The following is a 55,935-nucleotide window of genomic DNA, read 5'->3' as shown; positions in this document are numbered from 1 at the left end:
TGTTCCACCGTCTGCACAACGCGACGCGCGGTGCGGTTTGAAGCGACGTGATGACGATGCCGCACCAAAGCCTTCGATCCGGTCGGTCTTGCGGTCCGTCGGCACCGCTTCGCAGGCGCTTTGAGCGCCTCGAGAGTCCGCTGCTGACCGCGCAGCCGAACTCATCCCGCTGCAATCATCAACTGCCGCCATGCCATCGACAGGTTCCTGCCTCGACCCTGATTTTTCTTGTAGCGTCCCGCGCTGCGGCTGCCTAGCGTGGATTGCCATCAGACATGAGAAGTATTTCTGTCATATGTGACCTGATGGGCCGTCCGGCACTCCAAGCACGGACCTCTCTCTTGCCTCGCCTTCACGGGCTCGACCTGGGGTGCGTCACCCTCGGTACGCCACATGACCAGCGCGCCGTGCGCCAACACAAAAAAAGGCCGACATGGCACCCAGGGGCCCCATGTCGGCTCAAGTCTCCGAGAGGAGACACCATAAACCACTGAAGTCGAGAACGGATCGGCCTTCGATGGCAGGGCCAGCGCGATGACTGTGGCGTTCGAGACGTAAGGTATCCGTCCCGTCGCTAGACGGTGATCGTCGACATGCCCTGCGCTGCGGCGGCCGGTCGGATGAAGCGGCGCTTGGCGCTTCTCTGCCGATCGTCACTCCCGACCGATTCGAAGTGGGGCGGCTCCCGCTAGACAGGTCGGCCGCCCCGCGTGCCGCTCATGAAAATTCAGCGCCTGGCAAACCCGCCAATGGTTGGTCAGCAAGCGCTGCGCGATGACCTCGACCGTCAGCCCCTGCCGACGCAGTTCCACGGCGTCCCGCGCAAGCATCTCGCAGCCGATCCCCGCATGCCGAGGCTTCACGTCCACGGATCGAGACCGGACGGGACCCGGCTTCTACGCGTCATTCGGCGAAGATTCCTTCAGGATCATCTCCGTGAGCATCCGACGGCCCTGGACGCAGTGAGCATCGGCACGCAGAAGGATCTCCTTGGGCTCCTCGGCAAGCCCCTGAAGCATCTGCTCGATCTCACGCGTTGCCGACATGTCCTCCTCGAGCGTCGGCCGGATACCTTCGATCAGGGCTGCCGAGAAAGCTGAATCACCCATGCTGAAGTCCCTGCCGAGGGCGAAGAAGTAGTGGGCCGTGTTCAATCGTGCCGGCGTGATGGCGTGATAGACGCGGACCGTCCCGAGATACCGGCCGGGGTCGGTCGCGGCGTTCGCCGCGACATGGAACTGGTCGTAGCCGGCATGGAATGACGGGAAATACGACGTCATCGAGAAGCTTCGATCCACCTGCCCGGTGTAGTTGAACGGCTTGGCGAAATACGGCGGGCACTCCGTGTCCGGAATCGATCGCGAGCTGCGGGTCCAGCCGACACCCGTCTCCCTGATTTCCTTTGCCTCCGGCACACCGGCGGATGCGATCGTCGTCTGATGCAGGTAGGCGAGATGGCTGAGGTCGAGCACGTTGTCGTGCATCAGCATGTACCGACCCGGGACCGGGTAGTACACGTCCCCGACGGTCTCGTAGCCGGGATCGAGGATGAACAGCGCCTTGTGATCAGGGATCAGCGTCTCGTCCGCCTTGTCGGGATCGCCGGTCCAGATCCAGATCCAGTTCCAGCGCTCGGCCACCGGGTACGACCGCACCTTGCAGGCCGACGGTATCTGGACCTGACTTGGAATCTTCGCGCAGCTGCCTGTCGGCGTGAAGGTGATGCCGTGATAGCCGCATTCGATGTTGTCGCCGACCACACGACTCTTGCCGAGAGGAAAGTGCCGATGAGGGCAGCGACCCTCCAGCGCCACCGGCTCACCCGATTGCGTCCGGTAGAGCGCGACCGGCTCGTTTAGGATCCATCGCTCCATGGGCTCCCGGGTGACTTCCTTCGACCATGCCGCCACGTACCAGGCATTGCGCACTGCGTACATTCCTTCGGCCAATGGGTACATGTCTTCTCCTTGTGTCTCTTGATGGCTCGCCCGTCGGGCGGTCCGCAACGATGTAGTGCCTTGCTAGGCGCTCGCTTCTTCCTTCAGCAATCGGTCCAGCGTGCGCCTGACGCGGATCGGGCCGGCATCGTGCTGTAGCAGCACGGGGTTGAGGGACCAGAAGTCCTGGTCGCCCATCTCCTTGAGCACGGCCCCCACCATCGGCATGTCCTCCGTCTCGTTCACGAACAGCAGCGCCTTCTCGGTCTGGCTCGTCAGATCGGCGTCGGCCAGCGCGAAATTTCGCGTCAGCGCATAGCTGTACAGGATCGACTTGTCCGTCTCGGGCGTCAGCAGGTGCACGGCGAAGATGCCCGTTCCCTCGTCACGCGGCCGGCCACGGGCCACCGAGCTCAGCTTGTTGACGATGATCGACGGGGCGAACCACAGGCTCTCCATGTAGGAGTCCACGGGCCCCGGTGCCATGTGGTCCTTGTGCAGGCCGAAGCCATGGTCGGCTTCCCATTTCCACAGGCTGGACACCGAGTTGTCGCGTTCGGTGACGCTCGGCTTGGCCGTCGACAACCCCCCCGTCTCGAACCACGTGTGCAGATGATCGACGTGACTGAAATCCATCAGGTTGTCCATCTGCAGGACGTAATTCAGCGGGCTGATGAAAGTGCCGCGGAAAGTCGCGGTCGCCGGCGCGCTGTCCAGCGGAGAAAGGTCAGGGATCAGTTTATCGTCAGCTTTCGGGGTATCCCCCATCCAGACCCAGGAAAACCCGTGACGGTCGACCACCGGGTAATTTCGGACCACGGCCGCCTTGGGAATACTCCCATCGCCGTGCGGGTTGTGCACGCATTTGCCGGTGTCGTCGAATTTCAGGCCGTGATAGACGCAGGTGACGACGCAGCCCTCGAGACGCCCCTTGCTGAGGGGGGCGAAGCGGTGTGGACAGCGATTGCGCAAGGCGACCGGCGAGCCATCGGGTCGGCGGTAGAAAACCAGATTCTGGTCGCACACGGTGCGCTCCAGCATCTTTCCGGTTTCAATGACGGTCGACAAGCCTATTGCATACCAAGCATTTTCGACGAACTTCATCTTGTCTCGCTCTCGAATAGTTTTACTAATCATCGCGCAGGCTGATCCGCCGACAAGGTCGGCAGATCGCCTAGTCCGATGACTGCACAAATACTAATTGGGTTGGCAACGAAGGTAAAATGATCAATTCACATTGGAACGATCGATGCGTTCGATAGAAGATCGAATGGATCAAGCGACGACAACATTGACCGAGCATCCCGTCAACCCGACTGGATGGCGTCGGATGTCGACGAAGTGGCCATGGATCGAGGCGGCTGCCGCCATCGCGGGACTGACGAGATGCGTCCTTCCTCCCGCCCCCTGCCGACCTTCAAAATTCCGGTTGCTGGTGGAGGCGCAACGCTCACCCGCTTGAAGGCGATCCGCGTTCATCGCCAGGCACATCGAACAGCCGGGCTCGCGCCATTCGAATCCGGCTGCCGTGAAGATCCGGTCCAGCCCTTCGGCCTCCGCCTGGCGCTTCACGAGCCCCGAGCCCGGCACCACCAACGCCAGACTCACGCTCGACGCCACCCGGCCCCCCAGCCGCTGCAGCATCTTGGCTGCCTCGCGCAGATCCTCGATCCGGCTGTTGGTGCAGGATCCGATGAAGACCTTGTCGATCGAGATGCTCTCGATGGACTGACCCGGCGTCAGGCCCATGTAGTGCAGTGCGCGCTCCAGCGTGGCCCTGCGGCCTGCATCCGGCTCGAGTACCGGATCGGGCACGCGGCCGTCGATGCCGGTCACCATCTCGGGCGACGTTCCCCAGGTGACCTGGGGAAGCAGCTTCGAGGCATCGAGGCTGATCTCGTGATCCCAGTGCGCATCCTCATCCGAATGCAGAGTTCGCCAGTAGGCGACGGCCTGATCCCACTGCGCCGCCTTCGGCGCCATCGGCCGGCCACGGACGTACTCGATGGTCGTTTCGTCCACGGCAATGAGGCCGGCCCGGGCACCCGCCTCGATGGCCATGTTGCAGACCGTCATGCGGCCTTCCATGCTCAGGGCCCGGATGGCCGGTCCCGCGAACTCGATCGTCGAACCCGTGCCTCCCGCCGTCCCGAGCATGCCGATGACGGCCAGCACGATGTCCTTGGCACAGCAGCCCTCGGCCAGCACCCCTTCCACCCGGACACGAAGGTTCCTGGCCTTGCGAGCCAGGACCGTCTGCGTGGCCAGTACGTGTTCGACGTCGCTGGTACCGATCCCGTAGGCCAGCGCGGCGAACGCACCGTGGGTGCTGGTGTGGCTGTCTCCGCACACGACGGTCATGCCGGGCAAGGTGGCGCCCTGCTCCGGACTGATGACGTGAACGATGCCCTGGTTCCTGTGCAGGAAGGGAAAGTACGCCGCCGTCCCCATCGATCCGACGTTCGAGTCGAGCGTCTCGATCTGCTGCTTGGAGATCGGGTCCACGATGGCGTCGTAGCCGGCCGCCCATCCCGATGTCGGCGTGTTGTGGTCTGCCGTCGCCACGATGGAACTCGCACGCCAGACCGGGCGGCCCGCCAGGCGCAGCCCTTCGAAGGCCTGAGGGCTCGTGACCTCATGGACCAGATGGCGATCGATGTAGAGGACGCAGGTCCCGTCATCCTCGCGATGGACCACGTGCTCGTCCCAGAGCTTGTCGTAGAGGGTGCGCCCGCTCATGGGGACCTGTCCGCCCCGCCCCGGATCTCTCGGCCCGCTCGCGCCAACATGTCGCGCGCGATGCGTGGCAGTTCGGCATCCTGCCGGAGGACATGCTTCGCGACGCGATGCGTCGGCGTTTGCGGAAGGGACGGGATGAATGCGATGAACCGCGGCTGCTTCATTGCGGCAAGCCGCTCGCTGCACCAGCGTGCCAGCGTCTCGTGCGTTAGCGTGCACCCGGCCCTGATCACGACCGCGATCAGGATCTCCTCGTCGCCGAGCTCCGAAGGAACCCCGATCGCCGCCACCTCGGCGACATCGGGGTGTTCACCCACGATCCTGTCGATCTCGGCACCCGCGATGTTCTCACCACGACGGCGAATGACGTCCTTCTTGCGGGAGACGAAGTACAGGTATCCATCCCGGTCCTGGCGGACGTAATCGCCGGTCAGGAACCAGCCGTCGCGGAATGCGGCGGCCGTCTGGTCCGGATCGTTCAGATAACCGACGAACATCACCGGCGTCCTGACGATCAGTTCGCCCACATCGCCGACCGCGACGTCGCGACCATCGTCGTCCGCGACACGCATCTCCGCAAACGGTCCTGAGCGCAGGGGATGGCGGCCGGCAAGACCGATGCTGCCCACCTTGTGAGGCCCCTCGAAGGGATTGCAGCAGGCCGCGGGGATCTCCGACATGCCATAGCCCTCGATCAGCGTGGGCACGCGGAACTCCTCCTGGAAGACCCGCATCATCTCCGCGCTGATCGGCCCGCCGTAGATCTTCCGGATGCGGTGGTCGGGCTCGAACTCCGAGCGCGACCGCATGCTCAGGATCTTGCCCAGCGACGCCAGGATGTTCAGCTGGGTCGCCTCCACGGCCAAGGCCAATTGCCAGAACGACGAGGCACTGAATCTGGCGGTCGTGATGAACGTCGCCCCTGCAGCCAGGGCACCGCCCAGCGAGTAGAACAGTGCGTTGGCATGGAACAGCGGAAAGACGGTCAGCAGCCGGTCTGTCGGCTGGAGGTGCAGGCGTCCGACGAAGGCCTCGGCGGACAGGACAAAGCTCCGATGCGTGTGGACGACGCCTTTCGACCGCCCGGTCGTGCCCGACGTATAGATGATGACCAGCGGATCTTCCGGACGGGGCAAGGCGCCGGGTCGGTCGCCTTCCGCGGCAGCCCTGAATCCGTCGATGGCCCCGAGCACCTCGTCGGCGCCGGGTAGGTTCAGGCCGATCGAGCTGAGCGGGAGGCACCACGGCCCCCTGGGCAGCGACTCTCCGATCGCACTCCACCGCAGCAGAAACTGGTCGTCGCCGGCGATGACTGTCGCCTCGGAGTGCTCCAGCTGGTAGCGCAGTTCCTCGTCGGTCAGTACCGGATTCATCGGCACGAAGATGGCACCGATGCGGGCCAGCGCCAGGAACAGGATCACCGTGACGTCGCTGTTCGCTCCCACGTGCGCAACGCGCACGCCACGCGACACGCCACGGGCCGCCAGCGCCGACGCGAGCGCCTCCACGCCGGCCATCACCTGCGAGTAGGCCCACAACGATCGCGTGCCGAAGCGCAAGGCCGGCGACGACGGGATCGCACCGGCGCGCGAGGCGAGGAGCGTTGGAACGGTGTCGGCATGTGCCGGGTACGATGCCAGCACTTCGGCGGGGGTCATCTCCGCACTGACGGAAACGCTCATAGATCGAGGACCAGCGTCGGCGTCCTCGAACGCGAACAGCAGGGCGTGAACTGGTCGTTCCTGGCCTGCTCGTCGGGTGTCATGTAGACATCCTTATGGTCGGGAATGCCTTCGAGCACACGCGTCAGACAGGTTCCGCACACACCCTGCTCGCAGGACACCTGCAGCTCGACGCCGTTCTTCGCTAGCGCCTCGACGACCGTCTGATTGGCTGCAACGCGGATCGTCCTTCCGGACCGGGCCAGCTTCACGTCGAAGGCCGCATCGCTTTCTGACGCTTCGACCCGGTGACTGAAGTGCTCGAAGTGGACATTCCCGTCCTGCCACCCCGCTTGACGCGCCCCGATGGTCACGGCGTTCAGGAAGCCTTCCGGCCCGCACACATAGAGATGGCGTGTCGGTGAAGGCACCTGCAGGACCCGGGCGATGTCGATCCGCGAAGCACCCTCGCCCTGGTCGACGTACAGGTTGATCCGGTCCGCGTACGCAGACTGCTGGAGGCGACTCCTGAACGCCATGCGCTCGGCCGAGCGCGCGCAGTAATGGAATTCGAAGTCCGCCTTCCTGCGAGCCAGGTGGTCGGCCATCGAAAGCAGCGGCGTGATCCCGATGCCACCGGCGATCAGGATCGACGACCCCTGCTCGGCCTGCGGCGTAAGCTCGAAATGGTTCCGCGGCGAGCTGATCTGGAGGACGTCGCCCTCCATGACTCGCTCGTGCATCCCGGTCGACCCGCCGCGCGACTGCGGCTCCTTCAGCACGGCGATCACGTAGCGATGCCGCTCTTCGGCAGAGTTCGACAACGAGTACTGGCGCACCAGATCGCCATCACCCGGAATCCGGACGTCGATGTGGGCCCCGGGCGTGAACACGGGAAGCGCGGACCCCGAGAAACCCACCAGCTCGAAACTGCAGATGTCCTCGGCCTCCTGGCGCTTGCGTGCGACGCCGACCCGGATGGCTCCGGGCAGATCGTCCACGGCGCGGCTCGTCTGCATCGCCGGCACGCCGGCCAGCTCGTTCGATTCGATCACGTTCATCTACCTCGATGGTCAGGTGCGCGCACCGGAGATCAGTCCCGCCAGGACCCGGCGCGCACGCACCCCGCCCGCATCGCCTGCGAGCAGGACCGGACGCAGCGACCAGAAGTCGGTCGTCTCCATGTTCGCCTGCTGGGCGGCGATCATCGGCTTGTCCTCGTTCTCGAAGGCGGCGGTGAAACCTTCTTGCATCGCGCGGCTCAGCTCGGCGTCCTCGCGGCGGTAGTTCCTGCTGGCTGCCCAGAAGTAGTGGGTGGTCGACTCCGTCTCCGGCGTCATGATGTGGAAGGTCCGATCGATCCACTTGGCCGTCTGCCGCGAACCACCGATCTCGTCGACGTAGAGCGTCAGGTCCATGCTCGCCGGTGGATCCCAGCGCGTGTCGACCCACCAGTCCAGTCGACGGCCCTCGAGCTGCTTCAGCGCGGCGTGCAGGGGCGAGAGATAGTCGTTCAGGCTGTGGACGTTGGACCAGACGGTCAATCCGTCCTGGTAGATCTCGCGGGGCCCCTTCGTGAAGGCCGGCGCACCCAGGCCCGTGTGCAGGAACTCGGCATGGCCGAGGTCCAGGATGTTGTCGCTGTACAGCTCGTAGTGGCCGGCTCCCGAGACCGAACCGGTCACGGTGGTGTAGGCGGGATCGTCGACGTAGCTGAAATCCGGGATCGACGATGCGTCGGCCAGTTCGGGTGCACCCATCCAGACCCACACGAGGCGATGCCTCTCGACGACCGGATGACTCGGCACACAGGCTGCGCGCGGGATCGCGCCGTCGCCATGCGGGTTGTGGACACAGGTCCCGCTGCCGTCGAAGCGCAGGCCGTGATACGGGCACTCCACCACGTCGCCGTGCAACTTTCCCATGTGCAACGGGGCGAATCGGTGCGGGCACCGATCGATCAGCGCGTTGACCTTTCCCGCGGGGTTGCGGTACAGCACGAGCGGCCGACCCAGCAGTTTGCGGGGAAGCAGCGCATCCACGATCTCCTCGCTCCACGCGGCGGCGTACCAGGCGTTCTCCAGATACTTCACGTCGATGATCTCCGATGGGTAGGGACAGGGTTCATGTCAGAACAGATACGGCAGTGGCTGCTCGCCGCGGCACACGGACGCACCGCTCATTCGAGATCAGGCTGCTCGGGTGACTTGCCATTCGCACGGACAGGCGTCGCTCAACGACCCGCAAGCCGGTGGCCGATCTTCGTGGCGTGCTCGCCCTGGAAACGCGCGATCGTCAGCTCGTTCTCCGACGGCAACCGGCTGCCATCGAGCTTCGCCACCGTGCTGGCGCCGTAGGGCGTTCCGCCCGTGATCTCGTCGACATTGCCAAGCGCGGTGCACGAGTAAGGCGTCCCGACGATCACCATGCCGTGGTGAAGTAGCGTGGTGTGGAAGGAGGTAAGGGTCGTCTCGTGGCCGCCATGCTGGCTTGCCGCGCTGGTGAACACGCTGCCGACCTTGCCGATCAGCGCGCCCCTGGCCCACAGGCCTCCGGTCTGGTCCAGGAAATTGCGCATCTGCGCGCACATGTTCCCGAAACGCGTCGGCGTCCCGAAGATGATCACGTCGGCATCCGCCAGTTGCTCCGGGACGGCTACGGGGACGTGTGCGAAGGCCGACCGTGCCTGCAGCGCGCCGCTCTTCTGCAGGACCTCGTCGGGAACGAGTTCGGGCACCTGGAAGAGACCGACCTCGGCACCCGGGACACGCCGCGCGCCCTCCGCCACGGCCTCGGCAAGAAGCCGGACATGGCCGTACATGCTGTAGAAGACTATCTGAACCTTTGTCATTCGATCCGCCTGTCGTCGATCAAGTTGCTTGAACAGTCAGGGTGGCGCTATCGCGTCCCGTCCAGCCCACTCCTGCGGGTCCGGATTGCGTCGACGCTGAGGCCACCCGGCCCCATCGCCGAGATGAACAGCAAGGCCCCGAGAATCGACACGTTCTTCATGAAGTGATTCATCTCGTTCTGGGTCTGGATCGGGTCCAGGCCCCAGAAGGCGTGAAAGATCGGCGTCACGATCACCAGCCACGCGGCAAGCGCCAGGGCCGCCCACCGGACCTGCCAGCCGACGACGATCATCAGGCCGCCGATCAGCTCGATCGGCAGGCTCAGACCGAGCAGCACCGGCGCATATGGCACGCCAAGACTCGTCATGAACCCGGCCGTTGCCGCGAAGTTCATGAGCTTCATGACCGATGCCACGACGAACACGTGAGCAACGAATACCCGGCCGATCAGCGCCGCGGCGCCTTGCATGTCCTTCATCGCATCTCCCCTGCATCCTGGCTGGACTTTCGCAGCACCACGTATGCCGAAGTCACTTGGCGGCCCACTCTTTCGCGGTCTCGATGGCGAACGATTCGAGGGAACGCGGCGCGCGGCCCAGCAGCCTGGTGGTTCCGGCGATGTCCTGCTCCGTCGCGAACAGGCCGTGCTCCTGGTAGAACTCGTAGAAGCGCCGGTACACGTTCACCAGCGCGGAGCCCATGAACCCGTGCATGCGCTCGAACAGCTCCATGTCGTTGCCGGCGTACTCGATTTTCCTGTTCAGGGCGGTCGACCAGGCCGCTGCGCTGCTGGGTCCGGTCTCGACACGTGGACCGGTGATGTTGTAGGTCTGCCCCGCATGGCCCTCGTTCAGCAGTGTCGACACGGCCACGTCCGCGATATCGCGGGCATCGACGCGCGACATGCCCTTGAAGCCAATCGGCTGGGGATAGATGCCATCGTTGAGCATCGAATCCTTGTACCAATAGTCGTTCTGGAAGAAGTTGTTCGGCCGCAGGATCGTGAACGGCATGCCGGAGATGGCAACCGCCTTCTCGACCGGCAGCTTCGTGCCTCCACCGATGGGAAGAAACTCGGTGAGGTCCGCGCGGTGCGTGCTCATGTACACGAAGCGCCCCACGTCCGCGTCCTTGGCCAGCAGCACGCCCATGATTCCTTCGTAGGCCTCTGCCGTGCTGGCGGCGTTCAGCATGAAGACGCGGTCGATGCCCTTGAACGAGTCGCGCGTCGCATGCGGATCCGAGAGATTGCCAAACACCGCCGTCGCGCCCTTGGGCAGCCCGGTGGCCTTGGCCGGATCGCGGGTCATGACATTGACGTTCACACCCTTGCTCAGCAAGCCGTTCACGACCCGGGATCCGATGGTGCCCGTGCCGCCGATGACGAGAATCTTCATATCTTCCTTCTTTCGCTAGGAGGTGATGGACGCCGCGCATCGCTCGGCGTCGGTCTGAACGACGAATTGCAGGAGTTCCTCGCAGAATCGTCTGGGGTCTTCAATGAACGGAGCATGTCCGCACGTGGGGTAGATCGAGATCCGGGCCTGCTTCATGACCGCGCCGAGCTTCTGTGCCAGCACCGGCAGGACGACACTGTCCTCGGCCCCGTGGCAGACGAGGACGGGCAGATCGAGTGCCGCCAGCATCCCGTCGTAATCCAGCGCCCGGCTCCGCAGCCAGGTCCTCTGCTGGGGCGTCGTACGGGCGAGCGCAGCGGCGAACTTCTCGTAGGTCTCGGAGCCGGGCACCTGTCGCAGCACCTCGCGCAGGAAGGTGCTCGATGCAGCCTGCCCGATCTCCGGCTCCGGCGAGCAAAGTTCTGCAAGACAGCGATGGGCAGGACCGATCGCGCTGAGATCGGCGAGCGTGGCAGCCGCGACGAAGACGAGCCCCGCGACGTTGATCGATCCGTGGTGGCGCAGATAGTCGTTGACGGCACGCCCGCTGTACGACCAACCCACGAGGATCGGCCGATCCAGCGCGAGCGAATCGACGATGGTCTTCAGGTCGTCGGCCCACAGCTTTCCGCTCGTGTAGCCGTGAATGTCGGCGGGACGCCCAGAACGGCCGTGCCCTCGCAGATCGGGTGCAACGAGATGGCAACGTTCCGACAGTCCAGGATCAGATCGCACGCGGTCCCAGACGGTATGGTCGAGCGAGAAGCCATGCAGCAGCACGACTGCTCGCCCAGCCGGATTGCCGTTGTGCCACGCGGCGATCCGACATCCATCGCTGGATGTCAGTTCGACCGGGGCCTGTTCGAAGGTGCTCATGGGTGCGAGTCGCAGAGGTTCGCCTGTGTCTTCAGGCCGTCTGCTGCTGTCCGAAGTGCTGTTCGCGCAACTTCTTCCATGCCGACATGTCGGCGTCCACGGACTGGTACTTGTCAGCGAAGAAGCGCTCCGTCACGGAGACGTTGGTGGCGAACTCGACGCGCATCCCGTTCGGGTCGTAGAAATAGATGGACCGGCAGTAGCCATGATCGATCTCGAGCACGTCGATGCCGGCCTGGGTCAGCTTGTCCTTGTATGCATCGATCACCGCGTCGCCGCCCTTCACTTCCATGGCGATGTGATGGCCGAACTGGTCGACCTCCGGGAAGTCGCTCGCCTTGAAGTGGGAGGGGTAATCGAAGAACGCAAGCGCGCTGCCATCCGCAAGCTCGAAGTACATGTGCATGTAGGGCTTCGGCTCGTTGGTCAGCGGATCGATCGGCTCGATGCACGCAGCCACCAGCGGGAAGCCCAGCAGTCCTTCGTAGAAGGAACGGGTTTCCTCTGCATTCCTGCAGCGGAAGGCGTGGTGATGAAGCATCTTCACCCGGTTGGCGTCCCGCCGCTGCGTGGCAGCGACGCGCGCCTTGTCGAGATCGACATTGCTAGGCGTCCAGTTCTCAAGGCTCATCATGGCTCTCCCAAAAAATGGCGCGTCATCGACGCTCCGACAAGACAGGCTTCCGAGTTGCGGTTCATGCGCTCACCTCCACCCTGGCGGACTCCGGAGTCGACGTCCGTTGCACGATCGTGGGCTTGAGCAGGAACGTCGCCAGGGCTGGCAGCAGCACGAGCGCGCCCAGCATGTTCCAGAGGAACATGAAGGCCAGCAGGATCCCCATGTCGCCCTGGAACTTGATCGGCGAGAACGCCCAGGTCGCCACGGCAATGCCGAGGGTCATTCCGGTCAGGACGACCACCTTGCCGGTGAACAGCAAGGCGCGGTAGTAGGACTCCGAGAGGCTCTTTCCCGTCTTCATCTCGGCAAGGGTCACGCTCAGCACATACAGCGAGTAGTCGACGCCAATGCCGACGCCAAGTGCGACGACCGGCAACGTCGCCACCTTCACGCCGATACCCAGCCACACCATCAGCGCCTCGCACAGGATGGAGGTCAGCACCAGTGGCAGCACCGCACACAGCACGGCACGCCAGGAACGGAAGGTCACGAAGCACAGCAGCATCACCGCGGCATAGACGATCAGCAGCATCTGGCGATTGGCTTCCTTCACGACGCTGTTCGTCGCCGCTTCGATGCCGGCATTGCCTGCCGCCGAAAGGAACTTCGCCTGCTCGTTGTTGTACTGTCCGCCGAAGTCGTCGACCACCCGGGATACCGCTGAGAGCGTGTCGGCCTTGTGATCTGTCAGGTAGGCCTGGATCGTCAGGAAGCTGCATTGCGCATCCAGAGTCTCGCGCGGCGCATATTGGGTGACGGAGTTGATGCTCGCCTGGTCCCGGGAGATCTCGTACCACTTGGGATTTCCCTCTGCGAACCCCACCTGGCCGCTCTTGGCGGTGCCCACGAACGACATCGTCGACTCCACACCCGGCAGCGCCTTGAGCGCCGTCTCCAGTGCACTGACGCGCAGCAGGGTCGCGTACTGTGAACACTGGTCGCGTGGCGTCGGGATCATCACCGTGTAGACGTCGCTGCTCGCGGCGTAGTGCTCGACGATGTAGGCGCTGTCGAGGTTGTAGCGGGAGTCGGCCCGGAGTTCCGGTGCGCCCGGATCGAGATCGCCGATCTTCAGATGGAGACTGACTGCGAAGCCGGCGGCACCGACGACAGCCGCTGTCGCCAGGGCCACTGCAGCCCACTTGCGCTCGGTGAACAGGTCGAGCACTGCCCAGAATGGGTGCTTCCTGAGTTCGCCGCCCGCCCCGTAGCCGTTTTCGGCCGAGAGGCTTCTCTGCGCGGCATTCGGGCTGACGCCGATGTAGGACAGCAGCACCGGCAGCAGCACCAGATTCGTGAAGACGAGCACCGCCACGCCCAGACTGGCCGCCAGGGCCAGGTCCTGGATCACCGGGATCTTGATCACCGTGAGCACCGCGAAGCCGACGGCATCGGCCAGCAGCGCCGTCAGGCCTGCCAGGAACAGCCGTCGAAACGTCAGCCGTGCCGCGATCAGCTTGGGCGCTCCCCTGCCGATGTCCTGCATGATCCCGTTCATCTTCTGCGCGCCATGGCTCATGCCGATCGCGAAGACGAGGAAAGGCACCAGGATCGAGTACGGGTTGAGGTTGAACCCCAGCAGCGGCAGCAGGCCGAGCAGCCAGATCACGGCCACCATCGAGCACAGCACGACGAGCAGGGTGCTCCTGACGCAGCGCGTGTACCAGAAGAGCACCAGCGTGCAGATCGCGATCGCCACAGCGAAGAACAGCAGCACCTGCTGCAAGCCGTCCATCAGGTCGCCGGCGAGCTTTGCGAACCCGATCATGCGGATCTCGACGTCTTGCGACTGGTATCTCGCCCGCAGCTGCTCGAGCTTCTCGTTCAGCGACTGGTAGTCGAGCGGGTGCCCGGTCGCCGGGTCCACGTCGAGCATTGGCACGGACAGGATCGTCGACTTGAAATCGGCCGCGACCAGCAGTCCGATCTGGCCGGAGCGCTCGATGTTCTGCCGCAGCTCGGCCATCTTCCCAGGCGAACCGTCAAAGCCATCGGGCATGACCGGCCCGCCTTCGAGTCCCTGCTCCGTCACCGCGATCCACCGCACCGCAGACATGTAGAGCGACTTCATGAATGCGCGATCCACTCCGGGCAGGAGGTAGATCTCGTCGTTCATCTTGCGCAGCGTCTCCATGTAGTCCGGGTAGAAGATGGAGTCGTGGCTCGTGGCGACCGCAATCCGCAGAACGTTGCCCGAGCCCGCCAGCTGCTTCTCGTATTCGCGCAGGTTGACGATGTAGGGGTGCTCGCTCGGCAGCATCCGTTCGAAGCTGGCTGCAAGCTGGAGCCGGGTCGCCTGGAACCCCAGGATCAGCGTCACGAGCAGGCAGGCGACGACGACGAGCCGCCGGTGATTGAAGAAGAGCCGCTCGACCCAGGAGCCTGTCCGCGGATCGAAGGTCATCGCCGGGTCGGCCATCAGACCCGCGCCCTGGCCCGTTTCGCCCATCATGACTTGCCGCCTTGCTGTCGCTTGAGGGATGACATGTCGATCACGAGGACACCTCTCGGGCCCACGGCCACCAGATCGCCATGCCGGTTGGCCACGGCAGCGGACAGCGATGCCCGCCGTCCACCGACCGGTTCGAAGGCCCGGCCGTGCTCGTCGCCGACGGCGACGTCACCGGCCTGGCCGACCAGCGCTATGCGCCTGTCCGGCATCGCCGCCGCACCGGTCCAGGCGCTGCCGGCCGCCACGTCGAGGGGATGCCAGGTGTCGCCCTGGTCCTCCGAAGCGAATGCTCGGCCGCGCAATCCGTACACCACCAAGGGTCCGCTGGAGGCAACGGTCAGCCCGAAGAAGCTTCCTTCGTAGGGTGATTTCAGCGCGGTGAAGGTCTCTCCGCCGTCCCGGGACGCATAGATGCTGCCGCGTTCTCCGACGACATAGACATGGTCCCCAGCCGAACGGACGCCGTACAGGTGGTTTCCGTCGGGGTTCGGCAGATGCTTCTCCCAGGACTCCCAGGTAGCGCCACCATCCTTCGTCCGCAGCAACAGGCCGAAGGCGCCGACCGCGAAGCCTCGCTGTGCGTCGAGAAAGTGGATGTCCAGCAAGGGATCGCTCGCCCCTCCGGCGGCCATCCCGGACTGAGGGTTCTGCGTGTCGTCGCCCTTCGCCTGGACCCGCCTGAGACCGTCGAACTTCTTCGACCAGGAGCGCCCGCCGTCGACGGTGGAGAGCACGACACCGCTGTGTCCCACCGCCCAGCCGAGCGACGGCGTCACGAACTGCACGCTGGTCAGCGTGACGCTCACGGGCACCTCGGCCTGCGCCCACGTCTTGCCGTCGTCGTCGCTGGTCAGCACGATGCCTCCCTCGCCCACGGCGATCAGACGCTCGCCGGCCCTCGTGATGGCAACCAGGACCGACTGGGCTGCCCGCGGTGTCCGGACCGCGGGCAGCACCAGCGGATCGAGCGGATCGAGGGCCGGGTTCGTCGCACGGCCATCGGCCGCCGAATTGATGGCCGCGACACCCAGGGCCAGCGCCACGGCCATTGCGCAAGTCGTTGCTTTCATGATGTCTTCTCTAGAGAGACATGGCTTCCCGCGGTAGGGCAGGCAGGAAGCCCCTGCCCATCAGCGAACGCCTTTCCGCGACAGAGCTTCCGGCGTGTAGTAGTTCTCCGGCCACGGCTCGTCCATGATCTTTTCGCGGGTCGCCGTGTACGTGTAATTGCCCTTGATGAAATCCATCGTCGTCCAGATTTCCATCGAGACCGCCGGCACGTCGAACTGGATGTTGGGGAAACCAAACGAGGTGTGCCAGAGCGTCCCCTGCGCATCCCAGGTGTTGCCGATGACCGCGATGCTTGTGTCCTCGTCGAAGTACAGCTTGCGCTTGGGACGAACGTCGCGTTGCCCCGCTCTCAGGTTGCCTTCGACCTCCCACACGCGGTGCAGCTCCCACCGGATCAGATCCGGACTGAGGAACTTCGGCTTCATCGCCTCCTTGTCGTCGGCCAGCAGCAGGCGGTTGTTGTTGTAGGGAATGAACATCTCCTTCTTCCCGATGAGCTTCCATTCATAGCGATCCATCGGACCCATGAACACGAAGACCTGGTCGAGGAAGTCGACGCCGGACGTCACGAAGTTCGGCGTGTCGCAGCAGATGGTCGGCGCTCTGCGGACGCGTCGTTGACCGACCAGGTACTGCCAGGCGGGGCGGCTGTTGTCGAGCTGGTCGTAGTACATCAGCAGCTCGCCGGCCCGCACGGACGGCGCGGTCGTCGTCTGCAGGTTCTGGTAGTACACGCCGGCCTTGATCGAGTCCGGGGTGCCCCCCTTCGCGTAGTACGGGACGGTGATCTCGTTCACGCCCCCCGAAGCGAGCGACGGGCGCCCACCGGAGTCGACCGTGTAGCTGTTGAAGTACTGCGAGTACGCCGCAGGGCGCACGCGCAATGAATGGTTCCACATCAGCTCCGTCCCCGACTTCACAATCGGGAACGGCACGCCGCCAAAGGCGCCCGTGACGGCATAGCCATCGAGCTTGCTGCGTGTCGCGTTCTTGAAGGTCTCGTCGTAGACCCACTGCGGCGCCGCGGCCGTGCGGTGCGTCGGGTAGACGTTGATCTTGTAGTCCGGGTACTTCTTCAGCAGGTACTTCTGCCCCTCGTCGAGCTTGTCGGCGTGCGCATCCATGTTGGCCGCCGTGATCGTGAGGAGAGGTTTCTCACCGGCGAACGGATCGGGTCTCGGGTCGCCCTTCTTGTAGCCGGCGGGCGCCTTCGTGTAGCCACCGTCCCACGCGGGAATGCTTCCATCCTTGTTGCCGGCCTTCTCGCCGCCCAGCGGCGTGAGCTCCGACTTCAGCTTGGCCGCCTCGTCCGCGGTCACCGCGGCCGCTGCCGGCGCTGCTCCGAGGCAGGCGCTCGCCAGCAGCGCCGCCGCCGCGATCATGTGCTTCATCATGTTGTCTCCGATTCGTCTTCAGAAGGTGCGCTGCAAGGACAGGGAGATGAAATCCCTGTCGCCGTTGTTCTGCTTGAACGTCAGGTTGGCGTCCGCCCCCAGTGCCGGCCCCTCGGAACCGAAGTAGTGGGTGTAGTTCAAACCGCCGCGCCACACCTGGTCGTAAACCCCCTTGAGCCCGATGCTGAAATCGCCACCGCGCTTCACCCCACCGTTGAAGACCTGCACGACGGAAGAATTGCCGCGCGGGTTGTAGCCCAGGCCGATCGGGACCGAGAGGTCGAGGCTTGGCGCAACCTGGAACCATTGCGGCTCGAGCAGCGCGCGCAGGCCCCACGCATCGCGCGAAGTGTTGGGGTCGAGCTCGGCAGGGTTCCTCGTGATGCTGGTCCTGCGGTTCCAGGCGATCTCGGCCAGCAGGCTCGCGTTGTCCCAGATCGCGGTGCGGTTCAGGAAGAAGATTCCGGACAGGTTGGCGTGCAGCGAATTGCCCACCGCGTAGCCGGCATTGCGGTTGTTGTCGGCCACGCCGTCAGCGCTGAGGTCCAGGACAGGGCCGCTGACCAGCGGCGTGTTGCGGCGCACGGAGACTTCGCCCGCCAGGTTGAAGCCCGCGACCTCCGTACTGAAACTTGCCCCGTACGACTTGATGTTCTCCGGATAGACGAGCTGGAAGTTGCCGGCGACCGGCCGCAGATAGGCCTGGAACGACTTGTCGTGGTAGCGGACCGCATAGAACCCATACTCCACGTCGGTACCGGTGGGACGCCAGCGCAACTGGATACCGCCCTGGCCGGAATCCTTTGCCTTCTCGTCGGCAACCCTGGGTACCCCGACGCCTGGAGCGAACAGGAAGCGTTCGGCTCCGTCGTCGAAGACGTCCGCGCCGGAAAAGTAGCTGCCGACCGCCGGGATCCTCGACTTCCTGAACTCGAACTGGTAGTAGCCGCCCAGCGACACCTGCTCGGTGATCTGATACTGTCCCGAGACCTGATTGACCGGGATCGTGATCTCCTTGAACTGGGAGTTCGGGACCGACAGCAGTTTCACGACATCGGTCGGCGACTGCGCGTAGGCCAGCCCGTTGCCTCCGAAGAACAGCGTCTCGCCGTAGAGAAGCGAATGGCGGCCGAGGCGGACGTTGCCCGAATCACCGTTGGCATAGACGAAGGCGTCAAGGAACTCGGCCTTGCGGCCGTGAAGATCCCGGGTGGCGTCCGTGAACTCGTTGTATGGCGCCGAGACCTGGTTAACTCGGTCCGGGCTGTCGTTGTCGTTGCTGCGGTTGTAGACGGTGTCGTACCAGGCCGCCGCACTGACGCGTGCACCGAAGCGCTTCTTGTAGCTGACGTCCATCTCCGACAGCAGGTCGACCCGGTTCGAGATCAACCCGCGCCGGAAGTTGCGATCACCGTCGTCGAGGTTGATGTTGTTGATGTTGGCCGGGAGGTTGTCGTCAACCAGGCGCGACGACGGATCGCGGAGCCTGACTGCCCCGGTGTACTTGAAGGTGTTGTCCCAGCGAAGCTGCACGTCCGCATTGCCGGTCTCGATCTCCACCGCCTGCGCAGGCAGCACGACCAGGCTCGCCAGCGGCACTCCAAGCCGCTCGACGACCCAACGAATCCTGGACCGCCGCTTTGAAATTGATCTGCTCATTCTTGTCTCCGAATCGTTTTTGTGCTTTCGAACTGATCTGAATGGCATCCGATCTGACCTCTCTTCGGGTCGTCTTCGTCGCCGTTTCACGCCTCCATGACCACAGCACGGAAACGTGTGGGGCTCATGGCGATTGACCGCCCGACGATTTGCCGTCGTTCGTGCGTCCATCCCAAGGCGAACGCTTGATCTCGTCGCCGTGCTCGTCGAGTTCCGGCGGCGGCACGACATCCACCGACCGTTGCCCATCGAAGGACACGGGCGAGCGCACGGTGCTGAACTCGCCACGCGTGCGATGCGGTACCGTCACGCGCAGCTCGAGGTGTTGCGCCTGAGGATCGTCGAGCGCCTCGCTGGTGTCATACATCGGCGCGTGGGGAACGTCCTCCTCGCGAAGGCGCCTGCACCATTCCTCGCGAGTTCGCAGTGCGAACGTGGCGCCCAGGACCTGGATGAGCTCGTCCTGGTGCTGGATCCTCGCTTCGCGGCTCGAGAAACGCTCGTCGCAGAAGATCTCCGTGTTCTCGATGGCGGTTGCCAGGCCTTTCCAGAACTTCTCCGGGGAGGACATGTGCAGCGCGATCCACTTGCCGTCGCGGCACTTCAGGACGTAGGACTGCGAGACGCTCGGCCGGCTGAACGGCCCCATCACCTCTCCCTCGGAGAAGTAGTGCGTGAACGCATCGAGGTTGAAGTGGCACATGGCTTCAAGCATCGACACCTCCACCTTGCGACCTTGGCCGGTGCGCTCCCGCTCGTAGAGCGCCCCGAGGATCCCGTAGGCCGCATAGAAGCCGGTGATGGAGTCGGCGATCGCGGGTCCGACCACTCGGGGGTTGGCAGGATTGACGAGCAGGTTCAGGTAACCGCTCGCGGCCTGGGCTACCGTGTCGTAGCTGGGGCGCTGCGATGCAGGACCCGTCTGCCCGAAGCCGCTGATCGCGCAGTAGATGAGGCGCGGGTTGAGGGCTCGCAGCCGCTCTTCGGAGGCGCCCAGACGCTCGGCAGTCCCTGGTCGAAAATTCTGGATATAGACATCCGCGTCGGCGATCAGGCGATCGAATATCTCCAGATCCTGCGGGCTCTTCGGGTTGAGCGCGATGCTGCGCTTGTTGCGGTTGTAGGTTTGGAAGTGAGGGCTGTACAGCCCGCCTCGGAATGCCCTGAACGGATCGCCGCTGCCGGGCTGTTCGACCTTGATCACGTCGGCGCCCAGATCGCCCAGCAACATCCCGGCCGCCGGGCCCGTGATGAACGTGCCCTGCTCGATCACACGGACACCCTGCAATACCTTCGACATGGAAATGCTCCCGCTGCTTGAACGTCGTTCGCCTGCGATCAGGCGTTCCCTCGGGAGCCTTGCGGGGGCGGCCCCTCGTAGAGCAGTTCGCGGGTGGCCTGGAAGGACAGGGCGAAGCCGATCGGGCTCTCCAGTTCCTCGACCAGATGGCCGATGAGCCCCCCGACACGAGCCAGGATCGGCACACCTTTCAAGGCCACCAGCGGGAATCCGACGCCCAGCAGGACGGCGGGAATCGCGACCGACACATTGATCTTGAGTTCCTTGCCGTAGACACGCGGAATGACGCGCTCGATCGCTTCGGCGATCTCGACGTAGCGCATGTCGGCGCCACTCTCGCGGGCCACTTCGAACAGCTTCGCGGCGCGAGGGTCGCGCTGCTTGTGCAGGGGGTGTCCGTAACCCGGCACGGGCTGCCGAGCTTCGCGCGCGGCCGCCACGATGGTGCTCGCGGCCTCTTCGAGCGACATGCCATCCGTCGACCTCCGGTCCACTTCCGACAGCAGACGCCCCGCCGCTTCGGCGGCCCCCAGGATCACCGAGCCGCAGCCCAGCACCCCTGCCGCGACGGCACCCTGGAGCGCATCCGGCGCGGCCGCCAGGGTCATGCGACTCGCCTGCACGCTCGGGACCAGGCCATGCTCCGCGATCGCGACCAGCGTGGCATCGAGGACGACCAGCGTCGCCGGAGACGGACGCCGCCCCGTCACGAGGAGGTGGAAGTAGTCGGTGAATGACAGCTTTCCGATGAGGTCCTCGCACAGATTCGCACCGCGTACGGTGATCGTGTGCTCGTCGGAGGTGCAGATGCTGGTTCGGGGCACCGTCGCTTTGCCGATCTTCATTCCATCCCCTTGTCGTTCGTCCGCGATCTGCATCGCCGCGGCCGTGAGGCGACCTGCCGCGGAAGCAGCAGGCGCAGGCCTACATCACCCCGCTCATGACAGACCGAAACCGGTCGTCCTGCGAGCGAGGGGTCGCGTCTCTTCGAGTGGTGCCCCGCGGGGCGCCCGAATCAGCCTGTGGCAGGTCGACGGGTGGTGGTTCGCATGTCTCGCCTCGATGTGTTGTTGTCATACCGCCCTGGCTCGGGTGGCATTGGCATGGACCGAAGCGTAGACATCGGCAACGAAAGATGGAAATGATTAATTTCCATGTTTATGATCTACACCATCGATGACCCGGAGAGGCAATGGAGCTCAGACATCTGCGGTATTTCGTGGCGCTGGCCGAATGCCTCAACTTCACGCGTGCAGCTGAACGCGTGCACGTCACGCAGTCCACCCTGTCCCATCAGATCAAGCAGCTCGAGGACGAGATTGGCAAGCCGCTGTTCGAGCGCATCGGCAAGCGCGTGGCAATGACCGCCCAGGGCGAGCTCTTCCTCGGCCATGCCAAGAAGGCGCTGAGCGAGATCGACCAGGGCGTCGGGGCGCTGAAGGAGACGAACAACGGCGTGAGCGGCCAGCTGCACATCGGTGCCACCCACACCTTCAACCTCGGCTTCATTCCGGAGTGCATCGCCGTCCTGCTGACGCTCAACCCGACGCTGCAGGTGACGACCGAGGAACTGCCCGCCGAAGCCATTCGCGCGAAGCTCGTCGGCGGCGAACTCGACGTCGGCATCTCGTACAGGCCGCAGTCGGTCGACGACCTGTGGTTCGAGCCTCTCTACAACGAAGAGCTCGTGCTCGTCGTCGCTCCGACCCACCCGATGGCGCGTCGCAAGCGCATCCGCATGATCGAACTGCATCGCCAGCCGCTCGTGCTGCTGACTCGGGAATTTGCGACCCGCACCATGCTCGACGAGTGCTTTCGGTCCTGCGGTGCCGAACCGAACGTGACGGTCGAGATGAACACGGTGGCGCCGATGCTCAGCCTCGTGGCCCGGGCCCCGATGGGGGCCATCGTTTCAGAGAATGCACTTCACGATCTCGCCGGCTTGCACGTCATCCCGCTCGAGAGTCCCACGCCGATGCGGACGCCCGGCATCCTCTGGAAGCGCCATCGCGAGTTGACCGCCACCATGGAAAGCTTTGCATCGATCGTGCGCAAGGTGGCCTTGAAGAGCCGATTGCGCAAGCCCTCGGCGTAACGCCGTACGCCTGGTTTGCGGCCGATCCCGTCGGCGCGACACCGCATGTGAGCGCGTGAGGTGGTGCTGCGTTCACGGCGCCCGATACTCGTGCCGAGGCCTCCGCGGTCTTGCACTAACGGCACTTGTGAGGATGCTCGGTTCCTTGACCAACGATGCCATGCGACCATGGAGCCGGGCCTCATGCCCTGCCCTGCAGTCCCTCGATCTCCATCTCGCGTTGATCGGACTCTATAACTACCTGCTACGAATCGCCGGGGACAGCGCACTGCCCCTTTCTGGATGACGGCGGGCAGCCAGTGAGCTGACTTTCGAGTACCGACTGCGCATGCCGGCGTTCGGGCCAGGAGCTGTCGGTCGCGAGCGTCAGCTTCTAAGAGGACTGCCTTGTCGAGGCTCGTCGTTCAAAGTAACGGCACAGCGCTTGAGCAGCTCGCAAAGTAGCCGGGCCTCTTCAGTTGACAGCATGGAGAGCATCTGACGCTCCACCACGTCGGCTGCTTTCGCGCCCTCGGCGACGGCCTTTTGGCCGGCTGCCGTCAACTCGGTCATGATGACCCGGCCATGCTCTGGATGCGGACTGCGCGCGATCAGGCCGTCGCGTTCGAGATTGACCAGGATCGCCTGCATGGTCTGCGGCGTCACGAACGCCGCGCGAGCCAGCTCGGCATTCGAGATTCTCGGATTGCCGGCGACGGCAAGCAGCACGGCGTTCTGCGGGGCCGTGATGCCGATCCGCGCGAGTTCGGCGTCCAGGCGTTGCCTCAAACGATGCTGCGTGATCTTCAGGTTGTAGCCAATCCAGTCGACTCCGCTTCGAGGCGCCGGCTTCACCTTTGACATGTCAGGGCCCTTACATTAATATCAGCCCACTGATATTAATCGACAGGAGCTCGCATGACAACGCCAATCGGCCCCGACTTCATCGCCTTGCAAGTGCGCGACCTAGCCGCATCCCGCAAGTTCTACATGGAGGTCTTTGGCTTCGAAGCCGCCGCGCAAAGTCCGCCGGGGGCGGTCGTCTTCAAGACGGAGCCGATTCCGTTGGCGCTGCGGGAGCGTCTGCGTCCACTTCCCGAGACAGGACCGCTCGGCGTGGGCGTGGTGCTCTGGATCGCGTGCGCTGACGCCGATGTACTGCACGACCTCGTTGTCAAGCGGGGCGGCGCGATCCTCGGCCCACTTGCCGACGGTCCCTTCGGTCGCTTCTTCGTTGCCGGCGATCCCGATGGCTACGCGATCACCTTTCATACGGCGCGGAGCTGACCGCAGTCCGCGCCTTGCAGCCCGTGGAGACTTCGAATGACCATCCGCGACCCGTCCGCCGACTACTTCATCCTCATTCAAGGTGCACATCGCGGAACGGGAGTCATGAGGGCAGCCGAAAGATCGTCCTCGGCCTCAACCAGGCGCGTTGCGCCTTGCGCTGTCTTACCGACCACCAGCCGCAACGTCCCTTTCCGGGCCGTTGCAATGCTGGACGACTGCTTTGACGGCGTCGCGAAGGGCCGCTACCCGTCGCGAAGAAGTCATCGACCAACTGGAGTGCGGCAGATTTTCCGCAAGACTGGGGCGACTAGTCGTTCCCGCAGTTCCAAGCCCGCGGCCCGCCCAGCCGCCAAGTCCCCGGCTCGTCCCCGCAAGCCGGCCGCCGCTGTTCCTGCTGTTGCTGCAGGCAGCAAGCAATCCCAGCTGATCGCCCTGCTCCGCTCGACCCCGGGCGCCACCCTGCCCCAGATGACCGAGCTGACCGGCTGGCAGCCGAGCGGCTCGGTCGGATGGGGGCGTTGCCGATGGAGTGGGCGGCGCAGAGGGAACTGCTGGGCATCCGTTAAAAGGCCTCACACCGACGATCACGGCTCCGCGGTGCGGGGCCGTTCTACTTGGAGCGGTGATGGTCGGAGGAATTACCCGTACCACTTTGGAAGGCCACTGAGAAAGCCCTCCGAGAAGGCGCTTCGATGGTCCGGTCGGCGCCCTGCTGAGAATGGCCATCGGGCCCGCAGGCCGCGCCACGCGGGGCTCACGCGAAAAAAAGCCCGCGTCGTGCGCGGGCTTGGACTACCTGGCGGAGAGGGTGGGATTCGAACCCACGGTACCTTGCGGTACGCCTGATTTCGAGTCAGGTACATTCGACCACTCTGCCACCTCTCCGGGAAAACTGTGGTCTCGCCGTTGCCGGCGAAGCCGCGAATTGTAGCTCAGGCGACCAGCCTTTCGAGCCCGCCGAGGTAGGGCCGCAGCGCCGCCGGCACGGTGATGCTGCCGTCGGCGTTCTGCCCATTTTCGAGCACGGCCACCAGCGCGCGGCCGACGGCGAGACCCGAGCCGTTGAGCGTGTGCACCAGCTCGTTCTTGCCCAGCGCGGTCTTGTAGCGCGTGTGCATGCGCCGCGCCTGGAAGGCCTCGCAGTTGGAGCACGAGCTGATTTCGCGGTAGGTGTTCTGCGCCGGCAGCCAGACTTCGAGGTCGTAGGTCTTGGCGGCGCCGAAGCCCATGTCGCCGGTGCACAGCGTGATCACGCGGTACGGCAGCTCGAGCTTCTGCAGCACCGCCTCGGCGTGGCCCACCATCGCCTCGAGCGCGGCGTCGCTGTGCTCGGGCGCGGTGATCTGCACCATCTCGACCTTGTCGAACTGGTGCTGGCGGATCATGCCGCGCGTGTCGCGCCCGGCGCTGCCGGCCTCGGAGCGGAAACAGGGGCTGTGGGCGGTCAGCCTGATCGGCAGTTGGTCGGCGGCCAGCACCTGCTCGCGCACGCTGTTGGTCAGCGAGATCTCGGAGGTCGAGATCAGGTATTGCGTCGCCGCCGCGTCGTCACCGCCCCGCGTGACCCAGAACATGTCGGCCTCGAACTTGGGCAACTGACCAGTCCCCTCGAGCACCTCGCGGTTGACGATGTAGGGCGTGTAGCACTCGGTGTAGCCATGCTCCTGGGTCTGCACGTCGAGCATGAACTGCGCGAGCGCGCGGTGCAGCCGAGCGGCCGGCCCGCGCAGGAAGCTGAAGCGCGCGCCGGACAGCTTGGCGCCGGTCTCGAAATCGAGCCCGAGCGGCGCACCGAGATCCACATGGTCCTTCGGCGCGAAGTCGAACGGGCGCGGCCCCTTGCCGTCCGGGCTCCAGCGCCGCACCTCGACGTTGCCGTGCTCGTCGGCCCCGACCGGCACGCTGTGCTGCGGCAGGTTGGGCAGCGCCATCAGCAAGGCATTCAGATCGCTCTGGATCACCTCCAGCCGCTCGGCGCTGGCCTTCAGGCGCTCGCCGATGCCACCGACCTCGGCCATCACCGCCACCGTGTCCTCGCCCTTGGCCTTGAGCTGGCCGATCTGCTTCGACAGGCTGTTGCGCCGCGCCTGCAGCTCCTCGGTTTGCGTCTGGATCGCCTTGCGTTCGGTCTCGAGCGACTTGAAACGCTCGACGTCGAGGAAGGGTTGCGGCGACTTGCGTGTTTCGAGCCGCGCGACCACACCGTCGAGGTCTTTGCGCAGCAGGTTGATGTCGAGCATGGCGTGGGCGGCCCGCGGGGACCGTCTCAATGCGAAGAGCAGAGGATTTTAGGTGGCAGCCGCGGTATCGGCAGCCGGACGTTCGGCCGGTCCGGCGCCTCAGGCCACGCCGTTCATCGACTTGTCGCCCAGCCCCAGCGGCAGCGGGAAGCGCACGGTCTCCTCCACGCCCGACAGCTTGCGCACCGACACCGCGCCGAGCGCGCGCAGGCGGTCGATGACCTGCCGGACCAGCACTTCGGGCGCCGAGGCGCCGGCCGTCAGGCCCACGCGACCATGCCCATTGAACCATTCGGGCCGCAGGTCCTCGGCCGCGTCGACCATGTAGGCCGGGGTGCCCAGGCGCTCGGCCAGCTCGCGCAGGCGGTTGCTGTTCGAGCTGGTCGGGCTGCCGACGACCACCACCACGTCGACCCGCGGCGCCAGCACCTTCACCGCGTCCTGGCGGTTCTGGGTGGCATAACAGATGTCCTGCTGCTTGGGCTCGCGCACCTGCGGAAAGCGGCGCTTCACGGCCGCCAGGATCTCGGCCGCGTCGTCCACCGACAGCGTGGTCTGCGTCACCACCGCGAGGCGGTCGGGCCGGGTCACCTGCACGTGCTCGACGTCGGCCACCTCCTCGACCAGGTAGATGCCCTCGCTCAGCTGGCCCATCGTGCCTTCGACCTCGGGGTGCCCCTTGTGGCCGATCATGACGAACTCGTAGCCTTCCTTGGCCAGCTTGGCCACTTCCACGTGCACCTTGGTGACCAGGGGGCAGGTGGCGTCGAAGACGCTGAAGCCGCGCGCGTCGGCTTCGTCGCGCACGGCGCGGCTCACGCCGTGGGCGCTGAACACCAGCGTCGCACCGGCCGGGACTTCGGCGAGGTCCTCGATGAAGATCGCGCCCTTGGCCTTCAGGTCGTTGACCACGAAGGTGTTGTGCACGATCTCGTGGCGCACGTAGATCGGTGCGCCGAACTTGCGCAGCGCACGCTCGACGATCTCGATCGCCCGGTCCACTCCCGCGCAGAAACCGCGCGGCTCGGCCAGCAGCACCTCGGTCACGCCGTGTTCGCTATCCGCTGCGTGCTTCACGCCCATCACAGCACTCCGATCAGCTGCACCTCGAAGCTCAGCTTTTGTCCGGCGAGCGGGTGGTTGAAGTCGAACAGCGCCCAGTCCTCGCCGGGCGGCCCCAGCTCGCGCAGCACGCCGGCGAAGGAGCCCTGCCCGTCGGGGGTGGGGAACTGCACCACGTCGCCGACGCTGTAGCGCTCGTCGGGGTCGCCGTGCTCGCGCAGCACCCCCAGCGCCACGCGCTGCAGCAACTCGGGGTTGCGCTCGCCGAAGGCCTCACCCGGCGCCAGCTGGAAGGTCGCGCGCGCGCCCTCCGGCAGTCCGATCAGCCGCTGTTCCATCGCCGGCGCCAGCTCACCGGTGCCCAGCGACAGCGTGGCCGGCTTGTCAGCGAAGGTGTTGATCAGGTCCGCACCATCGGGCCCGGTGAGCCGGTAGTGCAGGGTGAGGAAGGACCCGGACTGAACCTGTTGAACGTTGACCACGGGGCAGGCGCTTTCGCTTCGATAGACTGGGGTGGATTTTCGCACTGCACCGTGAAAGACCTTCCAGCCGAACTGCGACCCCGGGAAAAGCTGCTCGCCCGCGGCCCCGCGGCGCTGGCCGACGCCGAACTTCTGGCCTTGCTGCTGCGCACCGGGCTGCCGGGCCAGGGCGTGCTGCAGCTCGCGCAAGCGCTGCTCGACCGCTTCGGCGGCCTCACCGGCCTGCTGGCGGCCGAGGTGTCGGCGCTGGGCAGCGTCAAGGGCCTCGGGCCCGCCAAGCGCGCCGAGCTGGCCGCCGTGCTGGAGATCGCCCGCCGCACGCTGGCCGCACGGCTCAGCGACAAGCCGGTGTTCGACTCACCACAGACGGTCAAGGACTACCTGCAGCTGCAACTGGCGAGCAAGCCCCACGAGGTGTTCGCGGTGCTGTTTCTCGACACCCAGCACCGGCTGCTGGCCTTCGAGGAGTTGTTCCGCGGCACGCTGGGACAAGCCAGCGTCTACCCGCGGGAAGTGGTCAAGCGGGCGCTGGCGCTCAACGCGGCGGCGGCCATCCTGGCTCACAACCATCCCTCGGGCGTGGCCGAACCATCGCGCGCCGACGAGGCGCTGACACAGACGCTGAAGTCGGCGCTGGCGCTGGTGGACGTGCGGGTGCTGGACCACTTCGTGGTCGCGCGCGGCAGCGTGGTGTCGTTTGCCGAGCGCGGCCTGCTGTGAGCGCTGGCCCGCCCCGCTCCCCGGCACGCAAGCCGCGCCGCGCCGGCGCGCCCGCTGCCGCCGGCCTGAAGGACTTGAAGGGCCTGAAGCGCGAGCTCGAAGAAGCCGCGCGCGCGCAGACACGGCGCGAAGCCGAAGACCGCGCGCAGGAGGCCCGTGCGCGACTCGAGCGCGAACTGTTCGCGCTCAGCGTCGGCCCGGTCGTTCCACTCCAGGGTGCGGCACGCGCGACGGTCGCCCGGCCGAAGCCCGAACCCCTGCCCTTGCAGCGCCAGCTCGACGAGCAGGCGGCGCTGCGCGAGGCCCTGTCCGACGAGTTCGACGTCGAGTCGCTGCTCGACACCGACGAGGCCCTGTCCTACCGCCGCCCGGGCGTCGGGATCGACGTCGTCAGGAAGCTGCGCCGGGGCGGCTGGGCCATCCAGGCCCAGCTCGACCTGCACGGCCTGCGCCGCGACGAAGCCCGCGAACGCCTCGCCGCCTTCCTGCGGGACGCCGCAAAGCAGGGCCTGCGCTGCGTGCGCGTCGTGCACGGCAAGGGCAACGGTTCGCCCGGCAAGCAGGCCGTGCTGAAAGCCAAGGTGCGGACCTGGCTGGTCCAGAAGACCGAAGTGATGGCCTTCGCGCAGGCGCGCGGTTCGGAAGGCGGCGCGGGTGCGCTGGTGGTGCTGCTCGGTTCGCCACGTTCGTCTGTCTAGACAGGCGTCTCCCCTTCGAGGGGAGACCCCGGAGGGGTGGGCGTGAAAGCCTCATCGAAGATGAGGGGCCGTGGCACTCAGGTGCCGCGGTTCCTCATCCAGTCAGCGGTGTTGGCAAACGAGGCCTGCAGCCGCGTGATCAGCAGCGGATCGAGCCCGCACTCGTTCATCGCCTGCACCATGCACGCCATCCACTGGTCGCGCTCGCGCACGCCGATCGGATAGGGCAGGTGCCGCGCCCGCAGCCGCGGGTGACCGAAACGCTCGACGTAGAGGTCGGGACCGCCGAGCCAGCCGCACAGGAACCAGAACAGCTTGTCGCGCGAACCGTCGAGCGTGGTCGGGTGCAGGCTGCGCAGGTCGTGGTAGCCGGGCTCCAGGTCCATCAGGTCGTAGAAGCGGTCGACGAGGGAGCGCACGGCGCGCTCGCCGCCGATCCACTCGTAGGGGGTCGCGGGCGCCGCGGATTCAGGGAGGGCTTCTGTCATGACGGGGCAAGCATAGCGGCTGCGACACCCGGCACCGCATGATCCAGCCAGGGCCGCGGACTCAGGGACTCAGGCGCGCCGCGAGCAGCGTGATCGCCTGGGCGGCCGGCGTGCCCGGCATCGACTCGATCACGAGCTGGCGCTTCTTGACCGCCGCGCGAACCGACGGGTCGAGCGGCACCTCGCCGAGCAGCTCGAGTCGCACCGGCGCTCCGACGGCGCCGCTGACGAAGCGCTCGATCACCTGCTGCAGCTGCGTGGCCACGCCACGGCCATCGCCGGCGCGCGGCACCTGGTTGACCACCAGCCGCAGCTCGCGCCGCGCCTGCTGCATGGCCAGGACCTTGATGGTGGCGTAGGCATCGGTCATCGAGGTCGGCTCGGGCGTCGCGACGATCAGCACTTCGTCGGCGAGCGACACGGTGTAGAGCACCACGTCGGAGATGCCGGCACCGGTGTCGAGCAGCACGATGTCGAAGCGCGGCGTCACCTGCTCGATCACCGCGAGCAACTTCTCGCGCACTTCGGGCGTCAGCCGCGAATACTCGACCAGCCCGGATCCGGCCAGCAGCACTGAGAAGCCGCCCGGCGCCGCCAGCACCGCCTGCTCCAGCGTGGCTTCGCCGGTGAAGACATCGTGCAGCGTGATCTTCGGGTGCAGGTTCAGCACCACGTCGAGATTGGCGAGGCCCAGGTCGGCGTCGAGCACCAGCACGCGCAGACCACGGGCCGCCAGCGAGGCGGCCAGATTGGCGGCAATGAAGGTCTTGCCGACCCCCCCCTTGCCGCTCGTGACGGCCAGGATGCGGGCTCGCGATCGCCGGTCGGTCGAAGCGGGTCGTTCAGTGGGGGCAGTCATGGCAATGAATGGGTGGTGGTGGCCGCGGTGGCTGGATCATCGAGCGGCGCCGGGAGGCTCATGGAAAACAACATGCCGCGCTCTTCGGCGCTGACGATCGACACCGCGGTCGGCTCGAGGCAGGTCCGGTTGCGACCTTCGGCCTTGGCGCGGTAGAGCTGGACGTCGGCGCGCTCGGTCCACAGGTGGGCCGACGAGCGCACCCAGGGAGGCGCGAAGGCGCCGCCAGCGCTGAGCGTCACGCTCAGCGTGATGCCCTGCGCCACGGTGACGGTGTGGGATTCCACGGCATGGCGCACACGCTCGGCTGCCGCCTGCGCGAAGGCGGGCGGGCAATTGGGCAGCACGATCGCGAATTCCTCGCCGCCGTAGCGCGCGACGGTGTCCATCGGTCGCACGCATTCCTGCAGCGTGCGAGCCACGGCCTGCAGCACCAGATCGCCGGCCGCATGACCGTAGGTGTCGTTGACGCGCTTGAAGTGATCGATGTCGAGCAGCAGCACCAGCGCCGGTTCGCCCGAGCGAGCGACACGATCGGTTTCGCGCTCCAGCGCCAGGTCGAACTGCCGCCGGTTGGCCAGACCGGTCAGCGCATCGCGGCTCGACAGGTCGCACAGGGCATCGACCAGCCGCTGCAACCAGACAGCATCGCGCGGACCCGGCGCAAGCTCGTGCCCGGCGCGCTGCAGCAGTTGCAGCGCGGTGTCGAGGTGCAGGCCGTCGGTCGGGAACGGGCCGGGCGAGACGGGGTCGGAAGCGCTCAAGATCGCCGCAGTCTAGCGGGGAGACGCCGACCTGAAGCCGGGAACTGTGCCGCTTCGGCCTGTCTTCTCGGAGCCGCCACGCCACTCAAGGGCGTCAGACTGGGACCGATAAACCCTTGTCATCCGTCCCGATGCCACCTGCAGCGGCCGCGACGGACCCTTCCTTGCCGAGAACACGCCCCATGAGCGCTGTGCTGTCTTCTTCCCTGCCCGTCTCCCAGGCTACCGGCGACCGCGAATTCAGCTTCGATACCGCCGACTTCGAGCGGGTGCGCACGCTGATCTACGACCGCGCGGGCATCAACCTGCAGCCGGGCAAGCAGGCCATGGTCTACAGCCGGCTGTCGCGCCGCCTGCGCGACACCGGTCACTGCTCGGTCGGCAGCTACCTGCAGTGGCTGGAACAGCACGGCGGCCCGGGCGGCGAGGCGGAGTGGCAGGAGTTCGTCAACTGCCTGACCACCAACCTGACCAGCTTCTTCCGCGAAGAGCACCACTTCCCGCTGCTGACGCAGGCGCTGCAGCAGCGCCGCGGGCAGGCGATCCGGATCTGGTGCAACGCGGCCTCGACCGGCGAGGAGCCCTACTCGCTGGCAATGACCGTGGTGGAGGCGCTGGGCGCGCAGCACAGCGTCAAGCTGGTGGCCAGTGACATCGACACCAAGGTGCTGGCGGCGGCGAGCCGCGGCGTCTACGACGCCGACTCGCGCGGCCTCGCTCCGGAGCGTCTGCGCGCGCATTTCCTGCGCGGCACCGGCGCGAACACCGGCTCGATCCGCGTCAAGCCGGAGCTGGCGCGCATGATCGAGTTCCGCGTGTTCAACCTGATGGCGAGTTCGTGGTCGCTCGGCGACCCCTTCGACATCGTCTTCTGCCGCAACGTGATGATCTACTTCGATGCACCGACGCAGCGCCGCGTGCTGGAAGGCATCCACCGCGTGATGAAGCCCGGCGGCCTGCTGTTCGTCGGCCACTCCGAGAACTTCAGCGACGCACGCGCGTTGTTCCGCCTGCGCGGCAAGACGGTCTACGAACGCGTGGACCGCTGACCCCTTCGACGCATCCGCCATGCTGCCCACCACCGTCCCGCCCTCGGCCCCCCGCACCGCCGGCATCGTGCAGAGGGCCGGCCGTGCCTTCTCGCGCATCGACCAGTTGAAGGCCGCGCCGCGCAAACCGGGCGAGGCCTCGTTCTTCTTCTTCGACGCCCATTTCAAGGCCGACACCGTGAAGGTGCTGCCGGGAGAGTACTTCGTCCATGACGAAGACCTGCTGATCATGACCACCCTCGGCTCCTGCATCGCCGCCTGCCTGTGGGACCGCGAGCGCCGCATCGGCGGGCTCAACCACTTCATGCTGCCCGATGGCGGCGGGGCCATGGATTCGGGCCGCTACGGCTCGTATGCGATGGAGCTGCTGATCAACGAAATGCTCAAGCGCGGCGCAAACCGCTTGACGCTCGAAGCGAAGGTCTTCGGCGGCGGTGCGGTGGTCGCCGGCATGAGCAGCCTCAACGTCGGCGAGCGCAACACCACCTTCGTGATGGACTACCTCAAGACCGAGCGCATCCCGGTGGTCAGCAAGGACGTGCTCGACGTCTACCCCCGCAAGGTGTGCTTCTTCCCGGCCAGCGGCAAGGCGATGGTCAAGCGGCTCGCCGCTACGAACACCGATGCGCTGGTGGCACAGGACCGCGCGGCCGCGAAGGCCGCCCTGCCGACGAGCGGCGGCGGTTCTGTGGACCTGTTCTGAGCCCGGCCAGGCGCCTCACGACAAGAACATTGCGACAAGACCCAGGGAGAACAAGATGGCCAAGACACGCGTGGTGGTGGTGGACGACTCTGCACTGGTGCGCAGCCTGCTCACCGAGATCATCAACCGCGAGCCGGACATGACCTGCGTCGGTGCAGCGAGCGACCCGATCGTCGCACGCGAGATGATCCGCAACCTCGATCCCGACGTCATCACGCTCGACGTCGAGATGCCGCGCATGGACGGGATCGACTTCCTGTCACGGCTGATGCGCTTGCGCCCGACACCGGTGGTGATGGTGTCCACGCTGACCGAACGCGGCGCCGAGGTCACCCTGAAGGCACTGGAGCTGGGCGCGGTCGACTTCGTGGCCAAACCGAAGATCGGTGTGGCCGACGGTCTGCGCCAGCTCGGCGCCGACATCACCGAGAAGGTCCGCGCGGCCGCCCAGGCCCGGGTGCGCAAGCTGGTCACCGCCCCGGCGCCGGCTCCCGGCAGCACCACGGCACGGGGCGCTGCTCCGGCCGCCAGCCTGGGCCGCCTGTCGACCGAGAAGATCATCTTCATCGGCGCGTCCACCGGCGGCACCGAAGCCACCAAGGAGTTGCTGATGGCACTGCCGGCCGACGCGCCGGCCGTCGTGATCACGCAGCACATGCCGCCCGGCTTCACCACCAGCTACGCGAACCGGCTCGACGGCCTGTGTCACATCAGCGTGCGCGAAGCCCGCGACGGCGAGCGCGTGCTGCCAGGGCATGCCTACATCGCACCGGGCGGGCTGCACCTGAGCGTGGAGCGCAGTGGCGCCAACTATGTTGCCCGCGTGCAGGACGGCGATCCCGTCAACCGCCACAGGCCCAGCGTCGAAGTGCTGTTCAAGAGCGCGGCCCGCGTGGTCGGCCCCAATGCGATCGGCATCATGCTGACCGGCATGGGAGCCGACGGCGCGAAAGCGATGCGCGAGATGCGCGACGCCGGCAGCTACAACCTGTGCCAGGATGAAGCGAGCTGCGTCGTCTTCGGGATGCCGCGCGAGGCGATCGCTGCCGGTGCGGCGCACGAGGTATTGCCATTGACCCAGATTGCCCCCAAGCTCCTCGACCGCCTGCGGTCCACGGCGGGCCTGTCGTTGAACCGGGTGTAGTCATTGCTGTCGATTCACTGACAACGACGGCGCTGACCCGCCGAAACCGCCCCCTCATCTCGGTGCCTTTCATCGGCGCGACACTGTGCGCCGCTACAGTGCGTTGGATCCATTCGATCCATAGCAGTCGCAACGAAGCTGCGGCGCGCAAGACGCAAGAAGGCGGGGAGACCAATGCACACGATCAGGGTCAAGCTGATTTGGCTGCGCAGCAAGTTGAATCTCGCAAGATTTCTGCTGCGCGAGAGCGTGATGGCCCGACTGGGAGACAGGCGTCAATTGCGAATCCTGTTTTCGCGGTGCTACGACACGTGGGATCCGCAGATCCGACAAGGCTTCGTTCACAGCCGTCATCAGATTTTCTTCGGAGACCTCGAGACCGAGCCTCTGCAGAATTACGATCTGGTCGTGCCGTTGTCGGTCCGCGCCACTCTCGTGTTGAACGCGCTGCCTGACGCAACAACAAACAGCCTCTTGCCGCTCCCGAGCAACAAGTGCATCTTCCTGTGCGACGACAAATACCTGCTGAACACCACGCTGATCGAGCTTGGTTTCGGTGAATACATTCCCCGGCTCCTGAAGGATCCGGCGCCACCGTTCATCCTGAAAAAGCGCATCGCGGAGAACAGCGTCGATTGCCATATCGTGCGCAGCGCCGCAGACAAGCTGCGGCTCGCACCGATGATCGACAGCGATGAATACTTCTGCCAGGAGCTGGCCCAGGGTCAATCCGAGTACGCCACCCATGTTCTTTTCAGGGATGGCCGCATCGTGACCGAGGTGACCGTCGAGTACGTGTCCGAACACTCCGACTTCATCAAGGGCTCGGAGAGCTTCATCGCACGCAACATCACGCGCTGTCCGTGCACGCAACCGCTGGAGCGCATACTGGCGGCGATCGGCTATCAAGGGATCTGCTGCGCCAACTACAAGATGGTCGAAGGGCGGCTGCAGTTGATCGAGATCAATCCCCGCTTCGGAGGCAGCCTCGGCCCGCTCTTCTTCTCGTTCATTCGCCACTTGACGCACCAGCCGCAGCCACGCGGTCAGCGCCTCGCTGCTAGCGTGCCGGCCGATCAGGTGGCAGGAACAGCGCCTGCAGGTCGCTGAGGAAATCGAACCCACGTTCGGTCGGCCAGACCCGCTGCAGGTCGCGCCCGATCAGGCCCTTGGCCTCGCCGGCCTCGAGCGCACGCTGGATCGCCGTCATCGCCAGGCCCGTGCGCTCGGCGAAGCGCGTCAGCTCGAAGCCTTCCCTGAGGCGCAGTGCGTTGAGCATGAACTCGAACGGCAGCTCGTCGCGCGCCACCTCCTGCTCGCTCGACACGGCGGTGCCGTTCTGCGCCTGCTGCATGTAGGCCACCGGCTCGCGCCAGCGCGTCTGGCGCAGGATGCGGTGCGCGAAGCTGAGTTTGCTGTGCGCGCCCGCGCCGATGCCGAGGTAGTCGCCGAACTGCCAGTAGTTGAGGTTGTGCTGGCAGCGATGCCCTAGCCGGGCGTAGGCCGAGATCTCGTAGCGCGCGAGCCCTGCCGCAGTCGTGAGCTCGGTGATGCGGTCGAGCATCTCGAAGGCCGTGTCGTCGTCGGGCAGATTTGCCGGCGGGCGCACCGCGAACAGCGTGTTCGGCTCGAGCGTCAGGTGGTAGACGCTCAGGTGCGGCGGCTCGAAAGCCAGCGCCTGCCGCACGTCGGCCTCGCATTCGGCGAAGCTCTGGCCGGGCAGCGCATACATCAGGTCGAGGTTGAAAGTGTCGAAGGCCGCGCTGGCTTCCTCGACCGCGGCGATGGCCTGCGCGCGGTCGTGCACGCGGCCCAGCGCCTTCAGCTTCGCGTCGTCGAAACTCTGCACGCCGACCGACAGCCGCGTGACGCCGGCCTCGCGGAAGGCGCGGAAGCGGTCGCGCTCGAAGGTTCCCGGATTCGCCTCCAGCGTGATCTCGCATCCCGGCTCCAGCGGCAACCGAGCACGCACGTCGGCGATCAGTTGACCGATTGCCTCGGGCGAGAACAGGCTGGGCGTGCCGCCGCCGATGAAGACGCTGACCACACGGCGGCCCCACACCAGCGGCAGCGCCGCTTCGAGGTCACAGCGCAGGGCGTCGAGGTAGCGCAGTTCCAGTCCGACGTCGAGCGCGCGGCCCGTTCCGGAGCCGGGTTTCCCGGGCCGGAACGCGCCCCCGCGGGGGGCCGCGACCGCGGGGAGCGTGGGGGCTGTCAACTCATGCGAGTTGAAGTCGCAGTAGGGGCACTTCTTCAGGCACCACGGCAGGTGGACGTACAGCGCGAGTGGCGGCAACGTCGTCAGCTGCAGCAGGCCAGCGCGCTGGTGCAGCGCCGCGACGTCGATCGTGCGAGGGTTCACGCCAGCCAGTGTGCGCGCATCAGCGCGAGCATGTCGCTCGCAGCCAGCGCGCGGTGGCTGAGCCGGTTCTTCTCATCGGCCTGCAGCTCGGCGACGCTGCGGCCCAGGGTCGGGATGAACATCAACGGGTCATAGCCGAAACCACCCTCGCCGCGCGGCGCGTCGAGGATCTCGCCCGACCAGCGTCCGAAGGCGATCAGCGGCTGCGGGTCATCGGCATGGCGCAGTGCCACCAGCGTGCTGACGAAACTGGCGTGGCGGTCGGCATGACCTTGCAGGCGATCGAGCAGCAGGCGGTTGTTGGCGACATCCTGCAAGGCCCGTTGCGCTTCGCGGTCCACGGTCGGCAGCTCGACCGTGGCGTAGTGGGCCGAGGCCACGCCCGGCGCGCCGCCCAGCGCGTCGACGCACAGGCCCGAGTCGTCGGCGATCGCGGCGCCGCCACAGGCCACAGCCGCGTGCCGCGCCTTCACCAGTGCATTCTCGACAAAGGTGTGGTGCGGCTCCTCGACCTCGGCGACGCCGAGCGAGCCTTGCGTCACCAACTCGATCGGCAGGGCCGCGAACAGCACGCGCAGCTCGGCGAGCTTCTTCGCGTTGTTGGAGGCCAGGACCAGGCGCACGGCTGTCAGCCCTCGCCGGGCCGCCCCGGGAGGGCTGCGCGTCCCAGGACCCACGACAGGCCTCTTCGTGGCCTTCGGGAGCAGTGCCGAACGTGCGCGGGGGCCGTCATGTCCTCAGCCCTTCAGCGCGTCGGCCTGGGCCGCGACCAGGCTGCGGATGCCCTGCTCGGCCAGTGCCAGCAGGCGGTCCATCTCGGCACGGCTGAAGGCGGCGCCTTCGGCGGTGCCCTGCACCTCGATGAAATGGCCGGCCCCGGTCATCACGACGTTCATGTCGGTGTCGCAGGCCGAGTCCTCGATGTACTCGAGGTCCAGCAAAGGCGTGCCCTGCACGATGCCGACGCTGACCGCCGCCACCGGCTCGCGAATCGGCGAGGCGCCGATCTTGCCCTGCGCCAGCAGCCAGGTCACCGCGTCGTGCGCCGCGACGTAGGCGCCGGTGATCGCCGCGGTGCGCGTGCCGCCGTCGGCCTGCAGCACGTCGCAGTCGAGGTGGATGCTGCGCTCGCCCAGCGCCTTCAGGTCGAACACCGCGCGCAGCGAACGGCCGATCAGGCGCTGGATCTCCTGCGTGCGGCCGCTCTGCTTGCCGCGCGCGGCCTCGCGGTCGCTGCGCGTGTGCGTCGAGCGCGGCAGCATGCCGTACTCCGCAGTGACCCAGCCTTCACCGGAGCCGCGCTTGTGCGGCGGCACCTTCTCCTCGACCGAGGCGGTGCACAGCACCTTGGTGTCGCCAAAGGCGATCAGCACCGAGCCTTCGGCATGCTTGGTGTAGTGGCGGGTGATCGTGAGCGGACGCAAAGCATCCGCGGCACGGGCTTGCGTGCGTTCAAAACCCATGGCGGGCCTTTCAGTGTTTCTTGGATTCCGACGAGCGCCGGATGGCCTCGTTGATCTCGCGGATCGAGCGGTCGATCTCGGCTTCGTCCAGCTCGTCGGGTTCGCCGGAGCCGGCGCCGACGCTGGCCTGGATGGTGGAGGCGAACACCTCCTCGCCCAGGGTCTGGGTGGAGATCGCCTGCTCGGCATCGGCGTTCTCCGCCGCCTCCCACTCGACCGAGAGCACGGTGACGTTGTCGCTTTTCGCGCCGCCCTTGCGCAGGGCCTGCTCGACCAGTTCAGGCACGGCGTCGGAGATCGCGCGGGTGCTCAGCTGCTCGGTGATGATGTCGTCGGCGATGCTGCCCCAAAGCCCGTCGGAACACAGCAGCAAGCGATCGCGCTTCTGAAGGATCAGCGGCCCCACCGTGTCGACGACCGGCTTGCCCGGGCTGCCGAGGCAGGTGAACAGCACATTGCGGTTGAATCGCTCGCCCATCGGCACGACCTGGGCCATCGTGTCCTGCAACTCCGAGTAACTGTGGTCGCGGGTGCGGGCGATCAGCTTGTCGCCGCGCACCAGGTAGAGCCGCGAATCACCGCAGTGGGCCCAGTACGCGGTATTGCCCTGCAGCACGCAGGCAACGATGGTGGTGCGCGGCGTGTCGATCAGCGCCTTCTCGGTGGCGTAACGGATCAGCTGGTGGTGGCCCGCGATGATGGCGTCGTGCAGGAAGCGCATCGGGTCCTTCAGCACCGGCTTGGCATCGCGCTGGAACATCGCGGCCAGCGTCTGCAGCGCGAGCTGCGAGGCGACCTCGCCTTCCGGGTGTCCGCCCATGCCGTCGGCCAGCGCGAACAGGCCCGAATCCCGCGTGTAGCAGTAGCCCATGCGGTCTTCGTTCTTCTCGCGGCCGCCCTTGCGGCTGATCTGGTAGACAGAGAACCTCATGCGGTGATCCTCCGGGCGCCCGCCGGGTCGCCCCAAGGACGACCGCGGCCCCAGGGGCCACGACTGTAGGCCCCTTCGTGGCCCATGGGGGCGGGAGCGCAGCAACGTAGGGGCATGTTCACGCCTTGGCGCCCGTCTTGATGTTCTCGAGTTGCAACTTCAGCCGCTCGCTGAAACTGAGCTTCGTGTAGCGCCGCTCGGTCTCGCGCGCGAGTTCCTTCTGCAGCGCAAACACGCTCTGAGGACGCGACAGCGGGTCGAGCGACATGCACCATTCGGTCACCTCGATCAGGTTGTCGGAGTACACGTTGCGCAGCCGCGACAGCGACAGCCCGAGACGGTCCTTCTCGATCCGCTGAGGCGCGTCGTTCGGCGGATAGCCCTGCATGCAGGCGTATATGCACGCGCCGATCGCGTAGATGTCGGTCCAGGGCCCCAGCGTACCGTCGCGCCGGTACATCTCAGGCGCGGCGAAGCCAGGCGTGTACATCGGGCGGATGAAATTGCCCTCCTTCGACAGCACCTCGCGGGCCGCCCCGAAGTCGAGCATGACCGCCTTGTTGTCGTTCGTGATGAAGATGTTCGCCGGTTTGATGTCCAAGTGCAGCATCTTGTGCTGATGCACGATGCGCAGGCCGCGCAGGATCTCGTCGAACAGTGAACGAATCGTCGATTCCCTGAAAACCTTGTCGCGCTTCAGATCGCGAGCAGTGACGATGAAGTCCTGCAGGGTGTCCCCCTGCAGGTAGTTCATCACCATGTAGACGGTCTCGTTCTCGCGGAAGAAGTTCAGCACCGAGACCACGCTCGGGTGACTGATCTGCGCAAGCGAGCGGCCCTCCTCGAAAAAGCTCTTCAGGCCCAGGCGGTACAGCGGCTGCTTCTCGGGCTTGACGCGCGGCGTCAACTCCCCGACGGAGCGCTCGGCCAGCGACGCCGGCAGGTACTCCTTCAGCGCGATCAGTCTGCGCTCGCTGTCTTCGCAGAGGTAGACGACACCAAAGCCTCCGGCCGCCAACTTCTTGATGACCTGGTAACCCCCGACCACAGTGCCCGCAGGCAGTGGCGCGGGTTTCAGCTTTGACATAATCGGATTTTGCAATGCGATAAATTCGATGCCAGTTTACAGCATGACCGGTTATGCAAACGCATCGACCGGGGCCGTCACCACAGGGGAAAACGCCAGCGACGGCGGGCACACCTCGTGCGCCGGGGTGGTGGTCGAACTGCGCTCGGTCAACAGCCGTTTTCTCGACATCGCATTTCGCGTGCCTGACGAAATGCGCTCGCTGGAGCCGGCGCTGCGTGAGCTGATCGCCGGCCAACTGCGGCGCGGCAAGGTCGAGTTGCGGCTGGCGACGCGCGACGACGCGGTTGCGGCCTGGCCGCAACCGCAGACCGAGCAGCTGCACACGCTGTCGCGCCTCGAGAGCACCGTACAGAATTGGCTGCCAAAGGCTCCTCCGCTGTCGGTGCACGAGGTGCTGCAGTGGTGTCGCGGCGCGGCACCGGCCGTCCGACACGACGAAGCCGCCCTGGATGCCGCCCGGCGTGCGGTGGCCGGCCTGGTCGAAGCACGGGCGCGCGAAGGCGAGAAACTGGTGGCGGTGCTGATGCAGCGCGTGCACCGGCTGCGCGAACTGGCGCGCGACGCGCAACCGCTGGTGCCGCAGGTCGTGCAGCGCCAGCAGCAGCGCTTTCTGGAACGCTGGCAGGAGGCGCTCGAGGCGAGCGGTGCCGCCCAGACCTTGCCGCAGCAGGCGCTCCAGGAGCGCGCGTTGAATGAAGCAGCGGCCTACGCGATCCGCATCGACGTGGCCGAAGAGCTGGCCCGGCTCGGCGCCCACCTCGACGAGATCGACCGCCTGCTGCAGGCCGGCGGCGAGCTCGGCAAGCGGCTCGACTTCCTGATCCAGGAGCTGCAGCGCGAGGCCAACACGCTGGGCTCGAAGTCCGCCGCGCTGGAACTCACGCAGATCTCGGTCGAGATGAAGGTCGCGATCGAGCAGATGCGCGAACAAGTGCAGAACATCGAGTAGGGTTTTCTAGGGTGTCTTGCCACCCCAAAACACCTCGATAAGTCGTTGATTCACAATGGCAATTGGTCTCATGAGGTAGCGGACCGTCCCAGCGAAGCGCACGCTTTGTGTGGGGGAAATTGTGGGGGAAATTTGGTTCCACCCACGTTCGGGCGAACTCCCGATTTTTTCCCCCACAGATTCCGCTGGAGGCCGCGCCATGACTGGGTTTGAGACAAACGCTACAGACAAGAATTTGAGGGCTTGGCTCAACGCCGGCCCAACGGATCGGGGGGTCGGCGACGGCCTCACCTTCGTTGCAACGGTTGCAAGTGCGCGCAGGGGAAAAGCCTCCTGGGTGCTCCGATACCGCTACGGCGGACGCGCGAAAGAGAAGACGCTCGGACGCTACCCTGATGTCTCTCTCAAGGACGCCAGAGAGCTCGCTCGCAAGGATCGAGCGCTGCTCCAGCAAGGCGTGGACGTTGGGGCCGCCAAGCGACGAGAGAAGCTCAAGGCCATCGACATGCACAACGTCGAAGGCTTGGCCAAGATCTGGTACGAGCGACACATCGCTGACAAATACAAGCACCCTGAAGTCGTGGAGCGCGTCCTCCGCCGTCACATCAAGCCGGCCATTGGAAAGCTGCCGGTCGAAGAAGTCCGCCCCGTTCACATCGACGGTGTCCTCACCAAGATCGTTGCAGGCGGGGCGCCCACTGTCGCGAACGACGCGTTGCGGTACATGTTCCGCATGTTCCACTTCGCTGTGAAGCGGAAGTGGATCGACTCCAACCCCGTCTACGGTTTTGAGATCTCCGACGCTGGCGGCACCGAACAGTCGCGGGTGCGCTGGCTCAACCGGGAAGAACTCGCGGCGCTGGCGAAGGCGATGCGCGAAACACCGAACTTCGGCCGCCTCAACGAACTGGCCGTATGGCTGTTGTTGGCGCTGTGCGTCCGGAAGATGGAGTTGCTGTCGTCGAAGTGGTCCGAGTTCGATCTCGACAATGGCGTGTGGCTGCTTCGCCCGTCACGGACCAAGATGAAATCCGCGATCGACATTCCCCTTGCCCCCTCGGTGGTCGAGTGGCTGAAGGAACTGAAGGTGTTCGCGTGCGGGAGCGACCATCTCTTCCCGGCCCGACGGCTCATTCACATGAAAGCCGGCGTACCCCGCAAGAACCGTTTCGAGCACGTCAGCCCGGACACGCTGAACGTCGCGCTCAAACGGCTGCCGCTCGACGACATCGAACACTTCACCGTGCACGACATGCGCAGGACCGCACGCACCCACATGGCCGCGCTGGGCGTGGATCGCTTCGTCGCCGAACGAGCTCTGAATCACAAAGTCCGCGATGTCGAGGGCGTGTACAACCAGTACGACTACTTCGAAGAGCGCAAGCTCGCTTTGTCGCGCTGGGCGATGCTGCTCGCGGCAACGAGTCGAGGCGAAGCTTTCAACGTCGTTGGGATCAGGCAACGGACGGGTACATAGGCAAGCTCCCGAGGAAGTTGAGTACTGCACTACGCGCCAGCGCGCAAGTCATGGAGGCCGTTGATCTTGGTCGCAATTCTCGACTCGATTGACTCGCGATCGGCAGCCACCAACGTCACTTGGCCTTCGCAGACAAGCTCGTGATCATCGAACGCCCGGATGCAGAACGTCGTGCTGCGTCTTCCCACTTGTTCGACCCAGCCCGACACGCGAATGGCCGCGCCTGGAGGGATCGGCGCACGATGTTCGATGCGGATGCTGCGCCCGACGACAACCTCGATGTCGGGGTCGATGTGCTGCTGCATCTCTTTGATGCAAATCGACTCGACGACCGCGATAAGGTAGCCAGTCGCAATGCACTCGATCAGCGTGTCAGCGTAGGCCATGCCGTGCGGCAGCCGGGTGAACAGAGAACGGGCCGTCTGGTGAGAGGGAACGACGTAGATTTCGGCGAAGCAGATTTGGCTGATCAATTCGTGATTCATGGCTGGCGAGGGCTGAAGCCCAGTGTATGGACGACAAAGCCAGATGCTCACGTGAGTGCGCCGAATGACCCAGGAAGAGAGACGCCAAAGGACGTGGCGTTTCGCGATTGGCCGGCGTGAGACGATCTACATGCCCTGGCGATCCGGGCAGATGGATCGATAGGCGCAGGCGCGGCACACCCCGACCGACGCCGCAGGCCTTGGATTGATCAGGCCAGCCAGGACGGCCTCGCGCCGCCTGACCAGCGCGACCACCGCCTCTCCCGGGACCAGTTGGACGCGCTGCGCCTCGCGCGCGCCGTCCGGCATCTGGACAACCACATAGCCGTGTCGCGCAACAACGTGCCGGGTCTGACGCTCGAGCGCCAACTTCTGCGCCGACAGCTGAATCACATCCGCCGGGAACACACGATTGACGCTGCGGGTCTTCAGCTCCAAGAGCACGACCAGACCCGACGGCATCCGGTAAGCGCGATCAAGCCTGGTCGAGAGCCGCACCGGCGCCGACACGTCGAACCGCTTCTCCAGGTAGATCAGTTCCGCATCCTTCAAGTCCAAAGGTCGACTGGCCCTCTCCATGCAATCAGCCAGCGCCGCGCGTCGACGCCGCACGGCCACGATCATGCCGAGTGTCAGGGCGAGCGTCAGCAGCGCCCAAGCAGGCCAGTTCATCCGCCTTCTCCTCGATCTCGAGCCCGATGGCTGCGACCAGCGAGCCCGCACAGCACAGCGAGTGCGATGCGCGTACAGAGGCCCACGAACCACCGGCCGACCGAAGCAAACACCGTGGGGCGGCGCTGGCGATTCGCTCCCTCTTTGGCGGCAAGCCCATCGCGATGAAACCCCTCGTGCGCCCGCAAGCCTCGCCGCATTGCCCGTCGTTGCGCCGACGTCCGCCGGGGCCCGTGGCGATGCGCCAGCAACACTCTTCGCTCGCACACACCCATCTCCGCCAGTTCGGACGCGCTGACCGCATCACGCGGTCGGGTGGCATGCTTCTTCATCTACCCCTCTCCGACCGGCGGCGCTTCGAAGACCTGGTTGGTATGACGCGCGACCGACAGCCTGACGCTCGGATCGCTTTCCGGGCTTGCCAGCGGCCCTATTGCCGCAACTCCTTGCGCCCCCATCCAGTGCTGCGCAATCAGCCCCTCGTGCGCCAGAAACCGCAACCGGTTCACCCGCTTCGTGCCCTTGTTGAATCGGATCAGGTCGTCGTACAGGCGCGGGTTGTCGTCACGCGTCATCTCGAACAGCAGCCGCACCGGCTCTTGAGAACGCTTCGCATCTTGTGTCATGCGCCCTCTCCTTCCGATGCCGCCGCGCGCTGCCGGCTCGCGCTGGTCAGCGCGGTGTGCGCATAGTTCGCTCCTGCGATCTGGTAGCCGCGCACATTGGCGAACATCGGCTCCTTTACCTCGAGGATCTGGTGCGTGCTGAACGCCTGCTTGACCGCCTTCTTGAACAGGAAAGCGCCGCCGCCCACCAGAATGACGTGCTGCACGTTGAAGGCGCCGCCGATGCGCCGCATCATGGCGGCGACGGCATCCTTGGCGATGATCTCGACCATCGGCCGCATGCGCGCCGGGTTGTACTGGCGCTGGTAGACCGTGAGGGTCTTGCCATTGCGCAGCGCCCAGTCGATGCTGTCCAGGTTCGTGTAGGGCTGCCCGATCTCCTGACTGATGTCGTCGGCGACCAGCTGCAGGATGTTCGAGACACCGCGGTCCACCGAGTAGCTCTGCTTGTACGAGAGCTTCATGCCGCGCGCGACCAGCCAGTCGAAGGTCCGCGAGCCCGGGTCGATGACCAGGCTCTGCTCGTGCTCCATCGCCTCGACCTTGTCGTGTTGCGTGGCGTAGTCGATCAGCGCGCCGTTGGGCTGCGCCATCGCGAGAGCCTTGTGCACTACCACGGTCTTGCCGCCGCCGACGTCGTGGCGGCCGGTCATGAGCTTCTCGAGGGCTGCCTTCTTGGCGGCGAAGACCGCCACCGGCAAGCCGACCACCAACAGGTCGATGGTGTCGACCTTCATCATCCGCAGCGCGCCGCGCGCCAGCGCCAGGTACTGCGGCGTCTCGATGTAGTCGCCGTGGATCTCGGTGGCGCGGAAGGCGTCGGCCGCCAGCATCACGTCCGGCCCGACCTCGTAGTACAGACCGCCGATCGGGATGGCGAAGGTTTTGCGTCCTTCGCTGCCCAGAGCCTTTGACGGGTCGCGCGGGCTGGGATAGGCCCTTGACGGGAAGCTGGCGCAGCGAATGTCGCTGGCGCGGCCACCACCGATGCCGGTGACGAACTTGGTGTTGCCGAATCCGACATCCACCGCTCGGATGATCAATTCCATGGGAGGGCTCCGTTTGAGGTTCAAGGTGGGGTCAGCATCGACATGCCGATGCGACGCGTCCACGCAGAACACCCCTCCAAAACGCCCGATATCGCGACCAGCTCGAACTCGGGTCCGACCACAACGTCATCGACTCACATCCGAACGCGAGTGGTTCGCTCGTGCGCTTCGTAGAGGGCTGCATGTCGAGCTACGGTCTCACCCGAATGAGGTCTGTCAACCCCGCTCGCGGCTCCAAGGGAGCTGCCAGCGCCGACCTGCCGCAACAGCCAGAAGGGTTCCGCCCTGGACCAGAGGCAGCGGGATTGCTTGTCAACCCCGCACGCAGCCTCGCTCGCTGACCCTTCGGGACAATAAATGTGACTCACCGGCAGCTCCCGCCCCGGCATTCGCCACCATCAATCGCCGCGATACCAAGCCCGTTGCGGCGCCCGCTGCTTGACCCAGGCGCCGGTCCAGCGTCAACTACGGTTTCCCGTTGGCCGTCCTGGCCACGCTCCACCCGGAGCAAAAGGCGTCGCAGTCGTTACCTGCCCTTCAAGCTCCGGTCTCGAACCGGAACAGCCGCAGCCCCATGAGGTGGCGGCCCCGAGGTCTTTTTCGTAGTGCATGTGCCCGTGGCCTTGCCGGCGTTCAGCGCCGGGCGTTCCTGAAACGCGCCACCGCCTTCGATCCACCAGTCGGCACCCGATGCCGCACCCATTGTTCCCGCCATCACCTGAGCACGCGTTCCACGCAGCGCGCGGTTGTGTTTGCCCTGATGGGCTCCCCGCTCGCCCCCGCTCACAGACTCGGCACTGCCCTGGACTTTCGGTCAGGGGCGGACCCATGCGAGTCGATGGCGCTACGATTTCAGAACTGATCCACCAGTGGCGTGCAAGGCCTGACCTTGCCGCCGATGCCGATCGCCAGCCCCAGAGGCCGGCCGGCGTCACCAACCCCGCAGTTGCAGAAATGCACGCGCGGGACGGATCACCCATTTGTATTTTTAAGACCGACCGAGTGGGCCCGCGCAAGTGCGGGACCGCGAACCCTTTGGGTAGGTGCCGCGCCGCCGTGGTCGCGCGCGGCACCGAATCACTTGACCACCGACCGGCTTGGCGACGGAACCCGCCCTGCCGATGGCAGCTGAGGATTCCACGTCGTCGTTGACCAGTCTGCCGTGCGGGCGGCGGACATTCGCCATGGAGCACAACCATGTCTCTCGGGAACCACCGCCAGCCCCTCCGTCACAAACACCGCCCCGTTGTTCTGGGTTCGTCTCGCCGCCGACGCCAGAAGACCCCCAGTCCAGGGCGGTCCAGCCGCTATCAGCCCCAGCGCCGTCAGAGTTGGGCGGGCATGACGCCGGAAGAAGTCCTCGCGCGCCACATCCCTGGCAGGGCGCCTCCGCTGAAGGTGCTGGATGTGCTGATTGAGCTCTTCAACACCCTGCACACCGCGCTGGAGAAAACCGTCTCACACAAGACACGCCACGATCGCGCGCAGTTCCTTCGACGCTTCTTCCGCGACCTGAAGCTCAAGGCGGGGTTCAAGACTGTGCCGGACCCTCGCAATCTAGGACAGAAGCACATCCGGGCGATGGTGCAAGTCTGGCAACGCGAGCGCCTGGCGCCGGCCACCGTCCAGACCTACTTCAGCTTCTTGCGTGGGCTGGGCATGTGGATGGGCAAGCATGGCTTTGTGCGCTCGCCGGCCTACTACGGCTTGATGCTCGACGAGTATCAGCGCCATGAGTCCGCTCAGCGCGACAAGAGTTGGTCGGGCCAGGGCATCGACGTTGACGGGTTGATCGCCCAGGTCAGCGCGTTCGATGCTCACGTCGGTGCTTCGCTCAGGCTGATCCAGGCGATGGGTCTGCGGCGCAAGGAGTCGCTGCAGTTCCGCCCCTTCGAGCACGTCCTGCCCTTCAGCGAAACGGGTCTGCCAGCGGACCAACGGCAGGCGGATCGGTACGCGTGGGTCAAGGGCAAGGGCGGTCGGGTGCGCTGGATTGCGCTCGACAGCCCTGCCCGGCTGGCGGCGTTGTCGCACGCGCAAAGCGTGGTCAGCAGCCGCGATGCCCACATGGGCGACCCGGCGCGCGATCTGCGAAAGAACCTGCGGCGCTTCGACTACGTGCTGGAGAAGTTCGGCGTCACGCTGCGCGAGCGTGGAGCTACCGCCCACGGCCTGCGGCATGAGGTGTTGAACGAGGTCTATCAGCAGATCACTGGCGAAGCGTCGCCGGTCCAAGGCGGCGGGCCCGTGGCGCCCGAGTTGGATCGGGTGGCTCGGGAGGCGGTCTCACAACTGGCCGGTCATGCGCGCATCCGCGCCTCAGCCGCCTATTGCGGAAATCCGGTTGCTACGCCCAGCCAGGTGCCGGGCCGCCTGCCAGGCTCAAGCGACGAACAAGGGCTGGACGCTGCCTCATCATCTTGACCGGCAGCGCGAAGCGCGCCAGGTTGCGCAGCATGCCAGCGGCGTCGACACCTGGGTTGAAGCCCTCTGGCGCGAAGGCCGCGTCGTGGATGACATGGATGACACCCTGCCCCAGGGCCGCCCCTTCTTGCTACCGTGGGGTCACCTCGAACTCATCGTCAGGGTAGATCGCCTCGCCACCGGGGCCACTGCGACCGGCCTGCGCCTCCTCGTCGCTGACGCCGAACCGGCTCAGCGCGGCGCAGCGGGCCAGCGTCTCGGTGCGCTCCTGCACTTCGCCGATGCGCTGCGACCGCCCGTCGCGGTGAAGGTAGACGTCCCAGGTCTTCAGCATGCTGCACCTACCGTCATGCCAAATCGTTGACCAGATCGGGCTCGGCCGCTTCCACATAGCCGAAGCGTTCCCAGGTTCGCGGATCGACCTCGATCGGGCCGCTGCGCTTGGAGTCCAGGTTGACCATCACGCCATGCTCTGAGAGCCGGCCCGTGGAGAACAACTCGTAGAGCAGTTGGGCCGCAAAGCGCACGGCCACGTCGTTGACGAACAGGCCCTGCGAGGCGAGCGAGACGCGGACCGAACAGGAAGGCCGGTTGTCGTCGGGAATGGACGTGTCCAACAGTTCGGGGAACAGGTCGGTGACGCAGGGCAGACGCGGGCCGTCGCCGGCTGATGTGCCGTGGCTGCGTGCCTGGCCGAGCACCACTTGCGCCGTCGAGTCGGTGTTCCCGAGGTCCAGCCAGTATCGGAAGTTGGCGTGTGGGTGAAAGACCTCCTTGTGCAACGCACGACGTGCCGAACGGCTGTCCACGCAACTGACCAGGATGTCGGCACGACGCCCCATGCGGTGTGCATCGATGAAGTCCTCGTAGCGCGCGGGGTACGCCTCCCAATCCAGGCCGTAGAACTGGTTGAGCCGGTGCACCGTGACCAGCGCCTTGTGCTTGCCGATGTCAGCGGTGCTGTAGAGCTGCCGCCCCACGTTCGCTTCGCTGACGCGGTCGCCGTCGATGGCCGTGACGTGCAGGCCGTAGGGGTGGCCGAGCGCGCGCATCGCAATGTCCAGACGGGCCAGGCAAGCGGCCATCTGTGCGCCGTTGCCGCCCACGCCGACCAGATGGATCGCCACGCGGCGCTCCAGCAGCTTCGGGTCGATCAGGTGTTCCATCTTCGCTTCCCTTGGGTTCCTTGCAGCAAGTGTCTCGTTGGCGGTTCCGCCTTCAACCCAGTGGCCCCTGCAGGTGCCGCCAGCGCCACAGCACGCGATGCATCCAGCTTTCATCCGGTGCGCTCGGACCGCTGCGTGAGGCGATGCCGTCAGCGGCGACGGGGCCGCACCACGGGTGACGCTCCAGCGGCTTGTAGAGCCCATTGATGACCAGCCGGAAGCGGGCCGAAGGCGCAGGTTGGTCGAGCAGGCCGAAGACGCCCGCCACCTTGATGCCCTGGTCGTCCCGGTCGTCCTGACCTGACCAGAAGGCCGGGGCACGGCCGTGCGTATGCAGGTCCACCGCCACCGTCTCGTCTTCGGCCATCGGCGGGCGCCGGTAGTCGATGCGCGAGGGCGAGGTGCGCTCGGGCTCGCACATGGCCAACCGCAGGCGTCCAGAGCTGCGCGAGTAGATGAGCACGCCGGCGGCTTCGTTGGGCAGGCAAGCGCGGCCACGCGCGATGAACGCCTCGATCAGCCGGATCGGCAGCATGCCGAAGCTGAACCGCAGGTGCTCGACCACATCGCCGTAGGGCAAGCGCATGCGCGGCAGGCCGTCGCCCAGCGTCACGATGCAGTCGAGCCAGTCGAGCCGCGTCTGCACGAACCAGCCATTGCGGCCGACGATGATGCGCTGGCCGTTGGGCATGACGGGCAACGCACCGAAGCGCGGTGCGGCCACTACCGGACAGGTGGCCTGGAGGGCCTGGTCGCGTGCGTCCATCATGCCGACTCCCGCTCGCCGAGCAGCGCGCCCAGCGTCGTCTTGGCATCCACCAGCACGCGCTCCGGGAACTTCGCAAAGCGCTGGTCCAGCATGTCGCGCCAGAAGGCGTAGGAGCCGCCCCGGTATCCCACCAGCTTGCCCGTCACGTTTGGGTGGGTGAAGTAGGAGCGCAGGAAGGCGTCGTTCCAAGCGGCGATCTTCTCGACGGTCGTGCCCTCGGGCACCGGCACGTTGCCCTGGCAGATGCGGCATTGCGCATCGACGTTGAAGTACGGCCCCTGGTACAGCGGCGTCTGCGGCGTCGGACGGCGGTTGCCCTTGACCGCCCACACTCGCCATGTGCGGCTTGATGCGGCGAAGACCAGCCCCGGCTGCGGCACGACCTCGCCACGCTCGCGCCCGCCGAAGGCTTCAGCGTGATCTTCTCCGACGTGAAAGGCAATGTGCCGACGCGCCGGAGGCACCCACCACAGCAGCACGTCGCCGTGGGTGTACAGGACCGTCTCGGGCAGGAAACCGCCGTGAGCGGCCCGCTGGAGCAACGCGGCTGCCAGTTCCCGCGCGGCCTGGGCCGTCATGGCGCGGCCGGCGCCGATCACCGGGGCGCCGTCCACGGTCATGACCTCGTGCACGGTGGCCAGCGCGCCGCCCGAGCGCCCGTGGTAGAGCAGCACGGCCCGATCGAGCGTCAGCACGTTCTCGCTCGGCGTGTGGATGGAAAACTCGGCTTCGTTCATCTGCGATGACCTCCTGAAGAACAGTCTCAGTCGCAGAGCGCGTGGATCAAGCGGTCGATCAGCGCGATCGCCTCAAAGCGTTGGCCCATGCGGTGGACCCACGCGGTGAGCGCGCCGGGATCGTCCAGCGGGATGATCTGCTCCCCCATGCGATCGCAGAACTCGGCCTGATGCGCCAGGGTGAGTAGGTCGTCGTAGATGCGGGTGGTGACGTCACCAACGCTCCAGGACAGCACCGCGCCGAAGCCGATGTACTCGCCGTCGATGTCGGGGCGGAAGGTGTCGTCCAGCGAGAGGCGGGACAGCGCCAATGCATCGACAGCGATCTGCCGCTGGAGCGGGTCCGTCAGCGTCTTCGCGGCCCGTCGCAGGTTGCACGGACGCCATCCGCCATGACCCGTTCGCCGACGAAGGCCCTTCTCGGGTCGGGCCAGCCAGCGCCGGGCCCATGCCGGGTAGGCCTCGTCCAGCATCTTGCGGGTGACCATTTCCTCGCGCATGGCCTCGCGGTCCGCTTCCTCGCCCTCCTCGCACATCATGTCGAGCGCGGCTTCCTCGTTCGGCTCGCCTTGCCAGTAAACGTAGGACGCCACGTCGTCCGCAATGTCGGGAGTGAACAGCGGGTAGACGTAGCGGCTCTGCTCGCGCAGCACCTGCAGGACCGTGGCCCCCAGGTGGTGCATCGCCGCGTCCAGTGCTTCCAGCCGCGCGCCCACGGGCCACTCGTGCTCCTGGTACTCACACCAGTAGAGGTCCAGTTGGGCGTAGGCCGTCTGCCGGCCGTCGCGCATCCCAGGGTGGTGGCCATGCTCGTCGAGCACGTTGACTGCGAACCGGGGTTGCAGACAGTGCAATGGTCCGATCTGGCGCTTGATCCACGCGTCGATGGCGCGCTCGCACCCCTTGAGCGGGTCGGCTTCGCTTTGCGGGAGGTCATCTTCATGGACCACGCCGGCCTCGATCAGGAATCGGCACAAGGCCGCGTTCGCGGCGGCCTGCTGGGTCGACGTGACCGAGGTCGGCACCTGGGCGCTCAGCATGGGCAGCGCCAGCACAGGGACCGGCAGGCGCATCGGCGCTTGCGCCTGCGCATCGGCGACTGTCATGGGAGCGGGCTCAGCATGTCGCTGGTCGCGCTCGTGCGATGTGCCGACACGCCATGGCGCTGCTGCTCCAGCGTGGCGTGCGCGAACCGGCTCCATGCGGCCGAGCGAGCCGCCACGTCGCGGCGAGACAGGGCACGCGACAGTCCGGAAGGCTCACCCGCCGCGCCGGACTCGTCCGCGCCGATGCGGGCCAGCAGCGCGGCGGTGCGGGGCTGCACCGGTTCGCCGGTTCCCTTGGTGCCCACGGCCTTGCGGAAGGTGAACTCCTGCGTGCCGTCCCGCACTTCGCCGGGCTCGATCTCGGCGCTCACCAACTCGGGGTACTGCGCGCTGTACAGGTCACGGACTTCGCGGGGCTCCAGGCCCGGCACGTCCGGCAGCAGGATGCCGTTGTAGCGGAAGGCCCGCTTGATTTCGGTGATGGCAATCGACATGATGTGTCGCTCCTTGTTTCAGTGGTTCGGCGATCCGCTTCGACCGCCTTGCACACCAGTCTCTCAAGCGAGGGCGAGGATGCAAGGCGGCGCAACGGGTCGGGCCGGCGTCAGCCGAACAGGTCGTAGGAGTCGCCGCCTGCAGCCGCAGGCGCCCGTACGTCCGGCGCCGTCGTCGGCGCAGCCGCGGTACTCGAAGTCTCCTCGTCAGGCTCGTCCGGATCGACAGCGGCAGGTGCCGACAACCGCGCGGCCGAAGCGGCAGGCAGGGGCATGGACGCCGCGCCGCCGGGCTTCGCGCTGCCCGCGGCCTTGCTCGTGGCGTCGCACGCCTTCTTCACCGACGCGGCCTTCGCCGCTTCGATCACGACGTTTGTGGCCTCGGCCTGCTGCTCCAGGGTCTGACGCACTTCGCGATAGCCGCTCAGCGCCGCGATGAAGCCCGCGTCGAACTCCTGCGGTGTCGCCGTCAGGCTCAGCGGCTGCGTCAGCGCCGGCTCGTTCACGTCCTTGCGGGGCTTGGGGATCACGTTGATCGTCATCCGCCCGGTGGCCTCGTTCGCGCTCACCGTCATCGTCAGCGTGGCGCTCGCGGCCAGCGCGAACAGTTCTTCAAACATCGTCATGTCGGACTCCTTTGAGAGGCAATGCCTTCGAAGTCATGCTACGAAGGCATGAGAGGATTTCCAGTGGCTCAGGCTGCGAGCGCGGTGTGCTCGGTGGCTTCGGCATGCGGCGGTCCGACGTCCGTCTCCTGCCCTGCTGGTCCATGCGGCTCCTGCGCCTCGGCACCTTCCTCGACGCCCGGCTTGGCAGATGGCTGGCGACGCGGGTAGCACATGACGGCAGGCACCGTGCCTTCGTAGGTGAAACCCGGCACCTTGAGCAGCGCGGCGATGAACTCGCTCTTCTTCTTGCCCCGCGCCACCTTGAAACCCGATCCCATCCTGGCGCGCAGGCCGACTTCGCCCGCCAAGGCTTCCAGTTCGCTCATCGTGAAGAGTTCGAGGAACTGGCTGTCCCATGTGAAGTGGCGGCGCTCGTCTACGTCGAGATAGTTCAACAGCGCTTCCAGGTCTTGCAGGTTCAGGCCAAAGGCGGCTGAAGCCGTCACGGCCAGCATCAGCCGGTCCAGGTGCTGCGTGTCGATGGCGTCGGCATCTGGAAGGATGCGGCCGAAGTCCCGTCCCTCCACGACCCACGGCCCTGAAATCCTGCGCGCCGCCTGCCCGAACTCGGCCATGCGCACGTCGCCGGCGTGGCCGGACCGCGCAAGCGCGATCATCACGCGCCGGTTGCGCTCGGGCTGGACCATCAGGTCTTTGGCCGCCCACTTCCGCCATTGGGCAATTCGGTGCTCCACCACGCGCTGCGGCGTGTGGTTCGTCGGCTGCGGTGCGGCTTTCGACGACGCCTTCCCGAGCCGATGGGGCGTGGACTTGCCGATGCCCTTGCCGCCGCTCCCGGCTGGCTTGGCCGAGCCTTGTCGCTGGCCCTCGACGCGCACCTTGTGCCACGCCGCCACCATCTGGCTGTTGCAAGTGCCGTCGAAGCACAAGGAGGCCGTCACTTCGCCATAGCTGCCGGGCAAGGCCGACACGGCGCAGCCGAACGACGCACATCCCTTGCAGGCGCCGTATTGCTGCGGGCCGACGCCGAGCGCTCCGTCCTCGGCCACCGGCAGCGGCGTGAAGCCATCGGATGCCTTGACGATGCGCACCACGGGGTAGTGGTCGCGCAGCCCGTCAGCCTTGGCTTGCACCGCCTGCAGGGTCAGCTCGTCGTAGTGGGTGGGGTGCTGGCAGAAGCCGTCCCCCAGGGACTCGTCGAACAGGCCGGACTGGCGAGCCGAGTTGTGCTGGCAATTCGCACATTGGGCCGTGTCGAAGATGGCGTCGGCCAGTCGTCTGGCGAAGCGTCCCAACTGCGCCTTGAGCACCGCCACCGGCACCTGACGCTCGACGATCGCCGCGAGCACACTGTCCTGCTTGTCGGGAGGCACGCCGGCCAGCAACTCCGCGTGGCCGAGTTGGATCTGGCGGCGCGTGAGCGCGGACAGGACCGCCTGCGTGCAGGTCAGCAGCGCCAGTCGGCGCTCCAGCAGTTCGGGCTTCCAGCCCAGCCTCGCCGCCGCTTCCTCCTTGTTGCCCTTGTGGCGCAACAACTGGCGCTGCGCCGCCTTCGCTTCCTCCGCATGGGACATGGCAGCGCGGTAGTGGTTCTCGATCACAGCGAAGGCCTCGGCCGCCGCGTCGTTGAGCGCGCGGACCACCACCGGCATGTCGTAGTCGTCTCCGAAGACGTTCTTGGCAGCGCGCCAGCGGCGCTCGCCCACGACGATCTCGTACAGGTCGGAGCCGGGAATGGGCCGGACGATGATGGGCTGCACCACGCCATCCGCCGCGCGCAGGCCCTCTTCGAGTTCGGCCATCTCATCCGGATCGAAGTACTCGCGGGGGTTGTTGCCCTGCACGATCCTGCGCAGCGGCAGAGTCGCAGGATGGCTCAAGGTCGGCAACATGAAGGGCTCCTTTCGTTTGGCCTTCATGCTCCCGCGCGATGCGCCGCGTTCAAGGTGTGGCGCAAACGCGCCGACGATGGAGCTGAAAGTCGCAGGGCATGCAGAGGGTGCCGGGCAAGGGCATCGCCCCATTCACAAAGGTCGAGCGCGGCGACAATGGCCGAACGGTCCTTAGGCGGATGACCGCGGCCGCAGTGACGTAACTGACCCAAACTGGAATTCGCCTCAGCGAAGGCCCGGAACGCGCGCGCGTCACGGGGCCAACCGGGGCCGTACAGAACGCAGGAAGGACCGTGGCCAAGAAAATCAGCAGCAAGCGATGGAGCCGCGTCACAGAGGACCTCAAGAGCAGTTCCGGACGCGACTTTGAGCAACGAGTCCTTCCGTTGTTGCGCGTGAAGTGGCCAAGCTTGGTCAACCCCAAGGCGTTGGGCTTGCTCGACCAGCGCGGCATCGATCATGTGCTGGTCGGTCCGGGCGATCCACTGGAGGTGGTGGTGCAGTGCAAGGGGTTCCAGATCGAGGAACCTCTGGGAGACTCCCAAATCGCACAGGTTCGCAAGTCGGTCGACAGCTTCCTCGCCTCACCGCATCGCTGCGCGACCTATCTGCTCGTGTACAACCGACACGGCCAGAATAGGGACTTCGATGCCCGTCTGGATCATGAAGTGACGCGGCTGCACGCCAGCGGGAAAGCCGGCAGGGCTTTGGTCTGGGACCTCAATCGCCTTGTGCGCGAGATTGACGAACGCCTGGCGCAGCGCATGCTCTCTGAAATTGAACGCTTGGGCGATACCCGCCGGCGGGATGAGCAGTCGCGGTTCACCTTCGGAGACGTCGTGCTCAAGCGCGTCCCCTGCCAGCGTGGGCGGCTGGCGCTGCGTCGATTCGAGCTACCGTCCTTCCAAATGGAGGGCGCGGTCGAGGTCCGCGATCCGCTGGATGATCTCGCTGCCGATCGACGTGGTTGGACTCTCGTGGTCGGTTCGTTCGGGGCTGGCAAGTCGACACTGTCACATCGCCTTTCCCAAACGGCGGGTCGCCGGTTGCTTTACGTTCCTGCTGCTGCCCTCACGCACGCCGAGTTAGGAACTCAGAGCGAGAACGAACTGGTTTGCTCGATCGTCGCCTACCTCGGGCTCTTCAACGACTGGTCTGAGTTCGACGACAGTGAGAAGCGACTGCTGGTTCATCTGGCCGGGCCGATTCTCGCGGCCCGGCTGCGCGCGCAGGACACCAAGTTCATCCTGTTGATCGATGCGATCGATGAGAACCGCTTCTACTCGACCATGCGCGGCTTCCAGCTGCTGACGAACGAGTTGTCCCGGGCCAGTTGTCGCATCGTGCTGACCACTCGGAAAGAGCACTTTCTCGATCACTTCCTCTCATACGCCCAACCACTCGGCGAAGGTAGCTCGCACGCCAAGGGAGACGTGGACCTCCTTGAGCTGCACCATTGGACGATCGACCAGGCACGCCAGTACGTTGATGGCGCGATGGCTCGAACGACAGAGCCCATGTCGTCACAGCTTCGATCGCTGCGAAGTGAACTCGAACAAGGTGTCATGGCCAATTTGGCGCTGCAGCACCCCTTGTTGCTCGCCATGCTTGTCGATCTGGTTGCGCACGAAGGTTCCAACGTGCTTCACACCCGAGCGGATCTGTACCGAAGATGGGCGCGCTTCAAGCTCGCTCGGGACTTCGGCGTGCATCGAAAGACCCCCCTCGGGTTCGACAACGAAGATCAGCTCATCTGGAATCTGCTGGAACTGATGGCTGACATTGCAGTGGCGATGACCGCCCACTCCGGCGAACTGCACGAACTGACAGAGTCGATCCACGAAACCCAGGTGCATCAGCTGGCCGCGACTCGCTTAGGCCATCAGGTGCCGAGCGACATCTACACGACAACTTCCTTGCTCGAGCCTATGCGCACGCGCGAAGCCGACGGCATGGTGTTGCACTTCTTTCACCGATCTTTCCACGAGTACTTCCTGGCCGTCGCATTGCGACGCCAGAACCTGTCCCCAGACGGCTACCCCGCGGAGGTGAGACTGTTCTGTGAGGAGCTCAGCCGAGACGGG

The 55,935-nt window shown here is 65.8% G+C and carries 54 protein-coding genes and 1 tRNA gene (1 of these 55 running past the window's edge); 13 read left to right on the top strand and 42 right to left on the bottom strand.

Annotated elements, in window-relative coordinates; genetic code table 11:
* Positions 1-896: 896 nt before the first annotated feature.
* The 17 genes from ACQY9S_RS01860 to ACQY9S_RS01780 form a co-directional block, all read right to left on the bottom strand.
* Positions 897-1,958, bottom strand: coding sequence for a Rieske 2Fe-2S domain-containing protein (locus ACQY9S_RS01860; RefSeq protein WP_428422872.1), 1,062 nt, complete (start codon positions 1,956-1,958; stop codon positions 897-899).
* A 63-nt stretch (positions 1,959-2,021) separates the two neighbouring features.
* Positions 2,022-3,041 carry a Rieske 2Fe-2S domain-containing protein gene (locus ACQY9S_RS01855; protein ID WP_428422871.1) on the bottom strand — a complete coding sequence of 340 codons (1,020 nt, stop codon included), beginning with the start codon at positions 3,039-3,041 and terminating at the stop codon, positions 2,022-2,024.
* Positions 3,042-3,212: 171 nt separating this feature from the next.
* Entirely contained in the window at positions 3,213-4,676 is a 1,464-nt protein-coding gene (leuC, locus tag ACQY9S_RS01850; protein ID WP_428422870.1) for a 3-isopropylmalate dehydratase large subunit, read from the bottom strand.
* Positions 4,673-6,358, bottom strand: a complete 1,686-nt coding sequence (locus tag ACQY9S_RS01845) for an AMP-binding protein (RefSeq protein ID WP_428422869.1) — start codon at positions 6,356-6,358, stop codon at positions 4,673-4,675. Before ACQY9S_RS01845 ends, leuC begins: the two co-directional genes overlap by 4 nt.
* Positions 6,355-7,356, bottom strand: a complete 1,002-nt coding sequence (locus ACQY9S_RS01840) for a PDR/VanB family oxidoreductase (protein WP_428425555.1) — start codon at positions 7,354-7,356, stop codon at positions 6,355-6,357. The genes ACQY9S_RS01845 and ACQY9S_RS01840 overlap by 4 nt, the downstream gene beginning before the upstream one ends.
* A gap of 54 nt (positions 7,357-7,410) precedes the next feature.
* Positions 7,411-8,430, bottom strand: coding sequence for a Rieske 2Fe-2S domain-containing protein (locus ACQY9S_RS01835; RefSeq protein WP_428422868.1), 1,020 nt, complete (start codon positions 8,428-8,430; stop codon positions 7,411-7,413).
* A 140-nt stretch (positions 8,431-8,570) separates the two neighbouring features.
* A complete protein-coding gene (gene wrbA / locus ACQY9S_RS01830) occupies positions 8,571-9,188 on the bottom strand; it encodes an NAD(P)H:quinone oxidoreductase (RefSeq protein ID WP_428422867.1) in 618 nt (205 codons plus the stop codon).
* A gap of 47 nt (positions 9,189-9,235) precedes the next feature.
* Positions 9,236-9,667: a DoxX family protein gene (locus ACQY9S_RS01825; RefSeq protein WP_428422866.1), complete on the bottom strand. Its 432-nt coding sequence runs from the start codon at positions 9,665-9,667 to the stop codon at positions 9,236-9,238.
* A 52-nt stretch (positions 9,668-9,719) separates the two neighbouring features.
* Positions 9,720-10,586, bottom strand: a complete 867-nt coding sequence (locus ACQY9S_RS01820) for an SDR family oxidoreductase (protein ID WP_428422865.1) — start codon at positions 10,584-10,586, stop codon at positions 9,720-9,722.
* 15 nt (positions 10,587-10,601) lie between these two features.
* A complete protein-coding gene (locus ACQY9S_RS01815; protein ID WP_428422864.1) occupies positions 10,602-11,462 on the bottom strand; it encodes an alpha/beta fold hydrolase in 861 nt (286 codons plus the stop codon).
* A 31-nt stretch (positions 11,463-11,493) separates the two neighbouring features.
* Entirely contained in the window at positions 11,494-12,093 is a 600-nt protein-coding gene (locus tag ACQY9S_RS01810) for a VOC family protein (protein WP_428422863.1), read from the bottom strand.
* Positions 12,094-12,157: 64 nt separating this feature from the next.
* Complete coding sequence (locus tag ACQY9S_RS01805) at positions 12,158-14,590, bottom strand: efflux RND transporter permease subunit (RefSeq protein ID WP_428425553.1); 2,433 nt, start codon at positions 14,588-14,590, stop codon at positions 12,158-12,160.
* Positions 14,590-15,642, bottom strand: a complete 1,053-nt coding sequence (locus ACQY9S_RS01800; protein ID WP_428422862.1) for a WD40/YVTN/BNR-like repeat-containing protein — start codon at positions 15,640-15,642, stop codon at positions 14,590-14,592. The genes ACQY9S_RS01805 and ACQY9S_RS01800 overlap by 1 nt, the downstream gene beginning before the upstream one ends.
* 81 nt (positions 15,643-15,723) lie before the next feature.
* Positions 15,724-17,055 (bottom strand): DUF1329 domain-containing protein, encoded by a 1,332-nt coding sequence (locus ACQY9S_RS01795; protein ID WP_428422861.1) that lies wholly within the window; start codon positions 17,053-17,055, stop codon positions 15,724-15,726.
* 21 nt (positions 17,056-17,076) lie between these two features.
* Entirely contained in the window at positions 17,077-18,657 is a 1,581-nt protein-coding gene (locus ACQY9S_RS01790; RefSeq protein ID WP_428422860.1) for a DUF1302 domain-containing protein, read from the bottom strand.
* Positions 18,658-18,841: 184 nt separating this feature from the next.
* The gene (locus ACQY9S_RS01785; protein WP_428422859.1) at positions 18,842-20,017 is read right to left on the bottom strand and encodes a CaiB/BaiF CoA transferase family protein; all 1,176 of its coding nucleotides are present in this window, start codon (positions 20,015-20,017) and stop codon (positions 18,842-18,844) included.
* Positions 20,018-20,055: 38 nt separating this feature from the next.
* Entirely contained in the window at positions 20,056-20,862 is an 807-nt protein-coding gene (locus ACQY9S_RS01780; protein ID WP_428422858.1) for a citryl-CoA lyase, read from the bottom strand.
* A gap of 347 nt (positions 20,863-21,209) precedes the next feature.
* Here ACQY9S_RS01780 and ACQY9S_RS01775 point away from each other — a divergent pair, with 347 nt between their 5' ends.
* Positions 21,210-22,112: a LysR substrate-binding domain-containing protein gene (locus ACQY9S_RS01775; RefSeq protein ID WP_428422857.1), complete on the top strand. Its 903-nt coding sequence runs from the start codon at positions 21,210-21,212 to the stop codon at positions 22,110-22,112.
* A 366-nt stretch (positions 22,113-22,478) separates the two neighbouring features.
* On the opposite strand, the gene ACQY9S_RS01770 is transcribed toward ACQY9S_RS01775, so the two are convergent.
* Complete coding sequence (locus ACQY9S_RS01770; protein WP_428422856.1) at positions 22,479-22,955, bottom strand: MarR family winged helix-turn-helix transcriptional regulator; 477 nt, start codon at positions 22,953-22,955, stop codon at positions 22,479-22,481.
* Positions 22,956-23,009: 54 nt separating this feature from the next.
* Here ACQY9S_RS01770 and ACQY9S_RS01765 point away from each other — a divergent pair, with 54 nt between their 5' ends.
* A complete protein-coding gene (locus tag ACQY9S_RS01765; protein ID WP_428422855.1) occupies positions 23,010-23,378 on the top strand; it encodes a VOC family protein in 369 nt (122 codons plus the stop codon).
* Between the two features lie 36 nt (positions 23,379-23,414).
* Complete coding sequence (locus ACQY9S_RS01760; RefSeq protein ID WP_428425551.1) at positions 23,415-24,227, top strand: DUF3489 domain-containing protein; 813 nt, start codon at positions 23,415-23,417, stop codon at positions 24,225-24,227.
* Here the strand turns inward: ACQY9S_RS01760 and ACQY9S_RS01755 are convergent.
* The 4 genes from ACQY9S_RS01755 to ACQY9S_RS01740 form a co-directional block, all read right to left on the bottom strand.
* A tRNA-Ser gene (locus tag ACQY9S_RS01755) sits at positions 24,179-24,266 on the bottom strand. The genes ACQY9S_RS01760 and ACQY9S_RS01755 overlap by 49 nt on opposite strands.
* Positions 24,267-24,313: 47 nt before the next feature.
* A complete protein-coding gene (serS, locus tag ACQY9S_RS01750; RefSeq protein WP_428422854.1) occupies positions 24,314-25,621 on the bottom strand; it encodes a serine--tRNA ligase in 1,308 nt (435 codons plus the stop codon).
* Between the two features lie 99 nt (positions 25,622-25,720).
* Positions 25,721-26,704 (bottom strand): 4-hydroxy-3-methylbut-2-enyl diphosphate reductase, encoded by a 984-nt coding sequence (ispH, locus tag ACQY9S_RS01745; RefSeq protein WP_428422853.1) that lies wholly within the window; start codon positions 26,702-26,704, stop codon positions 25,721-25,723.
* Positions 26,704-27,165: an FKBP-type peptidyl-prolyl cis-trans isomerase gene (locus ACQY9S_RS01740; protein WP_428422852.1), complete on the bottom strand. Its 462-nt coding sequence runs from the start codon at positions 27,163-27,165 to the stop codon at positions 26,704-26,706. The genes ispH and ACQY9S_RS01740 overlap by 1 nt, the downstream gene beginning before the upstream one ends.
* Before the next feature lie 51 nt (positions 27,166-27,216).
* Here ACQY9S_RS01740 and radC point away from each other — a divergent pair, with 51 nt between their 5' ends.
* Together radC and ACQY9S_RS01730 are read left to right on the top strand one after the other, a co-directional pair.
* Positions 27,217-27,885: a RadC family protein gene (radC, locus tag ACQY9S_RS01735; protein ID WP_428422851.1), complete on the top strand. Its 669-nt coding sequence runs from the start codon at positions 27,217-27,219 to the stop codon at positions 27,883-27,885.
* Complete coding sequence (locus tag ACQY9S_RS01730; RefSeq protein ID WP_428422850.1) at positions 27,882-28,583, top strand: Smr/MutS family protein; 702 nt, start codon at positions 27,882-27,884, stop codon at positions 28,581-28,583. The genes radC and ACQY9S_RS01730 overlap by 4 nt, the downstream gene beginning before the upstream one ends.
* A gap of 77 nt (positions 28,584-28,660) precedes the next feature.
* On the opposite strand, the gene ACQY9S_RS01725 is transcribed toward ACQY9S_RS01730, so the two are convergent.
* From ACQY9S_RS01725 to ACQY9S_RS01715, 3 genes are all read right to left on the bottom strand, one after another.
* Complete coding sequence (locus ACQY9S_RS01725; RefSeq protein WP_428422849.1) at positions 28,661-29,071, bottom strand: group II truncated hemoglobin; 411 nt, start codon at positions 29,069-29,071, stop codon at positions 28,661-28,663.
* 61 nt (positions 29,072-29,132) lie between these two features.
* Positions 29,133-29,930 (bottom strand): MinD/ParA family protein, encoded by a 798-nt coding sequence (locus tag ACQY9S_RS01720; RefSeq protein WP_428422848.1) that lies wholly within the window; start codon positions 29,928-29,930, stop codon positions 29,133-29,135.
* Positions 29,927-30,694, bottom strand: a complete 768-nt coding sequence (locus tag ACQY9S_RS01715) for a GGDEF domain-containing protein (RefSeq protein ID WP_428422847.1) — start codon at positions 30,692-30,694, stop codon at positions 29,927-29,929. The genes ACQY9S_RS01720 and ACQY9S_RS01715 overlap by 4 nt, the downstream gene beginning before the upstream one ends.
* 182 nt (positions 30,695-30,876) lie before the next feature.
* On the opposite strand from ACQY9S_RS01715, the gene ACQY9S_RS01710 reads away from it, so the two are divergent.
* The 4 genes from ACQY9S_RS01710 to ACQY9S_RS01695 all read left to right on the top strand — a co-directional run bounded on the left by ACQY9S_RS01710 (position 30,877) and on the right by ACQY9S_RS01695 (position 34,700).
* Complete coding sequence (locus ACQY9S_RS01710) at positions 30,877-31,743, top strand: CheR family methyltransferase (RefSeq protein ID WP_428422846.1); 867 nt, start codon at positions 30,877-30,879, stop codon at positions 31,741-31,743.
* Positions 31,744-31,762: 19 nt separating this feature from the next.
* The gene (gene cheD / locus ACQY9S_RS01705; protein WP_428422845.1) at positions 31,763-32,446 is read left to right on the top strand and encodes a chemoreceptor glutamine deamidase CheD; all 684 of its coding nucleotides are present in this window, start codon (positions 31,763-31,765) and stop codon (positions 32,444-32,446) included.
* Positions 32,447-32,501: 55 nt separating this feature from the next.
* Complete coding sequence (locus tag ACQY9S_RS01700) at positions 32,502-33,590, top strand: protein-glutamate methylesterase/protein-glutamine glutaminase (protein WP_428422844.1); 1,089 nt, start codon at positions 32,502-32,504, stop codon at positions 33,588-33,590.
* 174 nt (positions 33,591-33,764) lie between these two features.
* Entirely contained in the window at positions 33,765-34,700 is a 936-nt protein-coding gene (locus ACQY9S_RS01695; protein WP_428422843.1) for a hypothetical protein, read from the top strand.
* On the opposite strand, the gene hemW is transcribed toward ACQY9S_RS01695, so the two are convergent.
* From hemW to ACQY9S_RS01670, 5 genes are all read right to left on the bottom strand, one after another.
* Entirely contained in the window at positions 34,651-35,952 is a 1,302-nt protein-coding gene (gene hemW / locus ACQY9S_RS01690) for a radical SAM family heme chaperone HemW (protein ID WP_428422842.1), read from the bottom strand. The genes ACQY9S_RS01695 and hemW overlap by 50 nt on opposite strands.
* Positions 35,949-36,575 (bottom strand): RdgB/HAM1 family non-canonical purine NTP pyrophosphatase, encoded by a 627-nt coding sequence (gene rdgB, locus ACQY9S_RS01685; RefSeq protein ID WP_428422841.1) that lies wholly within the window; start codon positions 36,573-36,575, stop codon positions 35,949-35,951. The genes hemW and rdgB overlap by 4 nt, the downstream gene beginning before the upstream one ends.
* Positions 36,576-36,689: 114 nt before the next feature.
* Positions 36,690-37,415 (bottom strand): ribonuclease PH, encoded by a 726-nt coding sequence (gene rph, locus ACQY9S_RS01680; RefSeq protein ID WP_428422840.1) that lies wholly within the window; start codon positions 37,413-37,415, stop codon positions 36,690-36,692.
* 10 nt (positions 37,416-37,425) lie between these two features.
* A complete protein-coding gene (locus ACQY9S_RS01675; protein WP_428422839.1) occupies positions 37,426-38,346 on the bottom strand; it encodes a PP2C family protein-serine/threonine phosphatase in 921 nt (306 codons plus the stop codon).
* Positions 38,347-38,464: 118 nt separating this feature from the next.
* Positions 38,465-39,433 (bottom strand): serine/threonine protein kinase, encoded by a 969-nt coding sequence (locus ACQY9S_RS01670; protein WP_011830291.1) that lies wholly within the window; start codon positions 39,431-39,433, stop codon positions 38,465-38,467.
* A 43-nt stretch (positions 39,434-39,476) separates the two neighbouring features.
* Here ACQY9S_RS01670 and ACQY9S_RS01665 point away from each other — a divergent pair, with 43 nt between their 5' ends.
* Complete coding sequence (locus ACQY9S_RS01665) at positions 39,477-40,385, top strand: YicC/YloC family endoribonuclease (RefSeq protein WP_428422838.1); 909 nt, start codon at positions 39,477-39,479, stop codon at positions 40,383-40,385.
* A 199-nt stretch (positions 40,386-40,584) separates the two neighbouring features.
* Positions 40,585-41,862 (top strand): tyrosine-type recombinase/integrase, encoded by a 1,278-nt coding sequence (locus tag ACQY9S_RS01660; RefSeq protein ID WP_428422837.1) that lies wholly within the window; start codon positions 40,585-40,587, stop codon positions 41,860-41,862.
* Between the two features lie 29 nt (positions 41,863-41,891).
* Here the strand turns inward: ACQY9S_RS01660 and ACQY9S_RS01655 are convergent, their stop codons facing one another.
* From ACQY9S_RS01655 to ACQY9S_RS01640, 4 genes are all read right to left on the bottom strand, one after another.
* Entirely contained in the window at positions 41,892-42,347 is a 456-nt protein-coding gene (locus ACQY9S_RS01655; RefSeq protein WP_428422836.1) for a thioesterase family protein, read from the bottom strand.
* A gap of 126 nt (positions 42,348-42,473) precedes the next feature.
* Positions 42,474-43,019: a PD-(D/E)XK nuclease family protein gene (locus ACQY9S_RS01650; protein ID WP_428422835.1), complete on the bottom strand. Its 546-nt coding sequence runs from the start codon at positions 43,017-43,019 to the stop codon at positions 42,474-42,476.
* A gap of 332 nt (positions 43,020-43,351) precedes the next feature.
* Complete coding sequence (locus ACQY9S_RS01645) at positions 43,352-43,645, bottom strand: hypothetical protein (protein WP_428422834.1); 294 nt, start codon at positions 43,643-43,645, stop codon at positions 43,352-43,354.
* Positions 43,642-44,694: a PRTRC system protein D gene (locus ACQY9S_RS01640; RefSeq protein WP_428422833.1), complete on the bottom strand. Its 1,053-nt coding sequence runs from the start codon at positions 44,692-44,694 to the stop codon at positions 43,642-43,644. Before ACQY9S_RS01640 ends, ACQY9S_RS01645 begins: the two co-directional genes overlap by 4 nt.
* 1,341 nt (positions 44,695-46,035) lie before the next feature.
* Between ACQY9S_RS01640 and ACQY9S_RS01635 the strand changes: the two genes are divergently transcribed.
* Complete coding sequence (locus tag ACQY9S_RS01635) at positions 46,036-47,118, top strand: phage integrase N-terminal domain-containing protein (RefSeq protein WP_428422832.1); 1,083 nt, start codon at positions 46,036-46,038, stop codon at positions 47,116-47,118.
* A 130-nt stretch (positions 47,119-47,248) separates the two neighbouring features.
* Here the strand turns inward: ACQY9S_RS01635 and ACQY9S_RS01630 are convergent, their stop codons facing one another.
* From ACQY9S_RS01630 to ACQY9S_RS01595, 8 genes are all read right to left on the bottom strand, one after another.
* Positions 47,249-47,452, bottom strand: a complete 204-nt coding sequence (locus ACQY9S_RS01630) for a hypothetical protein (RefSeq protein WP_428422831.1) — start codon at positions 47,450-47,452, stop codon at positions 47,249-47,251.
* A 13-nt stretch (positions 47,453-47,465) separates the two neighbouring features.
* The gene (locus tag ACQY9S_RS01625; RefSeq protein ID WP_428422830.1) at positions 47,466-48,284 is read right to left on the bottom strand and encodes a PRTRC system ThiF family protein; all 819 of its coding nucleotides are present in this window, start codon (positions 48,282-48,284) and stop codon (positions 47,466-47,468) included.
* A gap of 52 nt (positions 48,285-48,336) precedes the next feature.
* On the bottom strand, positions 48,337-49,050 hold the full coding sequence (locus tag ACQY9S_RS01620) for a PRTRC system protein A (RefSeq protein WP_428425549.1): 714 nt from the start codon (positions 49,048-49,050) through the stop codon (positions 48,337-48,339).
* Positions 49,050-49,790: a PRTRC system protein B gene (locus ACQY9S_RS01615; RefSeq protein WP_428422829.1), complete on the bottom strand. Its 741-nt coding sequence runs from the start codon at positions 49,788-49,790 to the stop codon at positions 49,050-49,052. Before ACQY9S_RS01615 ends, ACQY9S_RS01620 begins: the two co-directional genes overlap by 1 nt.
* Positions 49,791-49,816: 26 nt before the next feature.
* Positions 49,817-50,896, bottom strand: coding sequence for a PRTRC system protein F (locus tag ACQY9S_RS01610; RefSeq protein ID WP_428422828.1), 1,080 nt, complete (start codon positions 50,894-50,896; stop codon positions 49,817-49,819).
* Positions 50,893-51,330 (bottom strand): PRTRC system protein C, encoded by a 438-nt coding sequence (locus tag ACQY9S_RS01605; RefSeq protein WP_428422827.1) that lies wholly within the window; start codon positions 51,328-51,330, stop codon positions 50,893-50,895. Before ACQY9S_RS01605 ends, ACQY9S_RS01610 begins: the two co-directional genes overlap by 4 nt.
* A 110-nt stretch (positions 51,331-51,440) precedes the next feature.
* Positions 51,441-51,956: a PRTRC system protein E gene (locus tag ACQY9S_RS01600; RefSeq protein WP_428422826.1), complete on the bottom strand. Its 516-nt coding sequence runs from the start codon at positions 51,954-51,956 to the stop codon at positions 51,441-51,443.
* Positions 51,957-52,024: 68 nt separating this feature from the next.
* Positions 52,025-53,851 carry a PRTRC system ParB family protein gene (locus ACQY9S_RS01595; protein WP_428422825.1) on the bottom strand — a complete coding sequence of 609 codons (1,827 nt, stop codon included), beginning with the start codon at positions 53,849-53,851 and terminating at the stop codon, positions 52,025-52,027.
* A 293-nt stretch (positions 53,852-54,144) separates the two neighbouring features.
* Here ACQY9S_RS01595 and ACQY9S_RS01590 point away from each other — a divergent pair, with 293 nt between their 5' ends.
* A protein-coding gene (locus ACQY9S_RS01590) for a hypothetical protein (protein WP_428422824.1) crosses the window boundary here: on the top strand, positions 54,145-55,935 show its 5' portion. Its footprint extends 12 nt past the window's final position; only the first 1,791 of its 1,803 coding nucleotides appear in the window; the start codon lies at positions 54,145-54,147; the stop codon falls past the right edge of the window.

The organism is Methylibium sp. (assembly GCF_965279545.1).
In the GTDB taxonomy this organism is placed as follows: domain Bacteria; phylum Pseudomonadota; class Gammaproteobacteria; order Burkholderiales; family Burkholderiaceae_C; genus Methylibium.
The sequence above is the reverse complement of the archived record's forward strand: the minus strand, read 5'-3'. Positions and strand labels throughout refer to the sequence as shown.

Excerpts from the sequence above, each read along its gene's own strand:
- ACQY9S_RS01860 (WP_428422872.1), bottom strand. The coding sequence starts at position 1,958 with ATGTACCCATTGGCCGAAGGAATGTACGCAGTGCGCAATGCCTGGTAC.
- ACQY9S_RS01855 (WP_428422871.1), bottom strand. The coding sequence starts at position 3,041 with ATGAAGTTCGTCGAAAATGCTTGGTATGCAATAGGCTTGTCGACCGTC.
- leuC (WP_428422870.1), bottom strand. The coding sequence starts at position 4,676 with ATGAGCGGGCGCACCCTCTACGACAAGCTCTGGGACGAGCACGTGGTC.
- ACQY9S_RS01845 (WP_428422869.1), bottom strand. The coding sequence starts at position 6,358 with ATGAGCGTTTCCGTCAGTGCGGAGATGACCCCCGCCGAAGTGCTGGCA.
- ACQY9S_RS01840 (WP_428425555.1), bottom strand. The coding sequence starts at position 7,356 with ATGCAGACGAGCCGCGCCGTGGACGATCTGCCCGGAGCCATCCGGGTC.
- wrbA (WP_428422867.1), bottom strand. The coding sequence starts at position 9,188 with ATGACAAAGGTTCAGATAGTCTTCTACAGCATGTACGGCCATGTCCGG.
- ACQY9S_RS01825 (WP_428422866.1), bottom strand. The coding sequence starts at position 9,667 with ATGAAGGACATGCAAGGCGCCGCGGCGCTGATCGGCCGGGTATTCGTT.
- ACQY9S_RS01820 (WP_428422865.1), bottom strand. The coding sequence starts at position 10,586 with ATGAAGATTCTCGTCATCGGCGGCACGGGCACCATCGGATCCCGGGTC.
- ACQY9S_RS01815 (WP_428422864.1), bottom strand. The coding sequence starts at position 11,462 with ATGAGCACCTTCGAACAGGCCCCGGTCGAACTGACATCCAGCGATGGA.
- ACQY9S_RS01810 (WP_428422863.1), bottom strand. The coding sequence starts at position 12,093 with ATGAGCCTTGAGAACTGGACGCCTAGCAATGTCGATCTCGACAAGGCG.
- ACQY9S_RS01805 (WP_428425553.1), bottom strand. The coding sequence starts at position 14,590 with ATGGGCGAAACGGGCCAGGGCGCGGGTCTGATGGCCGACCCGGCGATG.
- ACQY9S_RS01800 (WP_428422862.1), bottom strand. The coding sequence starts at position 15,642 with ATGGCCGTGGCGCTGGCCCTGGGTGTCGCGGCCATCAATTCGGCGGCC.
- ACQY9S_RS01795 (WP_428422861.1), bottom strand. The coding sequence starts at position 17,055 with ATGAAGCACATGATCGCGGCGGCGGCGCTGCTGGCGAGCGCCTGCCTC.
- ACQY9S_RS01785 (WP_428422859.1), bottom strand. The coding sequence starts at position 20,017 with ATGTCGAAGGTATTGCAGGGTGTCCGTGTGATCGAGCAGGGCACGTTC.
- ACQY9S_RS01780 (WP_428422858.1), bottom strand. The coding sequence starts at position 20,862 with ATGAAGATCGGCAAAGCGACGGTGCCCCGAACCAGCATCTGCACCTCC.
- ACQY9S_RS01775 (WP_428422857.1), top strand. The coding sequence starts at position 21,210 with ATGGAGCTCAGACATCTGCGGTATTTCGTGGCGCTGGCCGAATGCCTC.
- ACQY9S_RS01770 (WP_428422856.1), bottom strand. The coding sequence starts at position 22,955 with ATGTCAAAGGTGAAGCCGGCGCCTCGAAGCGGAGTCGACTGGATTGGC.
- ACQY9S_RS01765 (WP_428422855.1), top strand. The coding sequence starts at position 23,010 with ATGACAACGCCAATCGGCCCCGACTTCATCGCCTTGCAAGTGCGCGAC.
- ACQY9S_RS01760 (WP_428425551.1), top strand. The coding sequence starts at position 23,415 with ATGACCATCCGCGACCCGTCCGCCGACTACTTCATCCTCATTCAAGGT.
- serS (WP_428422854.1), bottom strand. The coding sequence starts at position 25,621 with ATGCTCGACATCAACCTGCTGCGCAAAGACCTCGACGGTGTGGTCGCG.
- ispH (WP_428422853.1), bottom strand. The coding sequence starts at position 26,704 with ATGGGCGTGAAGCACGCAGCGGATAGCGAACACGGCGTGACCGAGGTG.
- ACQY9S_RS01725 (WP_428422849.1), bottom strand. The coding sequence starts at position 29,071 with ATGACAGAAGCCCTCCCTGAATCCGCGGCGCCCGCGACCCCCTACGAG.
- ACQY9S_RS01720 (WP_428422848.1), bottom strand. The coding sequence starts at position 29,930 with ATGACTGCCCCCACTGAACGACCCGCTTCGACCGACCGGCGATCGCGA.
- ACQY9S_RS01710 (WP_428422846.1), top strand. The coding sequence starts at position 30,877 with ATGAGCGCTGTGCTGTCTTCTTCCCTGCCCGTCTCCCAGGCTACCGGC.
- cheD (WP_428422845.1), top strand. The coding sequence starts at position 31,763 with ATGCTGCCCACCACCGTCCCGCCCTCGGCCCCCCGCACCGCCGGCATC.
- ACQY9S_RS01700 (WP_428422844.1), top strand. The coding sequence starts at position 32,502 with ATGGCCAAGACACGCGTGGTGGTGGTGGACGACTCTGCACTGGTGCGC.
- ACQY9S_RS01695 (WP_428422843.1), top strand. The coding sequence starts at position 33,765 with ATGCACACGATCAGGGTCAAGCTGATTTGGCTGCGCAGCAAGTTGAAT.
- rph (WP_428422840.1), bottom strand. The coding sequence starts at position 37,415 with ATGGGTTTTGAACGCACGCAAGCCCGTGCCGCGGATGCTTTGCGTCCG.
- ACQY9S_RS01675 (WP_428422839.1), bottom strand. The coding sequence starts at position 38,346 with ATGAGGTTCTCTGTCTACCAGATCAGCCGCAAGGGCGGCCGCGAGAAG.
- ACQY9S_RS01670 (WP_011830291.1), bottom strand. The coding sequence starts at position 39,433 with ATGTCAAAGCTGAAACCCGCGCCACTGCCTGCGGGCACTGTGGTCGGG.
- ACQY9S_RS01665 (WP_428422838.1), top strand. The coding sequence starts at position 39,477 with ATGACCGGTTATGCAAACGCATCGACCGGGGCCGTCACCACAGGGGAA.
- ACQY9S_RS01660 (WP_428422837.1), top strand. The coding sequence starts at position 40,585 with ATGACTGGGTTTGAGACAAACGCTACAGACAAGAATTTGAGGGCTTGG.
- ACQY9S_RS01655 (WP_428422836.1), bottom strand. The coding sequence starts at position 42,347 with ATGAATCACGAATTGATCAGCCAAATCTGCTTCGCCGAAATCTACGTC.
- ACQY9S_RS01650 (WP_428422835.1), bottom strand. The coding sequence starts at position 43,019 with ATGAACTGGCCTGCTTGGGCGCTGCTGACGCTCGCCCTGACACTCGGC.
- ACQY9S_RS01645 (WP_428422834.1), bottom strand. The coding sequence starts at position 43,645 with ATGACACAAGATGCGAAGCGTTCTCAAGAGCCGGTGCGGCTGCTGTTC.
- ACQY9S_RS01640 (WP_428422833.1), bottom strand. The coding sequence starts at position 44,694 with ATGGAATTGATCATCCGAGCGGTGGATGTCGGATTCGGCAACACCAAG.
- ACQY9S_RS01635 (WP_428422832.1), top strand. The coding sequence starts at position 46,036 with ATGACGCCGGAAGAAGTCCTCGCGCGCCACATCCCTGGCAGGGCGCCT.
- ACQY9S_RS01630 (WP_428422831.1), bottom strand. The coding sequence starts at position 47,452 with ATGCTGAAGACCTGGGACGTCTACCTTCACCGCGACGGGCGGTCGCAG.
- ACQY9S_RS01625 (WP_428422830.1), bottom strand. The coding sequence starts at position 48,284 with ATGGAACACCTGATCGACCCGAAGCTGCTGGAGCGCCGCGTGGCGATC.
- ACQY9S_RS01620 (WP_428425549.1), bottom strand. The coding sequence starts at position 49,050 with ATGGACGCACGCGACCAGGCCCTCCAGGCCACCTGTCCGGTAGTGGCC.
- ACQY9S_RS01615 (WP_428422829.1), bottom strand. The coding sequence starts at position 49,790 with ATGAACGAAGCCGAGTTTTCCATCCACACGCCGAGCGAGAACGTGCTG.
- ACQY9S_RS01610 (WP_428422828.1), bottom strand. The coding sequence starts at position 50,896 with ATGACAGTCGCCGATGCGCAGGCGCAAGCGCCGATGCGCCTGCCGGTC.
- ACQY9S_RS01605 (WP_428422827.1), bottom strand. The coding sequence starts at position 51,330 with ATGTCGATTGCCATCACCGAAATCAAGCGGGCCTTCCGCTACAACGGC.
- ACQY9S_RS01600 (WP_428422826.1), bottom strand. The coding sequence starts at position 51,956 with ATGACGATGTTTGAAGAACTGTTCGCGCTGGCCGCGAGCGCCACGCTG.
- ACQY9S_RS01595 (WP_428422825.1), bottom strand. The coding sequence starts at position 53,851 with ATGTTGCCGACCTTGAGCCATCCTGCGACTCTGCCGCTGCGCAGGATC.